A 56,546-nucleotide genomic window follows, 5' to 3' on the forward strand; every position below is an offset into this window, starting at 1 on the left:
GAGGGGCGCAAGAAAGCTCTCCAGCTCTTCTCGCATGGATTTGTGAATCAGGGTGGGAATATCTCTGGAAAAGACAACTTTCAGTCCCGGGTCGGTCACTTCCCAGCCCATGACATCGAGCGAATCGGACCACGTCCTGGAGCGGGCAGCGCAAAAATGGAGCTGCGGCTGATCAGAGACGCCTGTATGTACCACTTCATCCCCTTCGATGAGCACAGCTGCAGCGCCGTCCCCGAACAGGCAGGTGGCGACCAGATTGCTTTTGGAAACGTCCTGGCGAATAAATGTCAGGCCGCACAACTCCACACTGAGCAACAGGACCCGGCGCTTGGGGTAGGCGTTGACATATTCGCAGGAGCGGGCGAGTCCCATCGCTCCGCCCGCACAGCCCAACCCCCACAGAGGAATGCGGGTGATGTCAGAGCGCAGTCCCAGGCGGTTCAGCAGGTGGGCATCGATACTGGGTGTGGCTATACCCGTACTGGATACGAATACAAGGCAATCAATATCGTCTATTCTGCAATTGCTGTTCTCAAGGCAGCGTTTCGCCGCCTCGGCACCGAGAGCTACAGCGTGTTGTATGTACAACCGGTTTTTTTCGGCAAAGCTGTGGTCTTGTCCGAACCATTCCAGCGGCATGCAAAAGTGCCGCTTGCGAATCCGGCTGTGGGAAAAAATGCTGATCAGCCGGTCGATGTCCGGAAAAGCATCCTGGAACAACAGGCGGGCAAAGGCCATCGAAGCCTCTTGCGTCACTTCATAAGCAGGAACAGCGGTAGCAGCAGCAGTAATCCGCGCCAGCGAGCTCACCTCCTCTAAAAGGTAAGTAGTTCCATTTTTCCCTACCGCAAGGAATACATTCGTGACAGGAAGCAAGCAAAACAAAAACAAGCCAAAGCCTGGCAACGACCAGACATTAGCTTGTTTTGCAATCCGCAGCCAAGATTCCGCCAGCAGGTATGTTCCTATTTGTTCCAGCAACAATAATTGCGGCTCATGATGCGGACATATTCACAGAAGTTTCTGCCGGTGCGGAAGACGACTTTCTGACAGCCTTTTTCACCAAACCGTATTGAAACACTCCGGCGATCAGCAAGAGCAGACCGACGATGGAAAACCAGTACGCGCCGCCGATATTGCGAAACGCGACGGCTCCGGTGGACGGACCTATCGTACCGGTGATTCCCCAGTTCGCGCCGAAAATGGAAAAGTATCTCCCTCGGAGCTCCGCTGGTGCCAGTACGGAGATCGCCTTTTGGATCTGCGGGCCATAGAGCATCTCGCCAATCGTAAAAATGGCTTCGGCCACTACGAGCAGCCAGAATACTGGGGCCCAACCGTAACCGAATCCGACGCATCCGAGCAGCAGGTAAGCGGCGAGAATAATTCGCTCGGGCGGGAACCGATCGGCAAACCTGGCAATGGCGATTTGACAGCAGACGACCAGTACTCCATTGATTGTCATCAAGGTGGCAAATACCGTCAGGAAGTCGTCAAAGCGAGTGCGCAAGTGCTGCGGCAGGATAATTTCCACCTGCGAGTACAACAGTGAGACGGGGATTGCGGCCAATGTCATCCACAGCAGGGTGGTATGCTCCCGCAAGCGGAGCTTCGGCGCTTTTGACACGTCCTCTGGCTGCCCCCCTTTCTGTTTGCCGGATTCCCTTCTTTCCTTGGGGAGTGTCTCCGGGATTTTCCACATGATCAACAGACAATAGATCATGAGCGTCGCCGAGCAAATTCCGAAGGCGATAGCCGGGTTGATCTTGTAAAGCGTGACCCCGATAAGAGGGCCTGCGGCTGCTCCGAGGTTTAAAGCGGTATGGAGCAGGGCGAACACCTCGCTGCGCTTTTCTTCCGGGACGACGTCTGTCACCTGGGCGCTGGCAGCAGGCCAGAACAAAGCGGCTCCAATTCCATTCAGGATGGTTAGAGAAGCAAAGGCGATCAGGGATTCGGCCCAAATATAGCCCGCCATCGAAATCGACTCGATGACCAGAGCGGCCACCATCAAAGGCTTGCGTCCATAGCGGTCGGCAAGTCCACCGGCGTATACGCTGGCCACGATGCTGGTGAGAGGCTGAAGGCTTGTAACCATTGCTGCTACCAGAAGATTCCCATCCATCCGATCGTACAAATAGAAAGCGAGAAAAGGGCGAAGCATAAAACCGGCAAACGTTGTCAGGATGGTTCCGATCACGCGTATCCAAATCGTGGTATCATAGCGTGAGATGATGTTCTGCAGCCAAGCCATGCGACAAATTCCTCTCTTCCGATAAAAGGTTATTTAGTAAGACATAAGTATAAGGGAGCGTCTATTGAAAAGAAAGGAAATTGTTTCTGTTGGCAACTTTCAGAGATTTAAAAGCTATAAAAGAGCTTTGACGGATGCTTACTCCTGTGTTTCTATAGGAAGTAACTGCATTATCGCAGGAAGACCAGATCCCCCAAGGGTAGAATAAAAGGAGACAGGGTACATGACAGATCGCTTTCGAGACAGCCTCGGCCACAACCTTCATCGCGTAGGCCAACTGATCAGGGAAGAGACAGCCAAAGCGCTTGGGCCGTTTGGCATAACTCCCGAGCAGTGGCAACTGTTGGTTGCGACCGCACAGACGGACGGGCTCACTCCCTCGGAATTGGGAAAGCGGACTTTGCGTGACAAGACGACGATATCGCGCATTTTGCCCGGTTTGCTGAAAAAAGGCTGGCTGAAAACGGAGCCCCATTCCCAGGACGCCCGAAGCTACATCGTAAAAATGGCGCCTGATAAAGTGAAGGTCATAGAAGAAACATTGGAGGCAGTACGGGACCATTTCACGCAAAGCGTATTTGCGCCATTTTCGAAAGCTGAACAAGACATGTTTCTAAGCATGGTGGTAAGGCTGAGGGACCACCTGGAGAAATGATGGTTGCATATGCAACCTCCTTTTGTTACCCTAATGGTTGTATATACAATTAGTTGGGGTGAGAAGGATGAAATTGACCGTACGAAAGGCAGACGGACCGGGCTGGCTGATGATCGCCGAAATGGTGGAAAACGGGCTTTACAAAGTCGTCACGGAGCGTTGCGGCGAAGACCCTCCTTACGCTACAATCCTGCAGTTCTTGCACCGCCTGCCAAGGCTTCTCGACCGGATATGCGGAGTCGAGGCGCTCGAAATTCAGCCGAGCCGCGTCGTTTCTGCCAAGCGTGCAGCACGAGCGGCCAGCAGGGAGATGGAGGCGGCGAGGAGAAAGCAGTCACCCGGGAAGTCTTTTCAGATCATCAGCCAGGAGCTGGAGAAGGCGGCGGAATGGAAGCGGGAGGTCACAGAGCTGACTCTCTGGGTCAAACCGGGCAAAAAGAGAACGGCCATAACGGGGGAGACACTCAAGGGAATGCTTGTCGTCGAGGTGACAGGATCTCCAAGGGACAGCCAGACACACGACGAACTCCGTGCCTTGTTAAAGAAGAGGTTTCACGCATATGACAACGATATTGAATTGGTCGAAGGCTACGCCAGCCAGCGCAAGCTTTACCGGATCACGCACCGCCGCTGATTCCTGCTGCCGAGTCCAGGCAGCAAAGGGGGAAGTCAAAGAAAAAAACGGCATGCTGGCAGCCGGGAAATAAAAAGTGAACAACTGGCAACACTAACACTCGTACCCTAGGCGGACGGGTATTTTTTTATCCTTTCAGAAAATAAGGATCGGGGCCGTTTTAACGCATCATTTTTCATTTGTCATCTGTCTTTACAAAAACTTAACAATTTCTTAAAGAAAAAAATACACATTTGTCCTTGTTTTTAAATTTACCTTCACAAAGTTGTTCGATATAATCGGTGAGGCGTTAGTTATTCAAAGGAGTGACGACTGATCTTATGTTAAAAAGCAAAAAGCACATCTTCTTTGACTTGTTCGAGCAGCAAATTGCCAATGTCCACAAGGGAACCCATCTGTTTTATGAAATGATCGGGAACTACCAGGACTTGGAATCCAAAGTAAAAGAAATCAAGTCGGTGGAAAAAGAAGGAGACGAGATCGTTCGCCGGATTATGAATGAATTGAACTCTACCTTTATCACTCCGCTGGAGAGGGAAGATATTCACCAGTTGGCCCATACGATGGACTCAATGATCGACTACATCGACGGCGTAGCAGACCGGATGTACTTGTACCAGGTGCGCCAGCCAGATCCGCGCGTGCTTGCACAGGCCAACATTTTGGTGAAATGCTCGGCGAAGCTGATCGAATTGATCCGTACGCTGCGCAAACTGGATCATCAGGTCGTATCCAAATACGCTGCCGAAATCAAGGAATTGGAACATGAATCCGACTCCAACTACCGTAAAATGGTTTCTGATTTGCTCAACGCTCCTAACGCTGATCCGATCGAAGCGATCAAGCTCAAGGAAATTTACGACAAACTGGAAGACTGTGCCGACTTTGCCGAGGACGTATCCAACCTGGTAGAAGGGATCGTGCTGAAGAATGCCTAGTCTTTCCCCGGATATGATTATCCTGATCCTCGTTGTGATCATGGCGCTTAGCTTCGACTTTATCAATGGATTTCACGATACCGCTAACGCCATCGCGACTTCAGTGTCTACCCGAGCGTTAAGCCCGCGCACGGCTATCATTATCGCGTCGTTCTTAAATCTGATCGGGGCGCTCACGTACACAGGGGTAGCGAAAACGATCGGAGGATCGATTGCCGACCCGTTCCAGTTGGAAAACGGATTGGTCGTCGTGCTTGCTGCATTGACGTCAGCCATCCTGTGGAACCTGATCACCTGGTGGTTCGGAATTCCCAGCTCCTCCTCGCACGCGCTGATTGGCGGGATCGCTGGGGCAGTCGTAGGTGCTGCTGGCGTCGGTTCCATTAACATGGCAGGCTTTATCAGCATTGTACAAGCCTTGATTTTTTCTCCATTGATCGCATTTGTCGTCGGTTTTACCGTAATCAAGATCATTTCGGCGATCGTAGCCAATATGGCGTATCATCCGACGAACAAAGGTTTTCGGATGCTGCAGGTCGTAGCTGCCTCCTGGCAATCCTTTAGCCATGGAGCCAACGATGCGCAAAAAACGATGGGGATTATTACCTTCGCATTGATTTCCGGTGGATTTATGACGCCGGAAAACGGTGACTTCTCCATTCCTCTCTGGGTCAAAATCTCCGCTGCGGTGGCGATGGCACTAGGGACATCTGTCGGCGGCTGGCGGATTATCAAGACGATGGGCGGCAAGATCATGAAAATCAAGCCGATCAGCGGCTTCTCTGCAGACCTTTCGTCGGCGATGATCATCACCATTTTTACGGCGTTCAAGCTGCCGGTCAGTACAACGCACGTAATTACTTCCTCGATTCTTGGCGTAGGTGCCTCCCAAAAGTTTTCAGCTGTTAAATGGGGGCTTGCCGGAAGGATTTTGGTCACATGGGTAATCACGTTGCCGGCTACAGGTTTACTGGCTGCTGCCTGTTACGTGGTGTACGATGTGTTCCTGTAAAAGGAATTCGTTTATAGCGTTCATAAATAAAATGCCAGCGTCCTTTCCTGCCGTACGGGGAAGGACGCTTTTTGCTGCCCTGCAAAGTTATGACGGACGCGTCAGACGCGCCCAAAAGCCTTGTTTCGGTTTGATGGTGACCATGCGTATGGATGAGATGGGAATATACGCGAGAGACCCGTCCGTCATCTCCAGAAGAATGCCGTCTTCGCTGTAATCGTAGAGCCGCCCCTCTTCAAAGGAGGATGTACCAGCGGAAATCATCGCCGGTGCGAAGTGAACCCGGACATCCCTGTCGAGGTAGTCCTCCAACATACCCTCATTCATATCAAAACACCCGCCTTGTTTTTTCCTCAGTATGCCCATCTTTTCGACAATTCAGACGCAGGTGCCCCGAAAGAAAAGCCACCGCTCGTTGGAGGGTGGCTCTGTCATTCTGTTTCTTATTCTGAAGTATTGTGGGACTGGATGGACTGTCTGCTTTTTCTCGCAAACACGATCAGCAAGATAATGCCCACCGCGATTAGAGAAAGGCTGACCAATTGGGCAACGCGCAATGTTCCGCCGATCAGGAGAGAGTCTGTACGCATGCCCTCGATAAAAAAGCGGCCGATTGAATACAGGACCAGATAGCTGAACAATACTTGTCCGTCAAAGCGTTTGAAGCGGTACAGCATTGCCATCAGGATGGCGAAGACGAGCAGGTTCCACATCGACTCGTAGAAGAACGTTGGGTGGTAATACTGCCCCCCGATGTACATCTGGTCGCGGATAAACGCAGGAAAATGAGCCATGTACTCCGCAGTTGCCGGTCCGCCGTGCGCTTCCTGGTTAATAAAGTTGCCCCAGCGGCCGATCGCTTGCCCCAGAATGACACTGGGAATCATCGCATCCCCCAGCAGCAAAAACGGCAGGTTGTGCTTGCGGACATACCAGGCACCGGCGAGAACGCCGCCGATCAAGCCGCCGTGAATCGCCAGCCCTCCTTCCCAAACGTAGAAAACGGAGAGGAGATTGTCTTTGTACTGGTCCCACTCAAAAATGACGTAGTAAGCACGAGCGCAAATGATGGCAGCGGGAATGATGAGTACGACCATGTTCAGGACGTGATCAGGATCTATGCCCGAACGCTTGGCATTGTAGCGGGCGAGATAGGTTCCCAGAAAAAACGCAAACCCCATAATGATTCCGTACCAGTGAATATTGATGGGGCCAAGTGATAATGCTATCGGATCAATCATGTTGTATTCCTCCTTGCCTCCAAACATCTCTGCACAGTATAGCACAAATCGCATGCGCAGTTCCAATTGTGCAGATGGCAACAGCAGGCAGCCTGTGGACCGCCGCACTTATGGCTTTTGTTTCAGAAAGGCCAGGATCGAATCAAGGGAAGCACGCTTCTGGTCATGGACGGCAGCGAACAAATCGCCGAACTTTTGCAACCGTTCGGGAACCGTATGGACGGTGAAATCAGTCGGGTGGATATGGGGAACCTCTTCCCAGCGAAGCGGTGTGGAAACGGTCGCTTCCTTGCGGGCCCGCGTCGAATAGGGGGCGGTCAAGGTCTTTCCCCGCCAGGGCTGCAAGTAATCGATGTAGAGCTTCGTGCCCCTGTTCTTGACCAGGCGCTCCAATGTGATCAGATCAGGCCGCTTTTCCGCCAGGTAGGTCGCCAAGAAATGCCCGACCTGTCTCGTTTGTTCAAATGTATAACGACGTTCGATCGGAATGTAAATTTGCAAGCCCGATGCGCCAGAAGTCTTGACGACAGAGGGGAGCTGCAAATCGTCCAACAGCTCCTTCAAAAGCATGGCCGTTTCGGCGACGGGAGCGAATTCCGGTGTAGACGGGTCAAGGTCGAAAACGAGCTCAGTCGGTATCTCGTCTCCCGCCAGGTGAAACGAGACGTGCCATTCCAGTGCCGCCTGATTCGCCAACCAAACAAGAGTCGCCGCATCATTTAAGAGGGGATAAGCGGTATTTTCCCATACGCTGGAAGCGATCCAGTCCGGAGCGTACTCAGGAATGTTCTTTTGATAAAAATGCTTGTCGTGGATGCCGTGGGGATAACGGATAACAGTTAAAAGGCGGTCTTTCGTATAAGCCAGAAACGGAGAGGCGACCTCCATTAAATAACCGATGTAATCCCATTTGGTGACGTTTGCTTCCGGCCAAAGCGGTTTGGTTGGATTCGTAATCGTCAATTCCTTGCCCGCAACGGCAACGGTAATGTCAGCAGCTTCAGTAGGCAAGACAAATCCCTCCCTCTGGGACTAGTGCTGCCCCTACTTTTCCCGCATTGGCCAAACATATGCAAGCGAGGCACCTGCATATTTTGGAAACCCGAGTAACATAATACGGGTAGCTTACCAACAGTTGGTGAATCGTATGAAGCATACTCGTCAGTCAAAGAAGGAACAAAATATTGCCCAGTTAAACGAAAAAAGTCTGAGCGAGCTGGAGTCTTTTCCCGTTCGTTCTTCTTTGGAAGAGAACATTGAGATTCTTGAACATCTGTTTCAGGATTGCTCGGATTTTGTTCTGCGTGAGTTTCAACTGAAAGACAGTGTTCAAGCTTGTGCGGTCTTTGTAGATGGCTTGATTGATACGCAATCCGTTAATGAAGCACTGAGGGCGCTGATGATCCTGAAGGGTGGCCGGGAGAGCATCAGGAGCATCGAGCATGAAGTTCTCCCCGTCTCGCAAATTTCCGAGGTCACGAGCTACAAGGATTTTCTGTCGGCTGTGCTTGGGGGAGATACGGGAATTCTCGTAGACGGCAACGACATTGCTCTCACGCTCGGGATTCGCGGAGCCGAAAAACGTTCCGTAAACGAACCGGAAGGGGAAGCTGTCGTACGGGGGCCGCGGGAGGGATTCATTGAAAATATCCGGACGAATACGTCCCTTCTCCGGCGGAAGCTGAAAACGCCCCGATTGAAAATGAAATCAATCGTCGTTGGCAAGGAGAGCAATACGAACCTCGTCGTTTCCTATCTGGAAGGAATAGTAGACCCTGCTTTACGGGACGAGGTTATTTCGAGAATCGAGCACATCGAGATCGACGCGGTTCTGGAATCGGGTTATATCGAAGAGATGATCCAGGATAATGCTTTGTCGCCATTTCCGCAGGTCCAATATTCGGAAAGGCCTGATACGGTTGCAGCCGCTTTGCTGGAAGGGCGGATTGCTATTTTTGTCGACGGGACACCAATGGTCCTGATCGTTCCGACTACGTTCTGGATGATGATGCAAGCCAACGAGGATTACTATGAACGCTTTCAGATGGCCACACTCGTCCGCTGGCTGCGCTATTTGTTTTTGGCTATTTCTCTTGTTACACCGGCAGGCTATGTAGCGATTTCGACCTTCCATCAGGAGATGCTCCCAACCACTTTATTGCTGAGCATCGCGGCAGCGCGGGAATCCATTCCGTTTCCGGCGATTGTCGAGGCGCTGATCATGGAGATTTCGTTCGAGGCCCTGCGCGAAGCGGGGATTCGATTGCCGAAAACAGTAGGGCAGGCAGTCAGCATTCTGGGGGCGCTTGTCGTAGGACAGGCTGCCGTCCAGGCGGGAATCGTTTCGGCACCGATGGTAATTGTCGTTTCGATCACGGGAATCGCTTCCTTCACCGTGCCGCATTACAATGCATCGATCGCTTTGCGGATGCTTCGTTTCCCATTGATGTTTGCCGCCTCCTTTTTGGGAATATACGGCATTCTGGTCGGCATTCTTCTGATTATGGGACACATGGCAAACCTTCGCTCGTTTGGGGTGCCGTACCTTTCCCCGCTGGCGCCGATGTCGATAGGCGACTTCAAGGATGTGCTGATTCGTGCTCCTTGGACAATAATGGAGAAACGCCCAAGCTTTACGGGGGTAGAGGACGAAAAACGCTTGAACACAGCCTCGATCAATAAGTCCAGACAAACGAGCGATTGAGGAGGCTAAAATAAACAGAAATAACCGGGGGAGTGGTACTGTGAAAAGGAGTTCCCGCTTCAAAATTGCTAGTATCATCGTCATCCTGATTCATTCACTGCTGCTTACCGGGTGCTGGGATCGGGTAGAAGTGAACGATCTGGCGCTCATCCTTGCTTTCGCGGTGGATAAGGAAGAGGACGGCTTGTACCGGATGTCTGTACAACTCCCCCTGGTCAGCAGTCTCGGAGGTCCTTCCGGCGGTGGTGGAGGGACCAGTGGAGACAAGAGTTATTATGTGGATTCGGCTACCGGAAAAACACTCCGGGAAGCGAACAACGTTTTGCAGTCAAGGATGAGTCGAAAGCTTTTTTACGCCCATCATCGGGTGATTGTCATTGGCGAGGAGACAGCCAAATCAGGGCTGAGAGAAATACTTGATGTCATCGCCCGTTTTCCGGAAAACCGCCTGACAGCATACATGGTCGTGGCGAAAGGGAAAGGCTTCGATCTTCTCAAAGCCCAGCCTCAGTTCGAGAGATTTTCTGCGGAAGCGATGAGAGAATTGATCAAAATGGTGGGTGTTACCGTTACGGTAAAAGACATTGCGCAGATGTTGAATACACCTGGTGTCGATGCGTATCTGCCAGTATTGGCAAGCGTTGATTCCAGACCAAAAGGGAAATCAAAGGAAATCGAGCTGATCGGTTTTTCCATGTTTCGCGATGATCGGTTCGCTCATTTTTTAACTTTGGAGCATGCCAAAGGGATTCGATGGTTCCAACCGACTTTCTATTCGTACGCTACGGATTTTGATATCCGAAAAAACAGGGAGATCAGTGTTCAAGTAAATCAAGGTAGGATGGAAATTACACCGATCGTCCGTAATGGAAAGGTTCATTTTCAAATAAACGTCCACGCGAGAGCGGCAATCATTGAAGATCACAGCGGTACCGATTGGGGAAACTCGAAGAATTTGCGCATGCTGGAAAACAAGCTGGCTGCCAACATAAGCGAAGGCATACGAACAACCCTTCAGGAAATGGTGAAAAACCAGAGCGACATAGCGGGGTTGGGACTGGTGCTCGCAAGAAAATATCCTCAGCTATGGAAAACATCGTTTCGCGAAAACTGGGACAAGCATTTGAAAGCAGTGACATTTGAGATTCGTACCAGAGCGACTGTTCCAAACATCGGACAAACCACAGAGAACCTAACCAAGGAGGAGATGAGATAAAATGAACCTGATTTTTGCAGGGATTTTTCTCCTTTCCTTCTCTTTGATGGCAATCCGTGACATCATGTTACAGCATCACCGTTCTTCAAAAATGAGAGTGGTCATCTATCTGCTCTATATCGCAACGCTGTGCCTGTTCGTCGCTGCGTTTTACCAGGTTGATATCTTCAAGCCCTTTCAAAACACGATCAGTGCTTTCGAGTCAAGGGTTAAAGCATGGATGATGAGCCTTTACTAAGGGGGCAGGAAAATTTGCAAGTCAAACAAGTGATCAACCATCGCCAGATCGCCTGGCTGACGAGCGGTGTGATTATGACAGGGGCCGTTGTCAGCCTTCCGCAGCAACTGGCGGTCGTGGCCAGAAACGATGCCTGGCTGTCCCAATTGCTGCCTGTCATGTATACGGTTCTTGTCGCCTATGTGTTTGAAAGGCTCATTCGGGCTTATCCGGGGAAGAACATATTTGAAATCTTGATAGAGACCAGAGGGCGTGTTGCCGGCAGCCTGCTTAATGGAATACTGCTGCTTTTTTTCTTGCTCATCCTTTTGCGCGATATAAAAGGAGTCGGTCATTTTCTGCATCTCAGTTTGCTGAGCGAGACCCCGCTGGAGATTATTCTTCTCGTCTTTGTCGTGGTTCTCCAGTATTTCGGGCGGTCCAGCATGGAAGTGGCGGCTCGGGTAAATGAGATGTATTTCCCGATGTTTTTTATACTCTCTTTCTCGATGTATTTTATCTTGTCCAACGAATATGATCTTCGACGACTCGAGCCGATTATGGACAGCAAGTTTGTCGCGTTGCTGCTGAGCAATTGGATGTCAGGGGGGTTGTACGGGGATATCTTTGTTTTTGGCGCTTTTTTGCATGCCATTTCCCAATCCCGGTTGTTTTTTTCGGCGGTTAAGCACGGGGCGACGATGGCCGGCTTCGGAATAATGCTGATCCTGATTATTCAACTGGGTGTCATGGGATACCTGATCACAAGCCGCTTGAATTATCCCGTATATGTTCTCGTTGAGCAGATCCACTTGACTGACTTCCTCGACCGGTTCGAGGTGATGCTGTTCAGCATCTGGTTTCCCGCTTTCGCGATTAAAGTGGTCATCACCTACTTGACCCTACTGATCGGGATCGGGACGTTGACCAGAAGGGAGGACTATACGTATTGCAACGGGCCGTTTGGCTGGTTTGTCCTGATCCTCAGCATTACTACCTTTCCGCACATAAACGACGTGAATAACTTCATCGGCTTTGTATTGCCTGTACTTGTTCCGTTGATCCAATGGCCAATGTTGCTATTGCTGTTCTTGTCCGCACGGCAAAAGGCAGGAAAGAGAGCAGGCTCGGATCAAGGCAGCCACCCTCTCCTAAAGAAATATCGCAGATACACACGATTGTGGTGGATATGTTTTGCCATATGCACGATTTCTCTTTTGATCGGTTCATTTATAGAGCCCTTTTATGGGGGATGGGGAAGAGTTTTCGGTGCCGTTTACTTTTTTGGATTTTTGGCGGCGTTTATCTTCTCTTATTTGGAACTGCAGTCCCTGAATCATATCATGGAGCGAGCAAAATCAATCGCGAGAAGGGCTTAGAGAAACAGAGCTTGAGCTGTCGGAAAGAGCCGGTTTTCACCAGGGCAAGGGTGGAACCGGCTTTACACTTGTACGACCTTTGCAATCCTGGGATTGCTCAAAATGATTTGACTTTTCCATGAAGTGGATTTACAATCTTCGCCAATACTTGTTTGCTCGTAAGTATGCAGCCAGCCTCTTCTTGCCTGATGATCTCGCAACGGTTTGATTGCCTGATTCATGCGAAACGGGAACATGAAACCGATCAATATGCAAGGCTGCCCAAAATTTAGACTGGAAAGGTGGTTCCCGTTCGTGTCAAAAGAACCCTGTGATGCAAGCGCAAACCAAAATCAAAAATCGAGCTTCCACCATTACATTCAATCCCCGGAAATGCAGGGGAAGCTGTACAAGCGGACGTTGCTTATCGTTGTCATTTCACAAATTTTCGGAGGAGCCGGCCTTGCAGCCGGGGTAACGGTCGGAGCGCTGCTCGCCCAGGATATGCTCGGAACGGACAGCTTTGCGGGGATTCCTGCCGCGCTGCTCACCCTTGGTTCTGCAGTAGCCGCGATGCTGGTCGGGCGGCTCTCTCAGCGTTTCGGACGTCGTTTTGGACTCGCAGCAGGATTCTTGACTGGTGGCGTAGGTGCGGTTGGGGTAGTGCTTGCGGCTGTTGGTCACAATATATGGCTTCTTTTCGCTTCGCTGCTGCTCTATGGTGCAGGCACGGCTTCAAACCTGCAAGCACGCTATGCAGGGACGGACTTGGCTAAGCCGCAACAGCGGGCAACAGCAGTCAGTATTGCAATGGTGTCCACTACTTTCGGTGCGGTTGCTGGTCCAAATCTGGTGGAGGTAATGGGGCGATTCGCCGCCTCGATCGGAGTTCCGGCTCTGGCAGGTCCTTTCATTCTAGGTGCCGCCGCGTTTATTCTGGCAGGGCTTGTATTTCTGACCTTCCTCCGTCCGGACCCATTCGTTGTAGCCAAGGCAATCGCTGATGCACACAAAAAGGATCAAAGCCCGGCTGCGAAAGAAAGCTCGCTCGTATCCGCAAACACCCGGGGCATTATTGTCGGGGCGACCGTCATGATTTTAACCCAAATCGTTATGGTCGCGATCATGACGATGACACCTGTTCACATGAAACACCACGGGCATGGGCTCAGTGAGGTAGGGTTGGTCATCGGCGTTCATATTGGCGCCATGTACCTGCCGTCTCTTGTGACCGGTATTCTCGTTGACAAGGTGGGACGAGTGGCGATGTCATTTGCGTCTGGGGCGATTCTGCTTGCAGCCGGGGTCCTGTCGGCTGTCGCACCTGCAGATTCCATGCTGCTGCTCACGATTGCTCTCGCTCTGCTCGGGCTTGGCTGGAACTTCGGATTGATCAGCGGCACAGCGCTTATCGTAGATGCAACCAACCCGTCTACTCGGGCAAAAACGCAAGGTACCATTGATGTCCTGGTTGCTTTGGCGGGGGCTTCGGGCGGAGCATTATCCGGCATGGTCGTAGCGCATTCCAGCTACGCGGCCCTTTCGCTTGGCGGCGGCGTTCTTTCACTGCTGCTGATACCAGTTGGCATTTGGTACCATAGCAAACATAAAGCGGCCAAATCTGAGAGCATGTCGCTATAAAGCGGAGTGGATTCATCCCCGGCTATTTCCTGCAGCTTGCGGAACATACCAGAAAAAATGGAATTGGCCGACTGGACAAGCTGCCTTTTTTCCTCGACGCTTTGCTTTTCCCGTTAAAATGAGTTCCGCAATGATCAAAGGTACAGAGCGGCCCGTATGCCCGATCATCAGGTATTCAGGTAACAAAGTTTGAGGCCGGTTTTGCGGAAGCGGTGCCGGATGTTCAAAATCATATGGTAAATGCATAGGGAACCGTACATGGTGCAGTTATCTATGCGTTGGCTGACCACGCATTTTCGGTTGCCTGTAACGCGTACGGAAATACATCCTTGAGGCATCTCCACCACTATTCAGTTTATGGAATCAGCAAAGCCGGAGACAGAATCGTTGCCCGTGCGACGGAGGTTAAACGAAACGTTCGTACAGGATTCTATCGGATCGATAAATGTCACGAGGAAAATCTGATAGCTACGATGGAGGCAGTGTCATATCGGAAGGACCACTACTTTGTAGAACTTGATGAACAGAAATAAATAAAGGCAGTGCAAAGTCTGAGGCTATCCTTTCTGTCTTGGGCTAGCACTGCTTTTTTTCGCAGCAGCCAAAAACGAGTGATTCAAAGCTGTCTCCGTTTCTAAGAAAAGAACCGCTTTTTTGTGTTCTGCCGGCATCATGCATTTGAATGGCCGAATGTGGAGATGTTGATGGTAAGAGGTACGAATTAATCCTTTTCATGAGGTGAAAGGATGCATCCAATCATTCCGATGGAACCGATCAGCTGCGAAACAATCCCCGAAGGGCCGAACTGGATAGCCCAGGTTAAATGGGATGGGGTCCGAATTGTTACCTACTTTGACGGACAGGAAACGCGTTTGTTCAACCGGAGAAAAAATGAGCGGACAATCCAATTTCCGGAGCTTGCTGACATACAAACATACTGCAAAGCTCGCTCCGTAATCCTGGATGGAGAAGTCATCGCATTAGGGTCTGACGGAAAACCGTCATTTCATGAAGTGATGCGGCGGGATGGCATTCGGCGACCGGAAAAAGTCAGTCAGGCACAAAAGGCGGTTCCGATTACCTACATGATCTTTGATGTGATTTTCCTGGATGGCGAGTGGATTATCAATCGTTCGTTGCGTGAACGCATGGGCCTGCTGTCGGAAATCATCATGCCAAATGAGCACGTCCAATTGGTTCCTGGCAATGACAATGGCCAGGCTTTGTATGATGTTATCCAGCAGCATGGGATGGAAGGCATAGTCATGAAAGATCTGAACAGCAAATATGTCATTGGCGGCAAAGAGAAGCAGTGGCAAAAGAAAAAATATTACCGGGACACCATCGCAGTTGTTGGGGGAGTGACACTCCGCGATAACATCGTAAATGCCCTTCTTTTGGGGTTGTATGATCAAGAGGGGCATTTATTTTACATTGGCCATGCGGGAACAGGCAGATTCACTCAAAGCGACTGGAGGGCCCTTACAGAAAGGATAGCGCCTTTGACGCAACAGAATTCACCCTTTGCCAACAAACCATCGAGAGTCAAAGGAGCTGTCTGGTTGACGCCAAAGATCACGGTGAAGGTCCAATTTGCCGAGTGGACAGAGGGATACACACTGCGACAGCCCAGTATTCAAGCGGTTGTTGATGTACCTGCTGATCACTGTGTTTTGGAGAGTTGAAAAATTGACCAAGGCCAACATAGTTTCCCCCCCTCTACGATCATGGGTCAGACTAAAACTGTTTCTGTAGACCCACACGAACCGGGTCTGATACGATGAAGATCGCTTGAAATGGATTGTATTGGAGTGGTTCGGATGGATGTTTACGCAAATTTAAAGCAGGGAGAACGCGGGGTGTGGATCAGTATCGCCGCGTACATTTTCTGTTCGATCATAAAAGTTGTCGTTGCCTTGTTTGCCGACTCGGAGGCGCTTCTGGCTGACGGATTGAACAACACGACGGATGTGATAGCATCCATTGCTGTTTTGATTGGACTTCGAATCGCCCGCAAGCCGCCGGATAAAGATCATCCCTACGGGCATTTCCGGGCAGAGACGATCTCTTCGATGGTCGCTTCCTTCATTATGTTTGCGGTCGGAATTGAAGTGTTGACGAGGGCCGTGCCATCCCTGTTCAATCCGGAGGTGCAGGCGCCCGATATGGTGGCTGCATGGGTGGCGCTGGGCTCTGCTGTGGTGATGCTGGCTGTTTACCGTTACAACATCCGTTTGGCCAAATTGATTGACAGTCAAGCTGTAGCTGCTGCTGCGCAGGACAACCGCTCCGACGCATGGGTGAGCATCGGTACTTTTGTGGGGATTGCCGGGGCCCAGTTCCAACTCCATTGGCTGGACCCGCTGGCAGCGCTTGTAGTCGGCGTGATCATCCTGAAAACTGCGTGGGAGATTTTCAGAGAAGCCGCCCACCGTCTCACCGATGGATTTGACTACGGTGAATTGGAGGTCCTGCGTAACACGATTTCACAAATACCCGGTGTCGCCGAGATCAAAGACATCAAAGCCCGATACCTGGGAAGCAGTGTAATCGTCGACGCCGTTATTCATGTCGATCCGGACCTGAATGTTTTGGAGAGCCATGTCATTACAGAAGAGATTGAGAAACACATGAAGGAAAAACACAAGATCGGGACCGTGCACATTCATATTGAGCCGGATGAACGGCTGGCCAGATAAACAAGGGCAGAGACGGGTCAGGACGTTTCTGCTTTTTTTCTGCGCAGTTTTTTTGTTGTCGTTGTCGCGGCGGTCGGCTTTTCGGGGCTTTTGCGTTCGGGCTTGATTCCAGGCTGCTTCTTGACTCCTGCTGGAGGGGCTGGCGTTGGATGCGGCTCCAATTTTGCCGGAGTGGCCTGATCTCCAGTCGCCGCCAAGCTTTCTCGGAGCGCCTGCATCAGATCGACGACGTTGGCGCGCGGCGCAGCGGGAGCCACGGCAATTTCTTTTCCTTCCTTTTTCTTTTCGATCAGCGCCTGCAGGCTGCTTCGATACTCATCTTTGTACTTGCCCGGCTCAAAAGCTGTCGTCATATTATTGATCAGCTCGGCAGCCATCCTCAGTTCATTTTCCGCCAGCGCCACATCAGCTTCTGGAAGCGCAGGCACCTGAGCTACCGGGCGCACCTCATCAGGATAAAAGATCGTTTCCATCATGATGCAGTGCTCATAGAGGCGAATGACAGCGAGACTTTCCTTGTTTCTCATGGTCACCCGGGCTATCGCGATTTTTCCCGTTTCCTTCATCGCTGCCCGCAACAGGGAGTAAGCCTTGTCCCCGGTTTCTTGTGGCGAAAGGAAGTAGCTTTTGTCAAAATAAACCGGATCAATCTCGGTCAAGTCGACAAAATCTACAATTTCGATGGCTCTGCGCGTTTCGGGAGTAATGGCTTCCAGATCCTCGTCTTGAATAATGACGTAATTTCCTTTTTCATACTCAAAACCGCGAACGATGTCTTCGGCACCCACTTCTTTTTCGCAATGCGGACACATTTTCGTATACCGGATCGGTGTATGGCATTCCTTGTGAAGCTGGCGAAAACGGACATCCCTTTCTTCAGTTGCAGTAAACATTCGCACAGGTATGTTGACCAGTCCGAAGCTGATCGACCCCTTCCAGACGGTATGCACGAAAATCCCCCTTTTTTGCTCTTGTTACGTTAGTATCCGCATGTTTTGATCGGATCGGGTAGGGAAAAGAAGGCGATTTGCGCCGTTGTGGGAGCAGCGCTTTTTTCCATAGAAAAAGCCAGCCTTCGCTTTCAGGCTGGCCTGTTTGCTTATTGTCCGTGCTTGACGATGTCCGATTGATCTGCTGCGGACTGCATGAGGCGAGCTTCTTCCTTGCCTGTTCCTGTCCGGTCAGCGCGTGACTGAGCCGCTGCAGCCTCCTGCTTTTGCTTCGATGGAAGTTTTTCAGCCATGTTTCATCCCTCCAGTACACGAAACTGGCGTTAGTGTGCCCTGCAGACAGAAAAAAAACCTCACCGCAAATGCAGTGAGGCAGCAGTCCATCTCTCCCTGTTCGGGAGCGGTGGCACGGAATGCTCCTATCAGACACGCCGTGCGCGAGTAGGAACTGCTTTTCAATTATGGGAGAGGAGAAACCGGAGGAAGAGCTTATGGGGAAACGTAAGTCTTCTCCGCGGTTGTCAGCGACACCGTTGCGTCGCTATCCATATTCTTTTCCAGTGGAGGTGCGTTTTATTCAGCATCTGCGAAAAAATTTTCCATCTGAATAATTTTACCGGCCTAGGCCGTTGTGATAGTATGAAATCATTCTCAACCAAGAGGAATAAAACCAGACTGCAAAGGTGAATGGCTTATGCGCGTAATTTCAGGTGAACACAGGGGACGAAAGCTGGTGGCGGTGCCCGGAAAAGGGACCCGTCCGACTACTGACAAGATAAAAGAGTCCATCTTCAATATGATTGGTCCTTATTTCTCGGGCGGAATTGCTCTTGATTTGTACGCAGGTACAGGCGGTTTGGGGATTGAGGCGTTAAGCCGGGGAATCGAGCGATGCGTATTTGTGGAAAGGGATCCCAAGGCCTTTTCCGTCGTCAAACAGAACGTAGCCGCCTGCCGGCTGGAGGAGAGGGCCGAGCTGTACCGTAACGATGCGGGCAGAGCATTAAAGCAGCTCTTTAAAAGGAAGATCGCCTTCGATGTTGTTTTTCTCGATCCACCTTATGCCCATCAGCATATCGCCGAGGAGATCATGCAGATGCAGGAGGGAGGACTGCTCGCGGAAGGAGCCTGGATCGTCGCCGAACACGACAGCGCCATCCGCTTGCCCGACGTGATTGGCGAATGCTGTCTTGACCGCACGTCTACATATGGTGAAACGACGATTACCATCTACCGCTTCGAACCGGGCGGCCCGACGGATCAAAAGCAGGAGCAAGAGCAAACGGACGAACTTGAACCAAAAGCTGCATCGGAAAGTGACCAGCAGCCGGAATGATTCTACAACTACGCAAAGGGGCAGGAAATCTATGAGGATTGCCGTATGTTCGGGAAGCTTCGATCCAGTAACGAACGGACACCTCGACATCATAGCGCGAGGTGCCCGGATATTCGACAAAGTAATCGTTGCTGTACTGAATAACTCGCAAAAGCAGTCGTTGTTTACCGTAGAGGAACGGGTAGAAATGCTGGAGCTGTCGACCGCACACCTGCCTAATGTCGAAGTCGATTCCTTCAGTGGACTTTTGATGGACTACATGCGCAAACAGAAGGCAAGCGTTATCCTCCGCGGTCTGCGCTCAAATGCGGATTTTGACTATGAAATGCCAATCGCGGCGGCCAACAAAACGCTTGGCGAGGATGTAGAGACGATGTTTCTTTTGACCAACCCGCAGTATGCCTACCTGAGCTCCAGCATCGTCAGGGAATTGGCCAAATACCGCGCAAGCGTTAAAGGGCTGGTGCCGCCCCCGGTAGAGGATGCGCTGGCGAAAAAATTTGCCGGCAAGTGACACCTTCTCCGTTGATTTCTTGCCTCCGGTTTATTGCGGCTTGTGGCCTTTCGTGCCGCGCAACAAAAAGCTGAGCAGCAGCAGAACACACAGGAGAGCTCCTGCTGCGAGGCCGGAATGAAGCAAGGAATCCCACCAGCTCACGACAGGCACGCCGGAGGTCGTCGGCATAAACACCGGGACGTCTCTTTCGGAAAACCAGGTAGAAGCAGCCGTTAACGGTTTCCAGCAGAAAAAGGCCAGTAAAGCGGAGAGGCCGGCGTGAATGACCCGAGCGATCAGATACGGAGCAACGCGGATGTCCGTTTCGCTGAGGATGCTTGCCACTTGAGCGTGCACGCTGAGCCCACCCCACGAAATAATGGCGCTGGCAACGACCGCTTTCCAGATCATAGGTACGGAAGAGCTGACGACGCTCACTCCTTGAGCACCCAGCGTGACCTCAAACAAACCGGCAATAATTCCGGAGGAGAAGGCCGAAGGGACGCCCAGAGGACCGAGAAACACGGCGAGCAGACTGCTTAAAAATCGGGTCAGCTCAATCGTGGCGAACAACTGAATCAGGACGGAAAAGACGATGATAAACCCGCCGATCATCAGCAAAGTATGGAGGGCTGATTGAACCGCCTCTCCCATTAGCCGCCCGAATGGCCGACGGTCCCGAATACGGGCCCGGTGCATCGCCTGCAAGGCTCGAAGCGGCAGGGGCAGGCGATTTTTTTCCAAAGGTCTGCTGGATGGGGCAAAAGGCGAGTAAAACCGGTATATCACCCCCAACAGCAAAGCGGACGCGTAATGGCTGAAGGCGAGGACAAAACCGAACTGTTCACTGTGGAAAAAGCCTATGGAGACTGCCCCGATGACAAACAGGGGGTCGCCTGTCGTCGTGAACGAGACCAGTCTTTCTCCTTCTGCCTGCGTTATGCTTCCTTGTTCCCGCAGTCTGGTTGTCAGCTTGGCTGCGACCGGATACCCGGAAGCGAATCCCATCGTAAGCACAAAGCCGCCCGTCCCCGGAACGTTAAAGAGGGGGCGCATCAAAGGCTCTAACAAAACGCCTGCGAAGTGGACGACACCTACGCCCATCAGAATTTCAGACAATACGATAAATGGCAAAGTGGATGGGAAGACAATCTCCCACCATACTTTCAAGCCCCGGATCGCCGCCTCGAAGGACGTCTGCGGATGGGAGACCAGAATGATGACCAGAGCGATCGCTGAACAAGCGTATAACAATGTGAGAATGGGAGAGCGGCGTGTCATGGCTACCTCCTGTCCTGCAGCTAGATAGTACATGTCTACGTGAGGAAGGACAAAACTATTCGCCTGCGTTGTTTGCATGAAAAGTTTGGCGATCGGCCACATACGCTTGAAAAGGGGGATGTGGACATGGAAAAGAGAAGGAAACCAAAGATAGGGCTTGCCCTGGGATCGGGGGGCGCGCGGGGATTTGCCCATATCGGCGTCCTCAAGGTATTTGAAGCCCATGGCATCAAGATCGATATGCTGGCGGGAAGCAGTATGGGCAGTCTGATTGCGGCAGTTTACGCCAACGGCATTGAGCCGCATATGATGGAAAAGCTGGCCCTCAACCTGAAGCGCAAGCATTGGCTCGATCTGACGGTACCGAGCCTTGGCTTTGTGACGGGCGAGAAAATCAAGCAATTAATTCGGTTGCTGACACACGGGAAAAGAATTGAGGAACTGCAAAGGGAGCTTGCCATCGTGGCGACAGACATCGAGACGGGAGAGCGGGTCGTGTTTCAGGAAGGCCCGGTCGATCAGGCTGTCCGTGCCAGCATCTCCATTCCGGGCATTTTTGTACCGGAGCGGGTGGACGGAAGGCTGCTGGTGGACGGCGGGGTCATCGACCGTGTCCCCATCACGGTCATCCGCGACATGGGAGCTGATCTGGTCATCGCCGTTGATGTCGCGCTGTTTGATACGCCGATGAAAGTAACGACCATTTTTGATGTCATCGCCCAGACAATCGACGTGATGGAGCGGGAGATTTTGCGCCATCGAATCCTCTCAGCCGATCTCGTAATTCGCCCCGATGTTGGACACTATAGCAGTATCGCGTATACAGGAATAGAAGAGATTATTGCGCTCGGAGAACAGGCGGCACTGGAATACGTAGACAAAATTCAGGAAATGATCGCGAACTGGGGGCAGGAGAATGAGTGAAGAAAGAATAACGACACACCGGAGTGCCAGTGGGCGAAACGGCTTTGCCCGCTGGCTGATGGTTGTAATCCCGGTTGCCCTGGGGTTGTTATTTTTTGTACCTACGCCGTATTATGTTACAAGACCTGGCTCTGCTATTGAGCTGGCCCCGATGATCGATGTCGAAGGCGGGGAAAAAGACGAGACCGGTGCCTTTATGCTGACGACCGTGCGGATGGGAGAGGCCAATCTTGCCTGGTATTTGTACGCGCAGCTCTCCCCGGATGCCGAGCTGATGGAAAAAGAGCTGGTTGTCGGCAAAGGGGAAAGCAACGAGGACTTTACCAGACGCGAGCTTGCGGTCATGGACAACTCGCAAAAAATTGCGGAGGCTGTCGCTTTCCGGATGGCAGGATACGACGTGAAGGTGGAAAATCAGGGCGTCTGGGTGATGGGCACGGTTGACAACATGCCGGCCAAAAATGTGCTGAAAATAGGGGATGTTATCACCTCAGTAGACGGGAAGAAAATGTCCCGAAAAGAGGACTTGCTCGGGTATTTGTCAGAAAAACGCAAGGGGGATTCCGTCGAGATCGAGTTTACGCGGGACGGCAAGAAGCAAAAGCAGACACTGGTTCTCGATCAATTGCCCCAATCGAAAAATGCCGGGATCGGCATCCGGCCCGAAGACAAGCAGGAAATTATCGTGCCCAATCGGGTGACGATCTCTTCCGAGGGCATTGGAGGCCCTTCCGCCGGGTTGATGATGACGCTGGAGATATATGATCAGCTCAATACGGAAATGGATCTGACCCGCGGCTATCAAATAGCAGGGACGGGGACGATTTCGCTCGACGGCACTGTGGGACGAATCGGAGGAATCAACCACAAAATTGTCGCTGCAGACAAGGCAGGAGCAGAGATCTTTTTTGCACCGCAGGATGATCAGGGACCGATCTCCAATTACGAGGAAGCGCTGGCTACGGCAAAACGAATCGGAACCTCGATGAAAGTAGTGCCAGTCCGTACAGTGGAGGATGCACTTGTTTACCTTCGTTCTCAGCCTCTGAAAAAATCTTGAGCGGACTTGCTGTCAAGGAAAAATGGTTGACAAAGAAAAACCCAGATTATATAATCATCCTTGTTGTGCATGAGGTGAAAAGCCGTGAATATTAAAATTGTAGACTTGGATCATCGCAAAGGGGAGCCGCTGCCATTTCGACTTACGTTGGATGCGGACGAGCTGAAGCGCCGTCATCACGAAATTCGCAATCTGACGCCGGTAGAAGTGTCGGGCGAAGCGACCAAGCTCGGTGACCTGTACTACGTCAATGGAAACATGAAAGCCGATGTCGATTACGTTTGCGCCAGATGTTTGAGGCCGTTTCGTCAGCATACGGAGGTTCCGTTTTCCGAAACCTTCGCCTCTGAGGAATCACTGCTCGCAGATGAGGAAGACAGTGATATCATCCCGCTCGAAGGCGATGAAATCGAACTGATTCCTTTGCTGCAAGAGGATTTTTTGTTGGACATACCCGCTTTTCCTCTCTGTGAGGATGATTGCAAGGGCTTGTGCCCGACCTGCGGCGTCAATCGGAACGAGCAAGCGTGCGGCTGCAAAAACGAGCGGATCGACCCTCGTTTGGCCGGATTGGCTGACTTTTTCAAGGACGGAAAGTAAACTTGTTTTCAAGATGTGACGACAGATCTGATGGTCTGCGCGTCTCATTTTTGAACGGATGGCAAAAAGCGTTTCGCCTATTCCATCCACCCTATAGAGCTTCTTGAGCATTTACCAGTTGAAGGAGGTGTAAGGAAGATGGCAGTACCTCAACGGAGAACTTCCAAAACCCGTAAAAGAATGCGTCGTACGCACTTCAAATTAGAGATTCCTGGCATGATCAAATGCGATAATTGTGGCGAATACAAGCTCGCGCATCGCGTTTGCCCGAGTTGCGGACACTACAAAGGTGTGAAAGTGTCGAAGTAAGAAGAGCAAGGTGAGAAATCACCTTGCTTTTTTTATTTTGTTTGGCTGTTGGAGTGGGGAGTATTGCATAGAATGAAGCTTGTATAAGTCATTGTAAGTGTTTAAAAGGAAAAATGAAATAAAACGCACCTAAATGACTTGATTTCACTTGAAATTGCTGAAAATAATGCATACAATGAAGCAAGGAACGATGCAAATCCATTACGGAGTTGACTTGTGTGTACCAGGAAGAACGATTGATGGCGATTCTTCGCTATCTGGAGCAGCATGAGCGTATCGGCGTCCAGGATATCGTAGAGCAATTCAAGGTTTCACGCGATACGGCGCGCAGAGACATCCTCAAGCTGGAGGAGCAGGGGTCAATCGTCCGCACCTGCGGAGGGGCGATCCTGCCCGGCTCAGCAAGACAAATCCGCTCCTATCAGGAACGGCTTCAGCTGGAGTCTGAGGGGAAACGGGCGATAGGCATGCTTGGAGCGCGTTTTATCCAGGACCGCGAATCGGTGATGATGGATGCCTCCACCACGGTTCGCTTCGCAGCGGAGAAGATGGAATCCAAGGATAACGTGGTCATTACGAACTCGATTGATATTGCCACGGTTCTCGCCGACAAGGGCAATGTCTCTGTCAAGTTGCTCGGAGGCGATCTGGATCTCGAGAACCGGTATGTGTACGGTCCCCGAGCGGTGCAAATGCTCTCCGATTTTCACGTCAACAAGCTGTTCATCGGGGCTTGCGGAATCACAGTGCATGGCTTGTTCTCGTGGTCTGAGGAGGATGGCTTGATCCTCCGGGAGATGATGCGCCGCGCGGACGCGATCTACGTGCTTGCCGACCACTCCAAATTCGGCGTCCAGCTGCTGTATCGGGTAGCGGGACTGGAGCGCATCGATGTCGTCATTACGGACGAAGAACCTGCCGAAGAGATTCAGGATGCCTTGCGGGCCAACAATGTGGACTGGATTCAGGCGACCAAGCACTTGGCTAAAGAGGATGCAACCGAATAGTGAAACGGGATAAACTTTGCCGGGCCGGCGTTATGGCAACAGCGTGACGGCAGGCAAATTTATCAAAGGGGAGCTCCTGATGGTCGGGGCTCCTTTTTAGTTTTTGTATTTACATTGCTCGACCGGCGATGGAAGCCGGATTTTCTTTCAGGCGAAGGTCTTTGCTTCAAAATGGACCTTGGGGAACCATTCCCCTTCAAAAATCACAGGTCTATGGTCGTTTTTTTGCCGCAACCCCTGATCTTTACTTGTAATTGCAAGCATCCTCCCTTATACTTTGGTTGGTACCTGGTATTAAAAACAGCTCGTAAACATATGGATGCGAATAAAGACGCACTGGGGGTGTTGATCATCGCCCGCTTGCCAAAAAAAGACCGCCAGAATCGTCTGGTGCAGTTTCTGCAGGAGAATCCTTTTGCCACTGACGAGGATCTGGCTGAGTTATTTCAGGTCAGTATTCAAACAATACGGTTAGACCGTTTGGAACTTGGAATACCGGAGCTGCGCGAGCGTATCAAGTCCGTTGCCGAAAAAAATCTCGACCCGGTAAAATCGCTTGGGATCGATGAAGTGATCGGCGACGTGGTTGACCTTCAACTGGACGTACAGGCAATCTCTGTACTTGAAATTAAAGAAGAGCATGTTTTTGCTCGGACACAAATCGCTCGAGGCCACTACATATTTGCGCAAGCCAATTCACTGGCAGTCGCTGTCATCGATGCCGATGTGGCTTTGACCGCGACTGCACGCATTCGCTTTGTCCGCCCGGTCAGACTGGGCGAAAAGCTGGTAGCCAAAGCGGTCGTACGAAATCGCGATGGCGATGAATGCAAGGTTCGCGTCGAAACAAAGGTGCAGGGAGAGCTCGTTTTTACAGCGACATTCCGAGTCGTCGGGATGTCAAATGTCAGCACGAGAAATATATGAGCAAACAAGGAGGGACACGGATGCGAATCGCATTGGATGCGATGGGAGGAGACAACGCTCCGCGAAGCGCTGTACTGGGCGCATGGGAGGCAGTCAAAGAGAATCCGGCTTTAACGGTGGTGCTGGTGGGAGACGAGGAAGCCATACGGCGTGAACTGCCTGGAGAGCTTCCGTCCGGTTTGGAAATCCACCATACGTCGGAAATCATTGAGGCTGATGATGAACCGGTGCGGGCCGTCCGGCGAAAAAAGGATTCGTCTCTCGTCGTAACGGTGCAGCTTGCCAAGGAAGGCAAGGTAGATGCTGCGATTTCGGCAGGAAATACGGGTGCGCTTATGACAGCCGGACTTCTGCTGTGCGGAAGAATGGAAGGAATCGAACGGCCTGCGCTTGCTGCCTTTATCCCCAACATCAAAGGAAGGGTCACGTTGGCGCTTGATGTTGGAGCCAATATGGACGCCAAGCCGCAGCATCTCTATCAATACGCAATCATGGGAAGCCTGTACGCGGAAAAGGTGCTTGGCTTTGAACGTCCCCGCGTGGGGCTGTTGAACGTCGGGACGGAAGAAGGCAAGGGAAACGAGCTGACAAAAGCCGTTTACGGAATGCTCGTGGATGCCGATTTGCATTTCATCGGAAATGTGGAGTCCCGCGATGTCATGCAGGGCGAGTGCGACGTGCTTGTTTCTGACGGCTTTGTTGGAAACGTGCTGTTAAAAGCAATGGAAGGCACGGCAGCGACAATCTTTTCTGTCTTGAAGCAGGAATTTACTTCCAGTTTGATTAATAAAGTAGGGGCGGCTATTCTAAAACCGGGTCTGGTCCGGTTCCGCAAACGGATGGATTACGCGGAATACGGAGGAGCACCGCTTTTGGGATTGCGGCGACCAGTCATCAAGGCGCACGGCTCGTCAGACGAACGAGCGGTCAAAAATGCGATAGCCAGTGGCGTACGTTTCGTTTCACAGGATGTGAACGGGTACATTCAGGACGCCTTGCAGAAAAATACACCGGGAGAAAGTGAGTGAGAACAGATGAAAGGAACGCGTTCGGTTGGAATTTTGGCGACAGGCTCCTATACACCTGAGAGAGTGCTGACCAACTTTGATCTGGAAAAAATGGTGGAAACCTCGGATGAATGGATCGTGAGCCGCACGGGTATCCGGGAACGCCGCATTTGCGGACCGGAGCAGGCTTCTTCCGATTTGGCCCTGGAAGCCGCGAAAAAAGCGCTGGCCAAAGCGAATATCAGTCCGGAACAGCTTGACATGATTATTGTGGCTACGGTTACGCCTGACACGATGTTCCCATCGACAGCCTGCATCTTGCAAGAAAAGCTGGGGGCGAAAAAAGCGGCGGCACTGGATGTTTCGGCTGCGTGTACCGGATTTTTGTACGGGATTGCAACGGGAAGCCAGTTCATCGCCAACGGACTGTACCGTTATATCCTCGTCGTAGGGGTGGAGACGCTCTCCAAAATCACCAACTACAAGGACCGCAATACATGCGTTTTGTTCGGAGACGGTGCAGGGGCTGCGGTACTCGGACCGGTCAAGGATGGTCTCGGGTTCCAGGCATTTGAGCTGGGGGCAGACGGATCGGGCGGCGCACTTCTGTCTCAACCGGCTGGCGGTTCCCGAATCCCGGCTTCCGCCGAATCCATTGAAAACAATCTCCACTACATTTCGATGGCTGGCGGAGAAGTGTTCAAGTTTGCGGTGCGTGTCATGAACTCCGCAACGGAAGCCGTGCTGGAAAAATCGGGTGCCTCCAAGGAAGACATCGACCTGCTGGTGCCGCATCAGGCAAACAAGCGCATCATTGACTCGGCGATTCAACGCTTCGGCCTCTCCGAAGATAAAGTGGCCATTAACCTGGACCGCTACGGAAACATGTCTTCCGCATCGATCCCTGTTGCGCTGGACGAAGCGATCCAGGAAGGGCGGCTGAAGGAAGGAGACAACGTGATTCTCGTCGGCTTTGGCGGCGGACTCACCTGGGGTGCGACTTTGCTTAAATGGTCGACCCAAGAAGCGGAAGGAGGAGAAAAGTAATGGGTAAGGTGGCATTTGTGTTCCCGGGACAGGGGTCTCAATTTGTCGGGATGGGCCAGGCGCTGTCGCAACAGTCAGATGCCGCACGGCGCATTTTTGAACAAGCCGATGAAGCGCTCGGTTTTTCCCTCTCTCGTCTTTGCTTTGAAGGTCCGGAAGAAGAGCTTCGCCTGACGGCCAATACACAGCCGGCCATTTTGACGGCAAGTGTAGCCGTACTGGAGGCACTTCGGGAAAAGAAAGCGGATATGAAGGTTGATTTTTATGCGGGCCATAGCTTGGGCGAATATTCTGCGCTGGTGGCGGCAGGAGCCCTGTCCTTCACGGACGCGGTGAAAGTCGTACGGGCACGCGGCCAGTTCATGGAGGAAGCCGTTCCAGCAGGCCAGGGCGCCATGGCAGCCGTTCTCGGGATGGAGCGCGGAGCCCTGCATGCTGTTTGCGAGGAAGTCAGCGGTGCCGGGAACCCTGTCCAACTAGCCAATATGAACTGCCCTGGACAGATCGTTATTTCCGGATCGGCTGAGGGCGTAAAGCTGGCAGGCGAAAAGGCCAAAGCAGCCGGAGCCAAGCGGGTACTGCCGCTTAACGTAAGCGGACCGTTTCACTCCAGTCTGATGCAGCCTGCGGCCGATAAGCTTCAGTCTGTGCTCGCAGAAGTCAGCGTACAGGCTGCTTCTGTGCCGGTAGTGGCGAACGTCTCGGCTCGTCCTGTTTCGGATGCGGGAACCATTGTGGACAGCTTGATCCAACAGGTAGCGGCCCCTGTATTGTGGGAAGATACCATTCAATGGATGGTCGAGCAGGGGGTCACAACCTTCGTTGAGGTAGGTCCAGGAAAAGTTTTGGCAGGCTTGATCAAAAAAATCGCCCCGGCCGAGACGAAAATCGTCTCCGTACAGGATATGGAATCGCTGACGGAGCTGTTGAACGGAGGTATCCTATGATCACAGGAAAAACGGCGCTCGTTACGGGTGCTTCCCGGGGAATTGGGCGTGCGATCGCCTTGACTCTGGCTGAAGCGGGAGCCAATATCGTGGTGAACTACTCAGGCAGTGAAGCGGCTGCGGCCGAAACCGTTGCCAAGGTGAAAGAGCTGGGCCGCGACGCGATTATGGTACGGGCGAATGTAGCCGATGCCGAAGAAGTAAACAATATGTTTAAAGAGGCTTTGGATCACTTTGGAACCATTGACATCCTCGTCAACAATGCGGGAATTACCCGCGACAATTTGCTGATGCGGATGAAAGAAGAGGAATGGGACGATGTGATCGCGATCAATCTCAAAGGCGTGTTCAACTGTATCAAGGCAGCGACCCGCCCGATGATGAAGCAGCGATCCGGCCGGATTATCAACATCACGTCCGTTGTCGGTGTGATGGGCAATCCGGGCCAGGCCAACTACGTGGCCGCAAAAGCGGGCGTGATCGGACTGACGAAGACCTCTGCGCGTGAGCTTTCCTCCCGCGGTATCACGGTAAATGCGGTCGCTCCCGGTTTTATCGATACCGATATGACCGCCGCTTTGCCGGAAGACGTGAAATCGTCGATGCTGGGTCAAATCCCGTTGGGCCGTTTCGGACAGGCCGAGGACATCGCCCGCGTCGTTCTGTTCCTGGCTTCAGATGCTGCTGGCTATATGACCGGACAGACGCTTCACGTTGACGGCGGTATGTACATGTAACAAAGAGCCTGCTAGTTTTTCATAGGCTCATCCACTATAATTACGGGGAGAGGGGGTGAAGCAAAATGGCAGATACATTTGATCGTGTGAAAAAAATCATCGTAGATCGTCTGGGTGTAGATGAGTCCAAAATCACTTTGGAGGCTTCTTTCAAAGAAGATCTTGGTGCTGACTCCCTGGATGTTGTTGAACTGGTAATGGAACTGGAAGACGAATTCGATCTGGAAATTTCCGACGAAGACGCTGAAAAGATCACTACTGTTGGTGAGGTTGTTTCCTACATAACAGCTAACAAGTAGTTCCATTCAGTGGAAGTCCCGCATGGTCGGGGCTTCCCCCTTCCTTTCTCCATTTCCGATCGCAGTTCAACCCCTAAAAAGCAACAAGGAAGCGTATGGCTGACTTCATTATAGAGGTGATACCTTATGAAACGCAGAGTGGTGATTACCGGCGTTGGCGTTGTTTCGCCGCTTGGCAATGACGCGACGACATTCTGGAATAGCTTGCTGGAAGGAAAGTCGGGCATTTCACCGATTACTTCTTTCGATGCCTCTGACTACCCGACGCAAATTGCAGGGGAAGTCAAAGATTTCAATCCAGAAGACTATATGGATAAAAAAGATATTCGACGTACAGACCGATTCGTTCAGTTTGGACTGGCTGCTGCCAAGATGGCTGTGGAGGACGCCAAGCTGGAAATCACAGCTGAAAATGCCGAACGTGTTGGTGTATACATCGGATCAGGCATCGGGGGGCTCAGCACTTGGGAGGAGCAGCATCAGGTGCTGCTGGAAAAAGGGCCGCGCCGCGTCAGCCCGTTCTTTATCCCGATGCTTATCGCGAATATGGCTTCTGGAGCCGTGTCCATTCAATACGGAGCCAAAGGGCCTACTTCCAGTGCGATTACCGCATGTGCGACTGGAACGAACGCGATTGGCGACGCGCTTCGCCTGATCCAATACGATCAAGCGGATGTCATGATCACCGGGGGCGCAGAAGCGACGATCCGTCCGATGGCGTTTGCCGGCTTTTGTTCTGCCAAGGCTATGTCTACGCGAAATGACGAACCGACGAAGGCCAGCAGGCCGTTTGACCGCGACCGCGACGGATTTGTCATGGGCGAGGGTGCGGGCGTGCTTATTCTCGAAGAGCTTGAGCACGCGAAAAAACGCGGGGCTACCATTCTCGCAGAGGTGATCGGCTACGGCATGAGCGCGGACGCCCATCACATCACCGCTCCATCACCGGGAGGCGAGGGTGCTGCCCGCTGCATGAAGAACGCACTGAGAGACGCAGGTATCGAACCTTCCGAAGTGGAGTACATTAATGCACACGGTACTTCCACGGGTCAAGGGGACATTGCGGAAACGATGGCGATCAAGGAAGTGTTTGGCGAGCATGCATACAAGCTTGCAGTCAGCTCGACCAAATCGATGACGGGGCACCTGCTCGGTGCAACAGGCGGGGTAGAAGCGATTGCAACGGCGTTCGCGCTCCGTGATCAAATCTTGCCGCCGACGATTAATCTGGAGAACCCCGATCCAGAGTGCGATCTGGATTATGTACCGAATGAAGCACGCAAGGCGAAGGTGAATGTGGCCCTTTCCAATACGTTTGGATTTGGCGGTCACAACGCAACCATTATTTTAAAGCGTTACGAGGCATAAATGGTCCCTGCTCACAAGAAGAGTAGGAAGTCTTCGGGGATGGTGGTGAGGGTGATGAATTTCGCCGAGCTGCAAGAAACCATTGGCATCCGGTTTCGCGACGAGAGTGTTTTGCGGCAAGCGTTCACCCATTCTTCTTACGTCAACGAGCAACGCGGCAAGCGTATACAGGATAACGAGCGGCTGGAGTTTCTCGGCGACGCTGTCCTGGAGCTTACCGTTTCCCAGTTCCTGTATAAAACTTTTCCCAAGATGAGCGAGGGCGAAATGACCAAGCTTCGAGCAGCGATCGTCTGCGAGCCCTCACTCGTAAAGTTTGCTGAGCTGCTTCGCTTTGGTGAGCTCGTTCTCTTGGGAAAAGGGGAAGAATTGACGGGTGGCCGGCAGCGGCCCGCTCTGTTGGCAGATGTGTTTGAAGCATTTATCGGAGCGCTTTACCTGGACCAAGGTCTGGATGCGGTTTTCACCTTTATGGAAAAATACGTTTATCCGCGCGTGGATAAAGGGGAGTTTACCAACCTGACGGACTTCAAGAGCCAGCTCCAGGAATTTGTTCAGCAGGATAACCTGGGTGAAATCAACTACCGCATATTGGAAGAAAAAGGCCCTGCTCACAACCGTGAGTTTGTGTCCGAAGTGCTTTTGAACAATCGGTCGCTGGGTGTTGGCACAGGCCGTTCCAAGAAAGAAGCGGAACAACAGGCAGCCGCAAAAGCATTGATTCTACTCGGTGCCAAGTAATACGGAAAATGAGTATGAAGGAGAGTGAGGAAGCGCCTGTGCTTGTCTCGCTCTTTTTTCATATGGTTTGTAGAAGCGTACAGCAAAGGCTCCATCTGTCAGGACGGAGAAAGATACCGCTCGATTGCAGTTATATGGTACACTATAAAGGGAATGTCCTAGAAAAAATCTTGCGCTCCTGTCCCAGGCAGGAGCTTTCTTTTAGAACGCTATTCAAGTAGTGACAGTTTCTTTGTAGAGCTTCAAAACAGGAGCTTTTTTGGTAGGAGGACCATTCGTATGTATTTGAAACGCCTGGAACTGGCAGGGTTCAAATCGTTTGCAGACCGGACAGAGCTTGAATTTGTCCCTGGTGTCACCGCTGTAGTCGGACCAAACGGCAGCGGCAAAAGCAACGTCTCGGACTCGATCCGCTGGGTGCTCGGCGAACAGAGCGCCAAGTCTCTTCGCGGAGCCAAGATGGAAGACATCATTTTTGCCGGCAGCGACTCGCGAAAACCGGTAAATTATGCAGAAGTGACCTTAACGCTGGACAATACCGACAGGTCTCTCGACGTGGAGTATTCGGAAGTATCCGTGACCCGTCGGGTGTATCGTTCGGGCGATAGCGAATATTACATAAATAAACGAGCGTGCCGGCTCAAGGACATTATGGAGCTGTTCATGGATACCGGGCTCGGAAAAGAAGCATACTCGATCATCGGACAAGGAAAGATCGAGGAAATCCTCAGCACGAAATCCGAAGACCGCCGCGGCATTTTCGAAGAGGCGGCAGGGATCGTCAAATACAAGAGCCGCAAGCGGGAAGCAGAGAAAAAGCTGGATGAAACGGAACAAAATCTCGTTCGTATTCATGATATTGTCAGCGAGATAAACGAGCAGGTCGGCCCTTTGAAAGAACAGGCCGAAACCGCACGTACCTATAAGCAATTGCATCAGACACTGGTTGAGCATGAAATCTCCCTTTACGTACAGCAGATCGAAGCCGCCCATGCGAAGTGGGAGGAAGCGGGAAGACGCGTCCAGGAGCTTCAGGAAGAGCTGGCCGGACAGTCGGCGCAGGCAGCCTCCAGAGAAGCCGATCTGGAGAAGGCGAAGTTTCACGTCAGCCAGATAGATGAATCGATTGAGGAGTTGCAGCAGGTTCTCTTGACCGTCAGTGAGGAGACGGAAAAAGTAGAGGGGCAGCGGGAAGTGTTGAAAGAAAGGCTGCGCAACCTGGCAGCCAATCGCTCGCAAACAATCGAGCAGCTTCACCGCATTACGGAAAAGCAGCACGCCGTGGAAGCGGAACTAGAGGGAGAGCTGGCCCGCAAGGAAGAGACAAGCAAGCGGCTCTCGGAAGCCCAAGCTGCCCTGCGCGAGGCGGAGAACCAGTTTTACGCCATGGTCCAATCGCTGACCGACGACGTAGAGCGGCTAAAGGGCGACTACTTTGAAAAAGTAAACGATCTGGCCAATTTGCGAAATGAGATTCGCCATCAGCAGCAGCTACTGCAGACAGGCCTTGCCCGTGCAGAAAGACTTTCGAGCGAGAAAGAGCGGCTTGACCAGGAGGAAGCGACCCGGATCGGAAAAATCGAAGAGCTTCGGGGGCAGCTTCGGGAGATCGAAGCGGCACTTGAGGAGACGCTGGCCCGCTACAAGGAATCGCTCGAACGGATTCGCGAGGGACAAGCCCGGTTGGAGACGGCCCGGCGCGAGCTGAGGCAGGCGGAGCAGCGCAAAGAAGCGATCCGTTCCCGCTTGGATATGCTCAAGGAAATGCAGGCTGACTTTGCCGGCTTCCAGCAAGGGGTAAAGGAAATATTGAAGGCCCGGGAACGCGGATTTCAAGGTATTCACGGCGCCGTGGCGGAGCTGGTTGTCGTACCGGAGAAATACGAGACAGCGATGGAAGTGGCCCTTGGCGGAGCGCTGCAAAACGTCGTGGTGGAAAATGAGGCTGCCGGCCGGGCTGCCATCGCTTATTTGAAGCAGCACAACGCGGGACGAGCTACCTTTCTCCCGCTGGATGTCATCCGTCCGCGCAGTCTGCAGCCGGAGGACAAGCGCCTTCTCGGCAAGGAGGCGGGCGTCGTCGGCATTGCCAGCGAACTGGTTTCCTATGATGCTGCGTATCGGACCATCGTAGAGTCACTGCTGGGAAATGTGATCGTGACAGAGTCTCTTGAACAGGCGAATCGCGTAGCCCGCACGATCGGGTACCGCTACCGGGTCGTGACTTTGGAAGGGGACATCGTCAACGCCGGGGGTTCCATGACGGGTGGCGCCTTGAAGAAAAACTCGACGAACCTGCTGGGGAGAAACCGTCAGGCTGAAGAGCTGGAAGCGCAAATGACCCAGATCGACGAGGCCATTATTGGGCATACTACACTGGTGGAAAATGTAACCAAAGAGCTGCTTCAGATCGAGCAGGAGCAGGAGCAGCTGCGCAATCAGGGAGAACAGCTTCGCCTCAAGGAGCAGGAAGTGAAGGTCATCCTGCAACAGACAGAGGGAGAAGGGAAAAATCTCTCCGACCGGCTGCTCGTGGTCGATCAGGACATTGCCGGTTACGAACGGGAAATGAATGAAGCCCGCAAAAAGCTGGAGGAGCTGGAAGCAGCTCTCGCCCTGATGACGGAGGAAGAAAAAGCGCTGTCGGACCAGATTGCCGCTGCGGAAGCAAAGCGTCAGGAGCAACTGGAATCAAAAGAAGAGATGAATCAACGGATCACCAGCTTGAAGGTGCTGGATGCGCAGGTGAGCTCTGAGCATCAATCCCGCGTCGAGCAGGTAGAGAGATTGGAAGAGCAAAAGAAGACCCTGCAGCGCGAATGGGAAGAGCTGAATAAGACACTTGCTTCCTACGACGAGCTGGAGGCGACGAACGAAACAAGCAGTGCCGAGCTCGACCAGAAGATCGCCGAGCTGCGCCAGGATAAAGAGCGAGTCGCTTCGCTGATCCAGGAACGCCGTAGCGAACGCGCGACTCTGTACCATCGCCAGGAGCAGGTGGAGCTGGAGGTAAAAGAGATCCGCAAGCGGCTCAAAGCATTGGAAGACAGCCTGCATCAGGAGGAGGTCAAGGTCAACCGCTTTGACGTCGAACTGGATCACTTGTTGAATAAACTCTCCCAAGAGTACGAAATGAGCTATGATCTGGCCAAGCAAAAATATCCGCCGCGCGGCGAGATTGAAAGCGAGCAGCAAATCGTCAACCGCTTGAAGAAAGAAATTGCCGCGCTCGGTACAGTAAACCTCGGCGCGATTGAAGAATACGAACGCCTTTCGGAGCGACAGCAATTCCTCAGTGCCCAGGAAGAGGATTTGAATGAAGCCAAAGCGATGCTCTACCAGGTGATCGAAGAAATGGACCAGGAGATGTCCCGCAGGTTCAAGGAGACCTTTGACGCGATCCAGGAGCAGTTCCGGGACGTATTTGTCCAGTTGTTTGGCGGAGGCCGGGCCGATCTGGTATTATCCAATCCAGACAGTCTGCTCGATACGGGCATTGACATCGTCGCCCAGCCACCCGGCAAAAAGCTGCAAAATCTCGCCCTCCTCTCAGGGGGAGAACGCGCACTGACAGCGATGGCCCTGCTGTTTGCCATACTCAAGGTCAAGCCGGTGCCGTTCTGCGTGCTCGACGAGGTAGAGGCTGCGCTGGACGAGGCCAATGTCAACCGCTTTGCCGAATACATGCATCAATTCAGCGGTCAGACACAGTTTATTTGCGTGACTCACAGGAAAGGCACCATGGAGAGCGCCGATGTGCTGTACGGTGTCACGATGCAGGAGGGCGGCGTTTCCAAGATCGTTTCCGTCAAGCTGGAGGACACGCGCAAATATATCGAGTCGGCTTGAGAAGCCCGATAAAGCCAGTCATGTAAAGGCATGGCGCTTTTACTCAGACAGAAAAGGAAGATGAAGATGAGCTTTTTTAAACGCTTGCGGGATGCGATTGTACAAAAATCGGAAGCAGTCACGCAGAAGTTTACAGACGGATTGGCCAAGACCCGAGACCTCTTGGTGGAAAAGGTGGAGGATCTCGTCCGTCGCTACAAAAAAATCGATGAGAACTTCTTTGAAGAGCTGGAAGAAATTTTGATCACCGCCGATGTCGGGGTCAATACCGTCATGGAGCTGATCGACGAGCTCCGCTCCGAGGTTCGCAAGCAAAAGATCGAAGACGCGATGGACTTGCAGCCGATCTTGTCCGAGAAGCTGGTTGCCCTGCTGAAAAATGACGATTCCATGGACGCGGGCCTGAACATCGAGGACGGCCGCTTGAACGTCATCCTGTTTGTCGGCGTCAACGGCGTCGGAAAGACGACGACGATCGGGAAGATGGCGCATATGTTCAAGCAGCAAGGCAAAAAAGTGCTGCTGGCAGCCGGCGATACATTTCGCGCAGCCGCCATCGAACAGTTGGAAGTGTGGGGAGACCGCGTAGGCGTGGACGTGATCAAGCACCAGCAGGGAGCCGATCCCGCGGCCGTGATCTACGATGCAGTGCAGGCGGCAAAATCGCGGGGAGTGGACATCCTCCTGTGCGATACGGCGGGACGTTTGCAAAACAAAGTAAACCTGATGGAAGAGCTGAGCAAGGTCCACCGCGTCCTGCAGCGGGAATTGCCAGGAGCGCCGCATGAAGTGCTCCTCGTGCTCGATGCCACGACGGGACAAAATGCGCTCTCGCAAGCGAAAACGTTCGGAAAGTCTGCCGGCGTGACAGGGATTGTCCTCACAAAGCTGGACGGTACGGCAAAAGGCGGCATCGTCATCGCGATTCGCAACGAATTGAACATCCCGGTGAAATACGTGGGACTTGGCGAGAGGATGGACGACTTGCAGCCGTTTGACCCGGAACAGTTTGTCCACGCCTTGTTCGCCGGACTGATCGCGCAGGAGACAGAGGGCGAGCAGCAGCCGGAGGCTTGATCTTTCGCGTACAGGAACCGTAATTGTTGTTCCAAAAATCTTGTCAATAAAAAAGCTTGACAGTACATGGGGAATTAGGTAGTATAGGTATCGTGCTGTAAAGGAAAAAGTCTTTACAGGATGATTCGAGTACCTCTCAGCAAAGGATTGGTTACATGCTCGAAAAAACCAATCAAGTTAATCTCTTGTTTGACTTTTACGCACCGCTCCTCAAGGGCAAGCAGCGCGAATATCTGGAATTGTATTATCTGGACGATTTGTCGCTGGGCGAAATTGCCGAGATGCACGAGGTCAGCAGACAGGCTGTGTACGATCACATCAAGCGGGCAGAGAAACAGCTCTTCGAATACGAAGACAAGCTGCGTTTGTCGGCCCGGCATGAACAGCGGCAGGCTTTGCTGAACCGGATGGAGAGCATCGTCGAGGGACTTGCGGACAGCGGAGCGAGAGATGACTTGATGACTTTGCTCCACCAACTGTCAGAGATGGATTAGGAGGGCTCGTATGGCGTTTGAAAGCTTAGCCAGCCGGCTGCAGAGCGCATTTGACAAACTGCGCGGCAGAGGCAAGATCGACGAGGCCGTCGTCAGTGAGGCGATGCGCGAAGTCCGTCTGGCCCTGCTGGAAGCCGACGTCAACTTCAAGGTCGTAAAGGATTTCGTTGCTCGCGTAAAAGAGCGGGCAGTCGGGCAAGAGGTGCTCAAGAGCCTCACTCCCGGCCAGATGGTCATCAAGATCGTCAACGAAGAGCTGATCGAATTAATGGGCGGAAACGTCGCCCAATTGGCCGCGTCTCACCGACCGCCAACAGTCGTCATGATGGCTGGTCTGCAAGGAGCCGGTAAGACGACGACGACTGGCAAGCTGGCCAAGTACTTGCAAAAGCAAAATCGCAAACCGCTATTGGTTGCAGCCGACATTTACCGTCCGGCAGCCATCAAGCAGCTGCAGGTTTTGGGGGATCAACTGAACGTTCCCGTTTTCTCTCTGGGTGATCAGGTAAGTCCGGTCGAGATCGCCAAACAAGCGATCGACCATGCGAAAGCCAATCACCTCGACTATGTGATTATCGATACGGCGGGCCGGCTGCATATTGACGAAGCGCTGATGGAAGAGCTGAAGCAAGTGCGCGAAGTAGCCAGGCCGGACGAAATTTTGCTCGTAGTCGACGCGATGACAGGTCAAGATGCCGTCAACGTGGCAGAGAGCTTCAACAGCCAGTTGGAGCTGACGGGCGTGATTCTGACCAAGCTTGACGGCGATACGCGCGGCGGTGCAGCCTTGTCCGTAAAAGCAGTGACAGGCAAGCCGATTAAATTTGCCGCGATGGGCGAAAAGCTGGATGCTCTGGAGCCGTTTCACCCGGATCGCATGGCCTCCCGGATTCTCGGGATGGGCGATGTGCTCAGCCTGATCGAAAAGGCGCAGGAAGCCGTCGATGAAGAGAAGGCCAAAGAGATGGAACGCCAGATGCGCCAAGGGGAATTTACGTTTGACATGTTCCTCGACGCCATGCAGCAAATGCGCAACCTCGGACCTTTTGAGGACCTTCTCGGCATGATGCCGGGAATGAACAAGATGAAGGGCTCCGTAAAGGTGGATGAAAAACAGATTGCCCGTGTCGAGGCGATCGCCAAATCGATGACCAAAGAAGAGCGCTCCAACCCTGAGCTGCTCAACGCCAGCCGCCGAAAACGCATCGCGGCAGGCAGCGGGACAACGATTCAGGAAGTAAACCGGTTCATCAAGCAGTTTGACGAGATGAAAAAAATGATGAAGCAGTTTACCGGCGTCGCGGACAAGATGAAAAAGAAGGCGAAGAAAAAAGGCTTCGGACTTCCGTTCATGGGCAAAGGCGGCAATCAGGGAGGAAACAACTTCCCGTTCAATTTCAAGCCGCCATTTAAATAAGTGGGATGATCTCTTCGCCTCTTTTTGCAAAAGCAAGGGCGGCGATGGTTCAGATAAGCATTGCCAACGCATAGTTGATTGCGTTGATCCATATAGGAGGTGAACAACATGGCAGTTAAAATCCGTCTGAAGCGTATGGGTTCCAAGAAAGCTCCATTCTACCGTGTAGTTGTTGCTGACTCCCGTTCTCCGCGTGATGGCCGTTTCATCGAGGAAATCGGTTACTACAACCCGGTTGCTCAACCGGCTGTTGTGAACATTGACACTGAGAAAGCGGTGCAATGGATCCTGAACGGTGCAGCTCCGACTGATACCGTTCGCAACCTGCTCTCCAAAGCAGGCGTTATGGCGAAAGTACACGAAACGAAATACGGCAAGTAAGCCGTTCATCTGGAGGTCCGATGATGAAAGCACTGGTCGAAACGATCGCAAAGGCTCTCGTCGATCATCCTGATGAAGTTCGTGTCAATGCGGTGGAGAAAGAGCGCACGCTCGTCTACGAACTGTCGGTGCATCCCGATGATATGGGGAAGATCATCGGCAAGCAGGGGCGAATAGCGAAGGCTCTTCGCACTGTCGTGACCGCCGCATCTGTGCAAACGGACAAGCGGGTCACGGTTGAGATTGTCTAGGAAAGGCTGGGAGGTGTCCCAGTCTTTTTTCTATAGGTCCAGATGTCGACTAGTCCTTACGGGAGGAAATGGCAGACGTGCTCACGATCTTACGTACGGTCCAGGTGAAAATCGTTTTGACCGAAGCGTCTCGTGCCGCGCTAACCGAGCAGTACCAAAGGCAGCTTCGCCAACAGCAGGACGAATGGCAGCAGTGGGAGTTTCAGGCGAAAAAGCTTTTGGCTGATGCCCGCAAACGATCGGCAGACATGCTGCAGCAGGTACAGGAAAAAATTTCGCAGGAAGAGCGCCGCCGCCAGGAAAAGCAGGAGCATTTGCATGTACAGATGAGGCTGGTGGAAACCTTGCCTGCGGGTGCGGAATTGGACTATATGACGGTACAAAGCCCGGTTCAAATTGAAATTGGCGACGTTTGGGAAGAAAAAATGTCAGGAACGGTAATCCTGATAAAAGACGGTGTCGTTAACGAGATTAGAAACGGACCGCCGACTAACGGGTAAACAGCCGTGCTTCGTCACTGCTTGTACTCGAAACACAGGTTTTCGCGAACCGAAAGGAGGAACCGCATGAGTGAAAAGCGTTTCTATACCGTGGGAAAGCTGGTAAATACGCAAGGGCTGCGGGGAGAAGTCAGGGTCATTTCCACGACTGATTTCCCTGACGAGCGGTTTAAAAAAGGCAGCGAGCTGTATTTGTTCCACCCTTCCTTGGACAAGCCGATCACGCTTAAAGTAGCGACCCGCCGTTCCCACAAGGATTTTGAAATCCTTAGTTTTGAAGGGTACTCGTCTATCAACGACGTGGAGAAATACAAGGGCGGCGAACTGAAAATCCCGGACGATGCCCTGCTGGAGCTGGAGGAAGACGAATTTTACATACACCAGCTGGTAGGCTGTCTGGTGGTGACAGATACGGGAGAAGAGCTGGGAAAAATCGTCGATGTCCTCCAGCCCGGTGCCAATGACGTATGGGTCGTAAAAGGGAAGCGCGGAGAAATCCTTTTGCCGTATATTGACGATTGCATCAAGGAAGTCGATATTGCCGGCAAACGCGTTGTCTGCCACCTGATGGAAGGCTTGCTGTAGAGGAGGACAATGGGTGCGAATTGACATATTGACACTGTTTCCCGAAATGTTCGAAGGAGTCTTGGGGAGCAGCATTCTCGGCAAGGCCAAGGAAAAGGGAATCGTGGACTTTCACGTGACAAACTTTCGGGAGTTTTCCGAGAGCAAGCACGGTACCGTGGACGATACGCCATACGGCGGCGGCGGGGGCATGGTTCTCAAGCCGGAACCGTTGTTTCGGGCTGTCGAGGCAGTAACCGCTGAGGCGAAGCCTCGGGTTATCCTCATGTGTCCGCAAGGCAAGCCGTATCGACAAAAGCTGGCGGAGGAGCTGGCCCGTGAAGAGCACCTGGTGTTTATATGCGGGCACTACGAAGGCTATGACGAACGCATCCGCCAATATCTCGTGACCGATGAAATATCGATCGGCGACTACGTGCTGACAGGTGGCGAGCTGGCTGCCATGGTTGTGATCGACAGTGTCGTCCGCCTCCAACCCGGGGCTTTGGGCAATGAGAGCTCGGCTGTGGAGGATTCCTTCACCACCGGATTGCTGGAGCATCCTCACTATACGCGCCCGGCTGAGTTCCGCGGGTGGAAGGTGCCTGATATTTTGCTCTCGGGCCACCATGCCAATATTGTTCGCTGGCGGATGAAGGAATCCCTGAGGAGAACAAAAGAGCGCAGGCCCGACCTGCTGGCTGCTATGGAAATGACCGAGGACATGCAGAAGCTGCTGCGCGAGCTGGAACAAGAGGAAAAAAATTCGGGCTTGTCTAAGGAATAAACCTTGTAGTTTGCAGATCAATATGCTAATATACTTCTTGTGGCAATTTTGCCCGCTGACTAAGGCGGTCCGCTACTCGTATCCCGGTTTTCATGCCGGCTATTGATAGACGAGTAAGAACGTCTGATCGGAAGGAGGGAATTGAGGATGAACCAAGTAATTCGTGAATTGGAAAAAGAGCAACTGAAACAGGACATTCCTGCGTTCCGACCTGGTGACACTGTTCGTGTTCACGTTAAGGTTATCGAGGGTCAGCGCGAGCGTATCCAGCTGTTTGAAGGCGTTGTGATCCGCCGCCGTGGTACAGGTGTCAGCGAAACCTTCACTGTTCGTAAGATTTCTTACGGCGTAGGTGTTGAGCGTACGTTCCCGGTACACACTCCAAAGATCGACAAGATCGAGGTTGTGCGTCACGGTAAAGTTCGCCGTGCGAAACTGTACTATCTGCGCGATCGCGTTGGTAAGGCAGCCCGCATCAAGGAAATTCGTCGATAATAGCAAGTGTTCGATAGAAAAGGGGTCTGGCCTGCTAGCCGGGCCTCTTTTTCCATTGCAGAAGAATGGAAAAACCCTATTTCGGGGACCATACCGGCAGAAGCGGAGGGATCGAAATATGAGCGAAGAAGTCGCCTCCAGCCGAGCCAAAAACGAGACATGGGAATGGCTCAAGGCACTAGGCATAGCGATCATTTTGGCGTTTATCATCCGAACGTTTCTGTTCGCCCCCTTCATCGTAGACGGTGAATCGATGGAGCACACTTTACATAACAACGAAAAATTGGTGGTCAACAAAGCTATCTACTATCTCTCCGAGCCGAAGCGCGGCGATATTATCGTTTTCCACGCTGAGGAAAAACGGGATTATATCAAGCGGGTTGTCGCGGTAGCGGGAGATACGGTCGAAGCGAAAGATGACCAGTTATTGATAAACGGGAAAGTCGTAGACGAGCCCTACTTGGCCCAAAATCGCAAGGAAGCAGCGGAGAGGAAGATTCCGCTGACTGAGGATTTCGGCCCCTTCCAGATCGGCGAAGGACAAATTTTTGTGCTTGGCGATAATCGCCTGAACAGTCACGATAGCCGCGCCATCGGCCCAGTAGGGCTGGATCGCGTGGTGGGACGTGCCGAGTTTGTATTTTGGCCCTTCTCCGACATACGGGTAACCCGTTGATCGGACGAATATGTATGACAAAAAGGCAGGTGAGACGTCATGGCCATTCAGTGGTTTCCCGGACATATGGCAAAGGCCCGCAGACAGGTTACGGAGAAGCTGAAGCAGATTGACGTAGTAATCGAACTGCTTGACTCCAGGCTGCCGCTATCCAGCCGCAATCCGATGATCGACGAGATCGTGAGCGATAAACCGCGGCTGCTGCTGCTGAACAAAGCCGATTTGGCAGATGAGAAGGTAACGGAAGAGTGGGTTCGATACTTCCGGGAGCAAAACCTCCGCACCCTACCGATCGATGCACTGAGCGGGAAGGGTGTAAACAAGCTGCCCGAAGTCTGCAGGGAGCTGGCAGCGGATATGCTGGCCAAGCGAGCGGAGCGCGGCATGCAGGCCCGAGCGATCCGGATTATGATTCTCGGGATTCCAAACGTGGGGAAATCCTCGCTGATCAACCGACTGGCCAAGCGTGCCGTGGCGCAAACGGGTGACAGACCGGCTGTTACCAAGGCGCAGCAATGGGTAAAAATGGGCGACACCTTGGAGCTGCTCGATACGCCAGGAATTCTGTGGCCGAAGTTTGAGGACCAGATGGTCGGTCTTCGGCTGGCAGCGAGCGGCGCCATCAAGGATGAATTGATCGATTTTACAGAAGTAGCGCTCTTTGCGATCAGCTACATGATGCACTATTACCCGGAACGCTTGACAGAGCGGTTCAAGCTGAAGGAATTGCCCCAAGACCGGGTCACCATGCTCGAGGAAATCGGCAAAAAGCGCGGCTGCCTCATATCAGGCGGAGAAATCGACTATGACAAGGCAGCCGAATTGTTTTTGCGCGACCTGCGGTCAGGCAAATTGGGGACCGTTACGCTGGAGCGCCCCATCGATTGGGAAATGGAAGAACCGATCGGCAAGCCGCAAGCCCTCATTTAGGAGGCTTACAGATACACACCTGTCTATCCAATGGGTAGACGGGTTTTTTCGTAAATACATAGCGTAAGGTGATGGAATCAATGAATCTGGCCGAAATGTCGATAAAAGAAATACGGGATCTGCTAGAAAAAATGGACGAGGTCCCGAAAGATTTTTTACAATTGCTGAAAGAAGATAAACGAAAAGGCGTGCATGACCTTGTGCGCCAAATGGAGCAAGCCAAGGCCAGACAGGAGAAGCTTGCCTGCCAGTGGGAGGAGATGACCACGTTTGAACGGTCGCTCCGGGCTGAGGGATATGAGCATCTTCTCGGCATCGACGAAGTAGGACGAGGCCCTCTGGCGGGGCCTGTAGTGGCTGCGGCTGTCTGTTTGCCGCCAGATTTTTACCTGCCTGGTTTGAATGATTCGAAAAAGTTGCCGGCTGCGACGAGAGAAGCATTTTACGAAGTCATTGCATCCAAAGCGGTTGCGGTCGGGATTGGCATCGTATCCGCCGAACGCATCGATGAGATCAATATTTTGGAAGCGACGAAAGAAGCGATGAAGCTGGCTATCGCAGATGCTTCGATTGCCCCGGACGCTTGCCTGATCGACGCTGTTCAGTTGAAGGATCTGCCCTACAGACAATTGCCGATCATCGGCGGAGACGGCAAAAGTGTCTCCATCGCGGCGGCCTCGGTCGTCGCAAAGGTGACACGAGACCGAATCATGGCAAAATACGCAGAAATCTATCCGCAATACGGCTTTGAAAAAAACGCTGGCTACGGTACGGCGGAGCATCTGGCGGCTCTGGAGCGCTGCGGTTCGACCCCGATCCATCGGAGGACGTTTACCGGGGTAAAGGCGCAGGCCTGACGCTCCGGCACCGGGCTTGCGATATAGGAGGCATGACATGTTTTCCCCTGCGCAAATGGTACAATCACTCATGCAGCGCACCGGCGCTGCGGCTCCCAAACCGATTGAGTTTACACCTGGCCAAGTATTTACAGGAGCGGTAGTGAGGACATATCCAGAAAATATGGCATTGGTCCAGATCGGGGGGATGCAGGTCCAGGCAAAGCTGGAAGCGAATCTGGAAGCAGGCCAGCGAGCCTGGCTTCAAGTCCAGCCGACCAGCGGTGTCATCACACTGAAGGTGCTGAACTCTCCGCAGGGTGGAACGGTCGCAGATGCATCCCTCGAAGGCTTGATGAGATCTCTGGGCTTCGCGGAAACAAAAGAGAACCGAGCGATCGTCCAAGCACTGGTTTCGTCAAACCTTCCTGTAAATCGGGATGCTGTACAAAGCTATGCTGCCGTGACACAGCAGTTGGGAGCGGATCAGGGGACACTGGATGCGTTCCTGCTTGCCTTGAAGCGCAATCTACCGGTGACGCCCGACTCAATTGCAGGCTTGAAAGCATTTCTGTCAGAAAAGCCGCTCGCTCAAGTGATACAACATTTTTTGAACCAAGCCGACAGCTTTTTGCAATCTGAGGAACAAGGGGCGAATCGCTTCTCGCAAGACGGAAGCCAAGCAAGGCCTTCAGGCGGCAGTGGAGCGGGAAATGCGGCTGCCGATCTTCTGAACGCCCAGCTTCGGATGATTGTCGGACAGCTCCGCGATAAAGTCGCCAAACTGCCAGTCGCTTTGCCACATGGCGATGTGTCCGAATCACCGCAGCCAGCGTCAAATTCTGCAGCTATGGCCGGCCATGCAAAAGGAGCGGCGACTGGGCAGTTCGGCGAGCAGCAGTTGAGGACGCTGACAGAGCAGGTCTCGAGGTCTGGGAATCAGCCATTCAGCCAGCCACGAGCCGGAGGTCTGACCACTTCCGCCGACCAGCCTGCGGGCATATGGGAAGCGGAATCGATCGGTACAGGTACCGACAGAGCAGCATCCCTCCAGTCCTCGCAAACTCCGCGAAATGACCACCCGATTTTGGAGATGTTTCGTCAGTTGGGGCTTTCCCACGAGCGCGATGCGTTGGGACATGCGATGAAGGGTGCACAAGAAGCTCAGAGGCAACTGGAGTCTGTAAAGTCCCTGTTATTGCAGCTTGCCTCCAGTTCGCAAAACGGCATGCCTGCAGGTCTGCGCGATGCGGCAGACACTCTGCTGCAGCAAGTCACCGGACAGCAGCTCATGCTCGCACAGCCCTCCAATCAGCCGTTTGCACAAGTGGTCATGCAAATCCCTATCCGGACAAACGATGGCGAGGACACGGCCTATGTACAAATCGAGTCCAAGAAAAAAGGCGGAGGAGAGCTGGACCCGGAAAACTGCCGCCTGTTTTTCCATCTCGATCTAAATGCGATGGGCACGACCATGCTGGATGTCGGGATCGTCAACCGAATTGTGAATATCCAGGTGTTCAACAACAATGATTGGGTAGAACCGCTCGTCCAGAACATGCGAGAGGGTCTGGCTGACCAATTGCAAGGCATTGGCTATCAGCTCTCCTCCATGAGGGTACAGAGCATCCCGGACGCGGACGCGAAACGGACGGCCCCCCGGCTGGGCGGTAATAGTGGATACATGCTTGCAGACTACAAGGGGGTAGATTTTCGCGTATGAGCACCCCTCCCTTTGAAAGAGAAAAGCGAAAGCAAGCCGTTGCATTGCGTTATCAGGCTGGCGTGATGGAGGCGCCAACCGTTGTGGCCAAGGGCAAGGGCTACGTGGCGGAAAACCTGCTGAAGGCTGCCAAAGACAGCAATATTCCGATTCAGGAAGATCCATCACTGGTAGAAGTGCTGGGCAAACTCGATCTGAACCAGCAAATCCCTCCCGAGCTGTACCAGGTAGTAGCGGAAGTCCTCGCTTTCGTCTACCGTCTGGACAAAGGAGGGAAAAAGTTGGGGTGAATGATGCACGCCGTGAACTGGGCCATCGAGGCGAGCGCATGGCGGAAGCGTATTTGCAGCAAAAAGGGCTTCGGATCGTAGAACGGAATTACCGGACAGCGAGGGGAGAAATCGACCTGGTTGCTTGGGACGGGGATGTTCTTGTGTTCGTCGAGGTTCGTACTCGAAGCGGCCTGAGATACGGCTCTGCTTTAGAGTCAATTACATGGCAGAAGCAAAAAAAGCTGAGGGAGATGGCGCTCACGTACATGCAAGCGAAGATGATTTCGGTGAGACAGTTTCGCTTTGATGTAGTGGGGATCCAGTATCATACGGGCAAAGCGAACGATAGGGCCAATATGGACATTACGGTCCAAGCACCAGTCATTACCCATGTCGAGTATGCCTTTTAAAACCGAAAAACGGGCGCCAAATAGGCCGCCTACTGGGGATGCGTCTAAAGCAGAGGGCCGTTTGATCGCGTACTATGTACTGTACTCGACGCGATGAAACTCCTCCAAGCACCATCTCTTGACCTTCCGGCTTCGCCGGGGGGTATTTTTTTGTTCCCCTGAGCAGAGCATTCATTCCGCAACGGTCACTCCCTGTCCTTTGGAAAGGCATAATTCTGCTGTTCATAGCTTCCCAATCATTTCTCCAGTCATGGTCCTGGTAGAGAAATCACATCACGATCTGAATTACACCGGCAATTTATGCTCCGCGTAATAATTCTCGGCAATGGAGCGGCATTTGGCAAAATATTCCCCAGCGACATCCTCATCTTCGATCAAATCGGCAAGAATATCGGAAACAAAATCAAGGCAGTATGACAATGGCCAATGAAAATGACGGTTGTTCTTCATGATCTCTCCGTAATGCTTGAGGTAATTCTCCAGGAATACCGCAAAGACAAAATGATCCAGCAAATTGTTTTCCAGCAAGTATTCCCTTAGCCCCATTTCTTTCACAAAGCTGTCAAACTGCCAGAGCCCCTCTTGGCCACATCCGATGCCGCCGCGAACGGCTGCGAGCTCCAAAGTTTCAGGACACCAACCGTACATTTTAATCAGTTCCTCGATATCCTGATATTCTGACACTTCGTGATCCATGTCGTGCCATTTTATGTACTCAGTGTAATAGGGGAGGTTAGCGACTGATAGCTTGGACAGATAAAAGGCTGCACTTCGTCCAGCAGGATTTTCTTCATCGAGCCAAACAGGTTTTGAGGATTTAACAAGATGTATCAATGCTTTGTGATAACGGATTGCCAAGTCCTCCAAACGAAAATCAAGAATCGCCTTTTCCCAAAACGCCGGTTCGCTGATTTCCTCCCCGGCCACGATGATTTCAAGGGAATACATATCATTTTGCGTCTTCCCGATATAGGGGATAAAGTCATGAATAAGTTTTTCAATGGCATGCGAGTATGTATCGGGAGTAGAGGTTTCTTCTACGTTCAGTGTAACAGTATGCGAACGGTATTTTTCCTCATAAGCGAAATTGAGCGAAATCAATGGGAACAACTCCTACTGGTAAGAATCGTACTAAGAAGTGGAGAGAGTTATCTGTAAAAAGGAAGACGAGCTTCAGTCGGTTTGCATACTTTAGTAGCTTCATTAAGTATATTCCATTATATTGGTTTTGAGGAAGCGTTATGAGGTTCATGAATGGAAGAGGCGGTGGAGATAGTCATTTTGATTGCTAGGAAGCAAATTACGGTATGCCATCTCAATCGAAAACAGTGTGTCTGGTTGGGAATGAAAATGGGCTCAATTCCAATATTATCACCAAATTGATCAAAATGAGAAAATCATTGAACTGCTTACGAAAAAAGCAAAAATGGCAAGGAATGACGTGGATCAGAAGGACGAGGGACGAAAAATGATCGAAACCATTCAAAAAGCGCTCAAAAGAATAGAAGAAGAGCATCAGGTACGCATTTTATTTGCTGTGGAATCAGGGAGCAGGGCATGGGGGTTTCCGTCTCAAGACAGTGACTACGACGTGAGGTTTGTGTATATCAAACCCCTTGAGTGGTATCTGTCTATCGACGACAAAAGGGATGTCATCGAGGAACCGATCAATGATGTCCTTGATAGTAGCGGTTGGGATATCAGAAAGGCTTTAAAGCTGTTTCGAAAATCGAATCCGCCGCTCTTGGAATGGCTGAATTCCGATATTGTCTATCACGATGCGTACGGTTTTAAAGAGGAGATGCTGAATATTAGGCATCAAGTATTCTCTCCAAAGTCGTCCCTCCACCATTATCTCAGCATGGCCAAAGGCAATTATCGGGATTATTTGCAAGGCGAACAGGTCCGGATAAAGAAATACTTTTACGTGCTTCGCCCTCTGCTGGCATGCATGTGGATCGAGAAATACAACACGAATCCGCCCATATTGTTTCAGGAATTGCTCGATGATTTGCTCGATGATTCACAGATAAAACACATAATCGAGGAATTGCTGAAAAGAAAGATAGCGGGAGAGGAGCTGCATCTGGAAAAGCGGATCGATGAATTACATCTGTTCATCGAAGAGCAAATGACACATTATACGGATTACGCAGCTTTGCAAAGGAGCGTCATTGCCGATCCAACACAGCAGCTTGATGAACTCTATCGCAAATATTTGAAAATCGTATGGCAGTAGGGCCTGCTGAGTTATAATAAACTGATTGACTACATGATGGTGCACTTGAGGTGAAGATATGGATGCAGTTGTGTTTGATCTGGAGACTACATTTACATACGAAAAGGGGCAAACTCCCGAAATTATCGAGATTGGTGCAAGAAAAATAAACTTATCTGATCCTCAGTCGGCACAGATGCAAACATTTCAGTGCTATACACATCCAGAGATAAGAGGAAAGATCGGCCTGAGAACAAGAAAGTTCATAGGGATGAAAGAAGCGGATTTGCAGCGAGTAGTACCGTTTCAGCAAGGCATTCGGCAGTTCATCGATTGGCTCGGTGATGACTATTATTTATGTTCTTGGGGAGGGGATGACAGACTACTATTCGTTGAGCATTGCGCGAGATACGGAATAAGCCTGAACTGGTTGAAAAATTATAATGATATTCAACCGGCGATCAGCCAGTACTTGAGCGGTCGTACACAAATGAAGCTGAAGGACGCTGTCCTGCAATCGGGGCTGGAGGTTCAGGGAAGGCTTCACTCCGCTGTTACAGACTCGATCAACACAGCAAATTTGTTAATGAAGCATCGCGCTCACGTGCAGCTTGAGAGGAATGCGCCGGAGGAGAACTATTCGATGTCGTGTGCTCTTTACTGGAAATGCAGAAGATGTTCAAAAGAAAAGTACTACACCGCTTTTTCCGGGTCGAAACGCTTTTGTCTGGAATGTGCAGCGAGCAAGCAGGAAGTGCAAAGCACTTCGCTGGTTAGGGAATAAACGTGAAGACGAGGGCCCCCATTATCCATAAGTTTTCATTCATCTAATCAACTGAAACCAGCTAGAACTCAAACGAAGAAAAGGATTGCTGACAGTTTCACAGCAATCCTTTGTCAATTTGTTTTAACCGATTTCTAAGCTGATCCTGCCCCAAAAAGGAGCCATTCATTCAACGAAGGAATACCAAAGGATCCTTGGTTGTCGAGATACGACGCACAGCAAACATTCCTTGCCGCTCCCCAGCCAGACCCGGATACGTGGATAACGCCATTTCATAACCAGCCTTTTTTAACATGGGAAACATGTAAGGGCGATGATAGCCGTATGGATAGGCGAGGATCCGTACAGGTTTGTTCAGGTGCTGCTCCAGCATTCGCTTTGACTCGATAAACTCATTCCGTACCTCTTCCGCCTTCAATTTCAACAGATTGGGGTGGCTAATCGTGTGCGACTGAAAATCTATCAAACCGCTTTCCTGCATTTCCTTAATCTCATCCCATGACAAAAAATTCGGTTTCCCGATGGAGGAAGTGACGAGGAACACGGTAGCTTTTATTTGATATTTTTTCAAAATGGGAAAAGCAGTGGTGTAATTGTCTTTATAACCATCGTCAAATGTTAACAAAATAGGCTTGGAGACCGTCTTTTTCTTGTCTTTCCACATTTCGAGCAATTCTGATGCCGTAATTGGCTGATAGCCCATTTGCAAGATTGTTTTTACTTGTTCCTCAAAAGTAACGGGGTCGACACAATACATGTTGTCTTTATTATCCACGATGGAATGGTATTCCAAAATGGGGGTGGAAGCAGAATCCGTTTCCGCAGGAGCAGGTGAAAAAGCACATGCAAATTGAAGAGCGACTAATGAGACAATGAGGAGCCATTTCTTTTTCATCATATTTTTTCCTTTGTTTCTATCAATTTTTATGCTGATCCTTAGTCGTACCTCTCGTCTTCCTCTCTTGTTTCCCCTTCGACGATCAATTCCAACTCAGTCTCAAAATTTAAGACGAGTTCGCCAGGCAATCGTTTCAAAATCTGTTCCATCTCGGGGAGTCGAACAGCTTCGTCAAGCGACTTGGGCGCCTCTTCCAGGCCTGCGAACCAGTCCCGAATCTCATCTATCAAAGCGTAGAAGGAGGCCTCAAATTGATTTGCATCTTCCTCTGCGTCATCCTCCTGACTTTTCTTTAACCGGTCCCAGTTTTCCAGCATCACGCCGAGTGCCCTTTCAATCGTCGTATCCATTTGTTCAACTCCTTTCACTTTAATTTCCAGCTATTATTGTACCATCGCTTATGGCTGCTGGAAACTTATTTGCCAGCCCCCTCTTACTTTTTCTACAGTGGAAGCAAGAGGTGATGCTTGTCTATGTACGCACGCAGTTTTTGCGGAACTGTTTACGGGATCAACGGCATGCTGGTCGCTGTTGAAACCGATATAGCTAATGGTTTGCCCCAGTTTGATCTGGTCGGCTTAGGGGGATCAGCTGTAAAAGAATCGCGCGATCGCGTCAGGGCAGCGCTTCGCAACTCCGGCTTCGAGTACCCGATGCAGCGAATTACAGTCAACCTTGCTCCCGCTGATCTGAGAAAGGAAGGCTCCGGATTTGATTTGTCTATCGCAATGGGAATCCTGCTGGCGTCCAAACAGATTCCACAGAGAAGAGAAGCAATTTTGCTGCTGGGGGAGCTGGCATTGGACGGCTCATTGCGGCCGGTCAGCGGTGTTTTGCCCATTTTGCTGCAGGCACAGGCGGAAGGCTTTACACATGTGATCCTGCCTGAGCAAAATGCAGCCGAGGCGAAATTGGCCGAATTGACCGTTCTGCCGGCTGCGAGTTTAAGCGCTGCTGTAAAGTATTGGTCAACGACCCTCGAAGCGCCGGAGGGAGTTGAAGAGAGGTCAGATGACAACTCTGCCCGGCAGTCTTTACCCGACTTCTCCTTGGTTTACGGTCAAACTTTTGTAAAGAGGGGACTTGAAGTGGCTGCCGCCGGCTTTCACAATGTGATGCTCATGGGCCCTCCAGGCTCCGGAAAGACAATGCTGGCAACATGCTTGCCGTCCATCATGCCAAAAATGAATCTGGATGAATCGTATGATGTTACAAAAATTTACAGTATCGCCGGGCAATTGACGGATAAAAGAGGACTCATCCAGGAGCGGCCATTTCGCTCTCCGCATCACACAGTGACGACGGCAGCGCTTGTCGGCGGAGGAGCCCATAGCCCGAGACCGGGGGAATGCAGTCTGGCTCATGGCGGCATCTTGTTTCTCGATGAAATGCCCGAGTTTTCACGGCACGTATTGGAAGCGCTTCGGCAACCGTTGGAAGCGGGAGTTGTGACTATCGCCAGATCGCGGCACGTTTTTACGTTTCCAGCAAGGTTTTTGCTGATATCGTCGTTAAATCCTTGTCCGTGCGGCTTCTACGGCTCAAAAGACCAGCGTGAATGCACGTGCACACCGCAGCAAATTTACAGATATCGCGCCAAGCTCTCCGGCCCTTTGCTCGATCGTATCGATCTTCACCTAGAAGTGCCAAGAGTCCCGGTACAGTTGCTGAACGAAAGGAACGCAGCTGAAAGCTCCGCTGAAATTCGCCTTCGAGTAGAAGCAGCCAGAGCGATCCAGAGCAAGAGGTTTGCGAATCGCCCTGCAGCACCGTTCAATAGCGCAATGAATGGAGAAGAACTGCGTCGTTACTGCAAACTGGACAAGGAGGGACAGGAGCTGCTCCAGATGGCTTTCGACACGCTGGGGCTGAGCGCCCGAGCCTACGACAGGATCGTAAAACTGGCCCGGACAATAGCGGATTTGGCGGGAGCGGTAGATATTGGGTCCGCGCACGTGGCGGAAGCAATCCGCTACAGGGCGCTAGATCGCAATATCGCTGTTTGAACGAGAGTTTTGCGGATGGGAAAGCATCATTGATTTCTCCTGCGATATAAAAATAACCCTCTTCAGATGAAGAGGGTCGAGGGAAAGAAACGGACTGCAAACTCGTACAAAAAGCTGCATTCTCGTCCGGCCCCAATATTTACTGGCCGATGATAATGCGTTCCTTTGGATAGTGATACGTAATAATGCGATCGTCTTTTTTGAGGAAGAGCAACAGGTTGATGATCCCGATCCGGCCGATGACCATCATGACAATCAATATCATTTTTCCGGCACCGCTCAGCTCGGGGGTGATTCCCATAGACAGTCCTGTCGTTCCAAAGGCGGAACACACCTCAAACAGAACCTGCGGAAGCGGGAGCTGCTCAATCCACATCAGCGACACAACCGCTGCGATGACAAGTATGACGGCAACGAAGAAGACGATGAACGAACGAATGATGTCTTCTTCGACCAGTTCCCGGCGGAAGACCTTTACGTCTTTATGGCCTCTCATATATGCGACCACTGTAGCGACGAGAACAAAGAAGGTGGTCGTCCGAATCCCGCCCCCTACACTGCTTGGAGAAGCCCCGATAAACATCAGGCCAGCCAGGACTACTATCGTAGGGGTGGAAAGGAGGCTGCTATCCATTGTGGATAGCCCGGCACTTCTCGTTGTCACCGACTGAAACAAGGAGTAAAACAGTGATTCATGCCAGCTCTTTCCTTGCAAGAAGAAGTCCTTTTCAAACAGGAAAAAGAGCAATGTCCCAACAACAATCAAAGAAAAAAAAGTAACAGTCGTAATTTTTGTAAATAGAGAAAAGGCAAATCGTTGCCCTACTCGTCGATGGGCAAAGTAGTTTCTCAGCTCGATCAGAACGGGAAAGCCAACAGCACCACAGATGATCAGGCCCATTGTGATGGATTGCAGGATATAGTCGTGGGAAAAGTCCTGCAGGGAGTTTCCGTAGATGTCAAAACCTGCATTGGTAAAAGCGCTGACGGCGGCAAAAAATCCGTAGTAGTAAGCCTCGTACCAATCTTGGTGATAGCCTGCGATCAGGAAATAGCTGCCGAGCAAAATGGTCCCTACAAGCTCGATTACTACGGCGAGTACGATGATGTTGCGCATCAATTCAACCAGGCCGGCCAAGGTTGGGCGATTGTGGTCGGTTGCGATCCACTTGCGGTACTCCAAGCCAATTCGTTGCCCCAGCATCATCCAAAAAAAGGTTCCCAATGTCATAATCCCGATTCCGCCAACTTGAAAGAGCAGCGTAAGCAGAATAATCCCCTTTTGATTAAAGACCTCATGAATCGTAATTACGTTCAGTCCGGTTACGCTAATGGCGCTGGCTGCAGTAAACATGGCATCGATGAAGGAGAGCCTCACACCTGGAAGGTGGAAAAACGGCAGCCATAGCAAAATAGAAGCTACCAGCACACTGCATAAGTACAAAAATACGATGATTTGAACGGAACTAAATCTTTTTTTGTTATAGGTGAGTGTCAAAAAAAACTGCCTCCTGACCATGATTCATACCGGTAATCATACCGGAATCACAGACAACTTGCAAAGCTAAACAGATTGGCTGATCTCCTCAAAAATACTGCGGCGTTTGGTGACATAAAGCAGAACCAATGCTCCCAGTCCAAACAAGAAGAGAGCCAGGGCGTCGATCTGCAGAATTCCCGTGTTGCCGACAGAGATGAGTTGGCGCAGTCCCTCCACTGCATAGGTCATCGGCAAAAACGGCTGGATAAAGGAAAAGAGGCCAGGCTCCAGTTCGACCGGATAGGACCCGCTGCTAGAGGTGAGCTGCAGCATTAATACGAGAACAGCAGCAAATCTTCCCACATCATTGCCGAGTACAGACAACAGCATAAACAAAATGGCAGTAAAGCACAGTCCGATCAGAATAGCAAAACCGTAAAGCAGGAGAGGGGGGAGCTCCGTATGGACACCCAGTCCGGCATGCAGGATGAACACCGAAATGATCGCCTGCAGGATGCTGACCGAAGCCAAAGCAAAATATTTGTTTGTGATATAAGAAAGCGGTCGTTTCGGCATCGCATATACCTTCTTGATATCGATCACAAAGAACAATACCAATGAGCCTACCCAGAGCGAGAGCGCGAGGAAGTATGGAGCAAAGCCGGTGCCGTTATTCGGCACGGGATGCAGATTTTGCTCAACAGCGACGACTGGGTCGGCAATAACCTGAACTCGCTGATCGGCCTTCCCGTCCTGCTTGGCCATGCCTGCTGCTTCTTGGAGCTTTTGGGTCAGCTCATGCTGCCCGCGGGAGATTTCTCCCAGACCGCTGCTTAGTTTGTCGGCTCCATCCATGAGTCTGGAATTCCCCTCCTGCAAACGGGAGAAGCCTTGGCCAAAGGTCTGTAAACCATTTACCAGGGCCGTACTGCCCTCCTGCAGCTTGTGGATATTTTCAGACAAGCTTCGCAGTTGCTCTGGCAGTGAAGCGAGGGCGGCATCGTTTCTCAGTTTGCTCGTAAGGCCGTTTATGCCGCTATGAATACGGTTCAGCGCCGCCTGTAATTGATCGGTTTGTTTTTGAATACTCTGGTCAGCCTCATTCAGTCTGGAATGGGCACTAGCCATATCGGCTCTAAGCTGGTCGACCGAATTCTTAGCCTGCTCCATATCATCCCGTACGGTTTGTCGGTAGCGTGAGGCATTTTCCAGCGCATTCAAGGCCCTTTTTCCCGCTTCAGAATTCTTCAGCTCGGGATGCGAATCGAATAAGCTGACAAGAGAATGATTGAGTTCGTCCATAGCTGCCTGCTGCTTATCCAGTGCTGTATTGACTGGAGCCAGTGCATCATCGCGCAATTTGGCTGCAGATTGAGCGCTGGTATTGATAGAGTCAGCGACAGCTGCTATCGCCTGGCGACCGTTGCGCAGCTCGCGGATTGACGCTTGTGCTCCTTCAGAAATCACATCCAAATCACTTGACAGTTTTTCAGATGACGAGACAAGGGACTGCAAGCGCTCCGCTGTTTTTCCGATTGCGGCAGATGACAGTCCGGCCACTGTGTCCAACCGTATGATTCCGTTTTCCAGTTGATTGGCACCTGTCGACAAATCAGCAAGTCCAGAGGACAATTTTGCCATCCCTGAATGAGTTTCCTTTAATCCGGCTGCCAACGCATTTGCCCCGTTTAGGGCCTGGTCGGTTCCAGCGGCAAGTGCAGCCGATCCATCAGCCGCTTTTTGGAGGCCTTCTCCGCCTTCCATCAAGTTGTCAAATACCACTTGAAGATATCGTGTGGTCAGCTCATGCTGGAGCTGTTTTTCTACAGTTTCTGCGATGGTTCTGGAAATTTTTGCTCCCAGCATGTTTGCACCTTCGTTAATGCGGTACTGAAGCTGAGTCTGTTCTGGAGCAGAAGTACCTGCACTATACGCTTTTGCAGTAAAATCCTCAGGGATCACCAACAAGATAAAATAGTCAAGCTTGTTGATCCCTTCCTCACCTTCGGCCAAGGAAACTTCCTGCCAATTGGTTTTCTCATCGGCAATCAGTTTATTCGTCAAATCTTGTCCGAGGGTAACCTTTTTGGCGCCTTGGACCATCCCTTGATCCAGATTGACGACGGCCAAGGGAAGCTTGTTGACAAGCTCGGTCGGATTCCAAAAAGCCCAGAGATAGAGAAAACTGTACAACAAGGGCAGAATCATCAAGCCAAGTACGGACCTTCTCAGTAGGTGTGAGGACCACATCTCTTTAATGTCCTGTAAAGCAAGCCGAATTCCATTCATGTCCAAATCCTCCGCATCAATTCCTTCGCAATTACAAATACAATACGAATAATGTATCACCAAAACAGGTGAGGGAAAACCAAAAAAGAGTGCCCCTCTTCATGAAGGATACTCTTTTTTTGAATGTCAGGGCTTGAGCCGATCTGATTCGGCATCGGATTGACTTCCGATGGATTCATCTTCCGACAGAATCTCGTTAAGCTCGCCGGTGTCTCCCTTGGCGTTGATGACCTCGACCAATTGCTGCAAGCCATCTGCGTCATCCGCGTAATCATGCCGCTTTGTCCAAAAAGGCTCTTTCATCTTTGGCCTCCTGTCGTTTCCATTTCCAATAGAATGCACCGTGTCCTCTGATAATATGAGGAGATGCTCCGGGCATACTGTAGAAAAACACTGTAGCAGGAGGATTGCATGTCCAAGAACAAAAACATCGATTTGCATAAGCAGAGCAGCAAGGGCAAGGCGGCCGAAGTGGCTCCGCAGACCGAGCCCACATCCAGGGAGCACCAGCAAAACAAACGTTAATAAACGAAGGATTAGGCACCGCAACATGTGAAACGTGAACGAGTGAAGCGACAGTATGTAAAACAGCGACATGTGAAAC

The 56,546-nt window shown here is 51.7% G+C and carries 59 protein-coding genes and 1 pseudogene (1 of these 60 only partly in view); 46 read left to right on the forward strand and 14 right to left on the reverse strand.

Annotated features, from left to right (window positions below; genetic code table 11):
• Together EDM54_RS20125 and EDM54_RS20130 are read right to left on the reverse strand one after the other, a co-directional pair.
• A protein-coding gene (locus tag EDM54_RS20125; protein ID WP_024982973.1) for a type III polyketide synthase crosses the window boundary here: on the reverse strand, nt 1-801 show its 5' portion. Its footprint begins 270 nt before the window's first position; the window shows 801 of its 1,071 coding nt (coding positions 1-801); it begins with the start codon at nt 799-801; its stop codon lies beyond the left edge, outside the window.
• Nucleotides 802-994: 193 nt separating this feature from the next.
• Nucleotides 995-2,254, reverse strand: a complete 1,260-nt coding sequence (locus EDM54_RS20130) for an MDR family MFS transporter (RefSeq protein ID WP_003386071.1) — start codon at nt 2,252-2,254, stop codon at nt 995-997.
• Between the two features lie 223 nt (nt 2,255-2,477).
• Between EDM54_RS20130 and EDM54_RS20135 the strand changes: the two genes are divergently transcribed.
• The 4 genes from EDM54_RS20135 (at nt 2,478) to EDM54_RS20150 (ending at nt 5,493) form a co-directional block, all read left to right on the forward strand.
• Nucleotides 2,478-2,909 carry a MarR family winged helix-turn-helix transcriptional regulator gene (locus EDM54_RS20135; RefSeq protein ID WP_003386070.1) on the forward strand — a complete coding sequence of 144 codons (432 nt, stop codon included), beginning with the start codon at nt 2,478-2,480 and terminating at the stop codon, nt 2,907-2,909.
• 67 nt (nt 2,910-2,976) lie between these two features.
• A complete protein-coding gene (locus tag EDM54_RS20140) occupies nt 2,977-3,543 on the forward strand; it encodes an ACR/YggU family protein (protein WP_003386069.1) in 567 nt (188 codons plus the stop codon).
• A 320-nt stretch (nt 3,544-3,863) separates the two neighbouring features.
• Nucleotides 3,864-4,481, forward strand: coding sequence for a DUF47 domain-containing protein (locus EDM54_RS20145; protein WP_003386068.1), 618 nt, complete (start codon nt 3,864-3,866; stop codon nt 4,479-4,481).
• Nucleotides 4,474-5,493 (forward strand): inorganic phosphate transporter, encoded by a 1,020-nt coding sequence (locus EDM54_RS20150; protein WP_003386067.1) that lies wholly within the window; start codon nt 4,474-4,476, stop codon nt 5,491-5,493. Before EDM54_RS20145 ends, EDM54_RS20150 begins: the two co-directional genes overlap by 8 nt.
• An 87-nt stretch (nt 5,494-5,580) precedes the next feature.
• Here the strand turns inward: EDM54_RS20150 and EDM54_RS20155 are convergent, their stop codons facing one another.
• The 3 genes from EDM54_RS20155 to ligD form a co-directional block, all read right to left on the reverse strand.
• Complete coding sequence (locus EDM54_RS20155; protein ID WP_003386066.1) at nt 5,581-5,820, reverse strand: hypothetical protein; 240 nt, start codon at nt 5,818-5,820, stop codon at nt 5,581-5,583.
• A gap of 116 nt (nt 5,821-5,936) precedes the next feature.
• Nucleotides 5,937-6,734: a prolipoprotein diacylglyceryl transferase gene (gene lgt / locus EDM54_RS20160; RefSeq protein ID WP_003386064.1), complete on the reverse strand. Its 798-nt coding sequence runs from the start codon at nt 6,732-6,734 to the stop codon at nt 5,937-5,939.
• 108 nt (nt 6,735-6,842) lie between these two features.
• Nucleotides 6,843-7,745: a non-homologous end-joining DNA ligase gene (gene ligD / locus EDM54_RS20165; RefSeq protein WP_003386062.1), complete on the reverse strand. Its 903-nt coding sequence runs from the start codon at nt 7,743-7,745 to the stop codon at nt 6,843-6,845.
• A gap of 136 nt (nt 7,746-7,881) precedes the next feature.
• Here ligD and EDM54_RS20170 point away from each other — a divergent pair, with 136 nt between their 5' ends.
• The 8 genes and pseudogenes from EDM54_RS20170 to EDM54_RS20205 all read left to right on the forward strand — a co-directional run bounded on the left by EDM54_RS20170 (nt 7,882) and on the right by EDM54_RS20205 (nt 16,569).
• The gene (locus EDM54_RS20170) at nt 7,882-9,438 is read left to right on the forward strand and encodes a spore germination protein (RefSeq protein WP_003386060.1); all 1,557 of its coding nucleotides are present in this window, start codon (nt 7,882-7,884) and stop codon (nt 9,436-9,438) included.
• Nucleotides 9,439-9,478: 40 nt separating this feature from the next.
• Complete coding sequence (locus EDM54_RS20175) at nt 9,479-10,654, forward strand: Ger(x)C family spore germination protein (RefSeq protein ID WP_003386059.1); 1,176 nt, start codon at nt 9,479-9,481, stop codon at nt 10,652-10,654.
• Between the two features lies 1 nt (nt 10,655).
• Complete coding sequence (locus tag EDM54_RS20180) at nt 10,656-10,892, forward strand: hypothetical protein (protein WP_003386058.1); 237 nt, start codon at nt 10,656-10,658, stop codon at nt 10,890-10,892.
• 14 nt (nt 10,893-10,906) lie between these two features.
• On the forward strand, nt 10,907-12,250 hold the full coding sequence (locus EDM54_RS20185) for a GerAB/ArcD/ProY family transporter (protein WP_122958706.1): 1,344 nt from the start codon (nt 10,907-10,909) through the stop codon (nt 12,248-12,250).
• A 372-nt stretch (nt 12,251-12,622) separates the two neighbouring features.
• On the forward strand, nt 12,623-13,870 hold the full coding sequence (locus EDM54_RS20190) for an MFS transporter (RefSeq protein ID WP_216621063.1): 1,248 nt from the start codon (nt 12,623-12,625) through the stop codon (nt 13,868-13,870).
• A 260-nt stretch (nt 13,871-14,130) separates the two neighbouring features.
• Nucleotides 14,131-14,403, forward strand: a pseudogene (locus EDM54_RS27245) (hotdog family protein); the annotation flags it as partial.
• Nucleotides 14,404-14,616: 213 nt separating this feature from the next.
• Nucleotides 14,617-15,555 (forward strand): ATP-dependent DNA ligase, encoded by a 939-nt coding sequence (locus tag EDM54_RS20200; RefSeq protein ID WP_024982979.1) that lies wholly within the window; start codon nt 14,617-14,619, stop codon nt 15,553-15,555.
• Between the two features lie 135 nt (nt 15,556-15,690).
• Nucleotides 15,691-16,569: a cation diffusion facilitator family transporter gene (locus tag EDM54_RS20205; RefSeq protein ID WP_024982980.1), complete on the forward strand. Its 879-nt coding sequence runs from the start codon at nt 15,691-15,693 to the stop codon at nt 16,567-16,569.
• A 17-nt stretch (nt 16,570-16,586) separates the two neighbouring features.
• On the opposite strand, the gene ku is transcribed toward EDM54_RS20205, so the two are convergent.
• Both ku and EDM54_RS26570 read right to left on the reverse strand, forming a co-directional pair.
• On the reverse strand, nt 16,587-17,519 hold the full coding sequence (gene ku, locus EDM54_RS20210) for a non-homologous end joining protein Ku (RefSeq protein WP_003386053.1): 933 nt from the start codon (nt 17,517-17,519) through the stop codon (nt 16,587-16,589).
• Between the two features lie 149 nt (nt 17,520-17,668).
• Complete coding sequence (locus tag EDM54_RS26570) at nt 17,669-17,812, reverse strand: hypothetical protein (RefSeq protein ID WP_170208356.1); 144 nt, start codon at nt 17,810-17,812, stop codon at nt 17,669-17,671.
• A 401-nt stretch (nt 17,813-18,213) separates the two neighbouring features.
• Here EDM54_RS26570 and rsmD point away from each other — a divergent pair, with 401 nt between their 5' ends.
• Entirely contained in the window at nt 18,214-18,855 is a 642-nt protein-coding gene (gene rsmD, locus EDM54_RS20215; protein WP_024982981.1) for a 16S rRNA (guanine(966)-N(2))-methyltransferase RsmD, read from the forward strand.
• A 31-nt stretch (nt 18,856-18,886) separates the two neighbouring features.
• Nucleotides 18,887-19,369 carry a pantetheine-phosphate adenylyltransferase gene (gene coaD / locus EDM54_RS20220; protein WP_003386050.1) on the forward strand — a complete coding sequence of 161 codons (483 nt, stop codon included), beginning with the start codon at nt 18,887-18,889 and terminating at the stop codon, nt 19,367-19,369.
• 30 nt (nt 19,370-19,399) lie between these two features.
• Here the strand turns inward: coaD and spoVV are convergent, their stop codons facing one another.
• A complete protein-coding gene (gene spoVV / locus EDM54_RS20225; RefSeq protein WP_003386048.1) occupies nt 19,400-20,632 on the reverse strand; it encodes a dipicolinic acid transporter SpoVV in 1,233 nt (410 codons plus the stop codon).
• Nucleotides 20,633-20,758: 126 nt separating this feature from the next.
• On the opposite strand from spoVV, the gene EDM54_RS20230 reads away from it, so the two are divergent.
• From EDM54_RS20230 to EDM54_RS20370, 29 genes are all read left to right on the forward strand, one after another.
• On the forward strand, nt 20,759-21,556 hold the full coding sequence (locus tag EDM54_RS20230; protein WP_003386047.1) for a patatin-like phospholipase family protein: 798 nt from the start codon (nt 20,759-20,761) through the stop codon (nt 21,554-21,556).
• Complete coding sequence (locus EDM54_RS20235; RefSeq protein ID WP_003386045.1) at nt 21,549-22,616, forward strand: SepM family pheromone-processing serine protease; 1,068 nt, start codon at nt 21,549-21,551, stop codon at nt 22,614-22,616. Before EDM54_RS20230 ends, EDM54_RS20235 begins: the two co-directional genes overlap by 8 nt.
• Before the next feature lie 84 nt (nt 22,617-22,700).
• Nucleotides 22,701-23,216: a YceD family protein gene (locus EDM54_RS20240; RefSeq protein WP_003386043.1), complete on the forward strand. Its 516-nt coding sequence runs from the start codon at nt 22,701-22,703 to the stop codon at nt 23,214-23,216.
• Nucleotides 23,217-23,354: 138 nt separating this feature from the next.
• Nucleotides 23,355-23,525: a 50S ribosomal protein L32 gene (gene rpmF, locus EDM54_RS20245; RefSeq protein WP_003386041.1), complete on the forward strand. Its 171-nt coding sequence runs from the start codon at nt 23,355-23,357 to the stop codon at nt 23,523-23,525.
• 218 nt (nt 23,526-23,743) lie between these two features.
• Entirely contained in the window at nt 23,744-24,532 is a 789-nt protein-coding gene (locus EDM54_RS20250) for a DeoR/GlpR family DNA-binding transcription regulator (RefSeq protein ID WP_122958707.1), read from the forward strand.
• A 315-nt stretch (nt 24,533-24,847) separates the two neighbouring features.
• Nucleotides 24,848-25,459 (forward strand): transcription factor FapR, encoded by a 612-nt coding sequence (gene fapR / locus EDM54_RS20255; RefSeq protein ID WP_051925547.1) that lies wholly within the window; start codon nt 24,848-24,850, stop codon nt 25,457-25,459.
• 20 nt (nt 25,460-25,479) lie between these two features.
• Nucleotides 25,480-26,487, forward strand: a complete 1,008-nt coding sequence (gene plsX, locus EDM54_RS20260; protein ID WP_003386038.1) for a phosphate acyltransferase PlsX — start codon at nt 25,480-25,482, stop codon at nt 26,485-26,487.
• A gap of 6 nt (nt 26,488-26,493) precedes the next feature.
• Nucleotides 26,494-27,513: a beta-ketoacyl-ACP synthase III gene (locus tag EDM54_RS20265; protein WP_003386037.1), complete on the forward strand. Its 1,020-nt coding sequence runs from the start codon at nt 26,494-26,496 to the stop codon at nt 27,511-27,513.
• Nucleotides 27,513-28,460: an ACP S-malonyltransferase gene (gene fabD, locus EDM54_RS20270; protein ID WP_003386036.1), complete on the forward strand. Its 948-nt coding sequence runs from the start codon at nt 27,513-27,515 to the stop codon at nt 28,458-28,460. The genes EDM54_RS20265 and fabD overlap by 1 nt, the downstream gene beginning before the upstream one ends.
• Nucleotides 28,457-29,197, forward strand: a complete 741-nt coding sequence (gene fabG / locus EDM54_RS20275) for a 3-oxoacyl-[acyl-carrier-protein] reductase (RefSeq protein ID WP_003386035.1) — start codon at nt 28,457-28,459, stop codon at nt 29,195-29,197. Before fabD ends, fabG begins: the two co-directional genes overlap by 4 nt.
• A gap of 65 nt (nt 29,198-29,262) precedes the next feature.
• On the forward strand, nt 29,263-29,496 hold the full coding sequence (gene acpP / locus EDM54_RS20280; RefSeq protein ID WP_003386034.1) for an acyl carrier protein: 234 nt from the start codon (nt 29,263-29,265) through the stop codon (nt 29,494-29,496).
• Between the two features lie 126 nt (nt 29,497-29,622).
• Nucleotides 29,623-30,864 carry a beta-ketoacyl-ACP synthase II gene (gene fabF, locus EDM54_RS20285; protein ID WP_003386033.1) on the forward strand — a complete coding sequence of 414 codons (1,242 nt, stop codon included), beginning with the start codon at nt 29,623-29,625 and terminating at the stop codon, nt 30,862-30,864.
• The gene (gene rnc / locus EDM54_RS20290) at nt 30,865-31,605 is read left to right on the forward strand and encodes a ribonuclease III (protein ID WP_031932924.1); all 741 of its coding nucleotides are present in this window, start codon (nt 30,865-30,867) and stop codon (nt 31,603-31,605) included.
• Between the two features lie 279 nt (nt 31,606-31,884).
• Complete coding sequence (gene smc, locus EDM54_RS20295; RefSeq protein ID WP_122958708.1) at nt 31,885-35,454, forward strand: chromosome segregation protein SMC; 3,570 nt, start codon at nt 31,885-31,887, stop codon at nt 35,452-35,454.
• 66 nt (nt 35,455-35,520) lie between these two features.
• Nucleotides 35,521-36,531, forward strand: coding sequence for a signal recognition particle-docking protein FtsY (gene ftsY, locus EDM54_RS20300; RefSeq protein ID WP_003386029.1), 1,011 nt, complete (start codon nt 35,521-35,523; stop codon nt 36,529-36,531).
• Between the two features lie 155 nt (nt 36,532-36,686).
• Nucleotides 36,687-37,025: a putative DNA-binding protein gene (locus EDM54_RS20305; protein ID WP_003386028.1), complete on the forward strand. Its 339-nt coding sequence runs from the start codon at nt 36,687-36,689 to the stop codon at nt 37,023-37,025.
• 10 nt (nt 37,026-37,035) lie between these two features.
• On the forward strand, nt 37,036-38,442 hold the full coding sequence (gene ffh / locus EDM54_RS20310; RefSeq protein ID WP_122958709.1) for a signal recognition particle protein: 1,407 nt from the start codon (nt 37,036-37,038) through the stop codon (nt 38,440-38,442).
• Between the two features lie 108 nt (nt 38,443-38,550).
• Nucleotides 38,551-38,823, forward strand: a complete 273-nt coding sequence (gene rpsP, locus EDM54_RS20315) for a 30S ribosomal protein S16 (protein ID WP_003386026.1) — start codon at nt 38,551-38,553, stop codon at nt 38,821-38,823.
• Between the two features lie 23 nt (nt 38,824-38,846).
• Nucleotides 38,847-39,074, forward strand: a complete 228-nt coding sequence (locus EDM54_RS20320) for a KH domain-containing protein (protein WP_003386025.1) — start codon at nt 38,847-38,849, stop codon at nt 39,072-39,074.
• Between the two features lie 68 nt (nt 39,075-39,142).
• Nucleotides 39,143-39,574 (forward strand): YlqD family protein, encoded by a 432-nt coding sequence (locus EDM54_RS20325; RefSeq protein ID WP_003386024.1) that lies wholly within the window; start codon nt 39,143-39,145, stop codon nt 39,572-39,574.
• Nucleotides 39,575-39,640: 66 nt separating this feature from the next.
• On the forward strand, nt 39,641-40,159 hold the full coding sequence (gene rimM / locus EDM54_RS20330) for a ribosome maturation factor RimM (RefSeq protein WP_024982988.1): 519 nt from the start codon (nt 39,641-39,643) through the stop codon (nt 40,157-40,159).
• Nucleotides 40,160-40,172: 13 nt separating this feature from the next.
• Nucleotides 40,173-40,925, forward strand: coding sequence for a tRNA (guanosine(37)-N1)-methyltransferase TrmD (gene trmD, locus EDM54_RS20335; protein ID WP_003386022.1), 753 nt, complete (start codon nt 40,173-40,175; stop codon nt 40,923-40,925).
• Between the two features lie 147 nt (nt 40,926-41,072).
• Nucleotides 41,073-41,420: a 50S ribosomal protein L19 gene (rplS, locus tag EDM54_RS20340; protein ID WP_003386021.1), complete on the forward strand. Its 348-nt coding sequence runs from the start codon at nt 41,073-41,075 to the stop codon at nt 41,418-41,420.
• A 118-nt stretch (nt 41,421-41,538) separates the two neighbouring features.
• Nucleotides 41,539-42,096, forward strand: coding sequence for a signal peptidase I (gene lepB / locus EDM54_RS20345; protein WP_003386020.1), 558 nt, complete (start codon nt 41,539-41,541; stop codon nt 42,094-42,096).
• Between the two features lie 39 nt (nt 42,097-42,135).
• Nucleotides 42,136-43,026 (forward strand): ribosome biogenesis GTPase YlqF, encoded by an 891-nt coding sequence (gene ylqF, locus EDM54_RS20350; protein WP_003386019.1) that lies wholly within the window; start codon nt 42,136-42,138, stop codon nt 43,024-43,026.
• Nucleotides 43,027-43,106: 80 nt separating this feature from the next.
• A complete protein-coding gene (gene rnhB / locus EDM54_RS20355; RefSeq protein ID WP_031932922.1) occupies nt 43,107-43,883 on the forward strand; it encodes a ribonuclease HII in 777 nt (258 codons plus the stop codon).
• Between the two features lie 37 nt (nt 43,884-43,920).
• On the forward strand, nt 43,921-45,585 hold the full coding sequence (locus EDM54_RS20360; RefSeq protein WP_031932921.1) for a TP0910 N-terminal domain-containing protein: 1,665 nt from the start codon (nt 43,921-43,923) through the stop codon (nt 45,583-45,585).
• Nucleotides 45,582-45,875: an EscU/YscU/HrcU family type III secretion system export apparatus switch protein gene (locus EDM54_RS20365; protein ID WP_024982994.1), complete on the forward strand. Its 294-nt coding sequence runs from the start codon at nt 45,582-45,584 to the stop codon at nt 45,873-45,875. The genes EDM54_RS20360 and EDM54_RS20365 overlap by 4 nt, the downstream gene beginning before the upstream one ends.
• On the forward strand, nt 45,872-46,267 hold the full coding sequence (locus EDM54_RS20370) for a YraN family protein (RefSeq protein WP_003386015.1): 396 nt from the start codon (nt 45,872-45,874) through the stop codon (nt 46,265-46,267). Before EDM54_RS20365 ends, EDM54_RS20370 begins: the two co-directional genes overlap by 4 nt.
• A gap of 285 nt (nt 46,268-46,552) precedes the next feature.
• On the opposite strand, the gene EDM54_RS20375 is transcribed toward EDM54_RS20370, so the two are convergent.
• Nucleotides 46,553-47,368, reverse strand: coding sequence for a hypothetical protein (locus tag EDM54_RS20375; protein WP_031932920.1), 816 nt, complete (start codon nt 47,366-47,368; stop codon nt 46,553-46,555).
• A gap of 367 nt (nt 47,369-47,735) precedes the next feature.
• Here EDM54_RS20375 and EDM54_RS20380 point away from each other — a divergent pair, with 367 nt between their 5' ends.
• Both EDM54_RS20380 and EDM54_RS20385 read left to right on the forward strand, forming a co-directional pair.
• Nucleotides 47,736-48,506, forward strand: a complete 771-nt coding sequence (locus EDM54_RS20380; protein ID WP_031932919.1) for a nucleotidyltransferase domain-containing protein — start codon at nt 47,736-47,738, stop codon at nt 48,504-48,506.
• A 70-nt stretch (nt 48,507-48,576) separates the two neighbouring features.
• Nucleotides 48,577-49,269, forward strand: coding sequence for a 3'-5' exonuclease (locus EDM54_RS20385; RefSeq protein WP_238986228.1), 693 nt, complete (start codon nt 48,577-48,579; stop codon nt 49,267-49,269).
• A 169-nt stretch (nt 49,270-49,438) separates the two neighbouring features.
• Here the strand turns inward: EDM54_RS20385 and EDM54_RS20390 are convergent, their stop codons facing one another.
• A complete protein-coding gene (locus tag EDM54_RS20390) occupies nt 49,439-50,164 on the reverse strand; it encodes a polysaccharide deacetylase family protein (RefSeq protein ID WP_003386011.1) in 726 nt (241 codons plus the stop codon).
• A gap of 41 nt (nt 50,165-50,205) precedes the next feature.
• Nucleotides 50,206-50,517 carry a hypothetical protein gene (locus tag EDM54_RS20395; RefSeq protein WP_003386010.1) on the reverse strand — a complete coding sequence of 104 codons (312 nt, stop codon included), beginning with the start codon at nt 50,515-50,517 and terminating at the stop codon, nt 50,206-50,208.
• A gap of 123 nt (nt 50,518-50,640) precedes the next feature.
• Here EDM54_RS20395 and EDM54_RS20400 point away from each other — a divergent pair, with 123 nt between their 5' ends.
• Entirely contained in the window at nt 50,641-52,173 is a 1,533-nt protein-coding gene (locus EDM54_RS20400; RefSeq protein ID WP_122958710.1) for a YifB family Mg chelatase-like AAA ATPase, read from the forward strand.
• A 139-nt stretch (nt 52,174-52,312) separates the two neighbouring features.
• On the opposite strand, the gene EDM54_RS20405 is transcribed toward EDM54_RS20400, so the two are convergent.
• The 3 genes from EDM54_RS20405 to EDM54_RS26575 all read right to left on the reverse strand — a co-directional run bounded on the left by EDM54_RS20405 (nt 52,313) and on the right by EDM54_RS26575 (nt 56,245).
• On the reverse strand, nt 52,313-53,692 hold the full coding sequence (locus EDM54_RS20405) for a TrkH family potassium uptake protein (RefSeq protein ID WP_051567323.1): 1,380 nt from the start codon (nt 53,690-53,692) through the stop codon (nt 52,313-52,315).
• A 45-nt stretch (nt 53,693-53,737) separates the two neighbouring features.
• Nucleotides 53,738-55,942: a YhgE/Pip domain-containing protein gene (locus EDM54_RS20410; protein ID WP_122958711.1), complete on the reverse strand. Its 2,205-nt coding sequence runs from the start codon at nt 55,940-55,942 to the stop codon at nt 53,738-53,740.
• 126 nt (nt 55,943-56,068) lie between these two features.
• A complete protein-coding gene (locus EDM54_RS26575; protein WP_170208357.1) occupies nt 56,069-56,245 on the reverse strand; it encodes a hypothetical protein in 177 nt (58 codons plus the stop codon).
• Between the last annotated feature and the right edge of the window lie 301 nt (nt 56,246-56,546).

The organism is Brevibacillus borstelensis (genome assembly GCF_003710865.1).
In the GTDB taxonomy this organism is placed as follows: Bacteria; Bacillota; Bacilli; order Brevibacillales; family Brevibacillaceae; genus Brevibacillus; species Brevibacillus borstelensis.

Excerpts from the sequence above, each read along its gene's own strand:
- rpmF (WP_003386041.1), top strand. The coding sequence starts at position 23,355 with ATGGCAGTACCTCAACGGAGAACTTCCAAAACCCGTAAAAGAATGCGT.
- EDM54_RS20395 (WP_003386010.1), bottom strand. The coding sequence starts at position 50,517 with ATGGATACGACGATTGAAAGGGCACTCGGCGTGATGCTGGAAAACTGG.
- lgt (WP_003386064.1), bottom strand. The coding sequence starts at position 6,734 with ATGATTGATCCGATAGCATTATCACTTGGCCCCATCAATATTCACTGG.
- EDM54_RS20230 (WP_003386047.1), top strand. The coding sequence starts at position 20,759 with ATGGAAAAGAGAAGGAAACCAAAGATAGGGCTTGCCCTGGGATCGGGG.
- EDM54_RS20265 (WP_003386037.1), top strand. The coding sequence starts at position 26,494 with ATGAAAGGAACGCGTTCGGTTGGAATTTTGGCGACAGGCTCCTATACA.
- rsmD (WP_024982981.1), top strand. The coding sequence starts at position 18,214 with ATGCGCGTAATTTCAGGTGAACACAGGGGACGAAAGCTGGTGGCGGTG.
- rnc (WP_031932924.1), top strand. The coding sequence starts at position 30,865 with ATGGTCCCTGCTCACAAGAAGAGTAGGAAGTCTTCGGGGATGGTGGTG.
- EDM54_RS20135 (WP_003386070.1), top strand. The coding sequence starts at position 2,478 with ATGACAGATCGCTTTCGAGACAGCCTCGGCCACAACCTTCATCGCGTA.
- EDM54_RS20365 (WP_024982994.1), top strand. The coding sequence starts at position 45,582 with ATGAGCACCCCTCCCTTTGAAAGAGAAAAGCGAAAGCAAGCCGTTGCA.
- EDM54_RS20130 (WP_003386071.1), bottom strand. The coding sequence starts at position 2,254 with ATGGCTTGGCTGCAGAACATCATCTCACGCTATGATACCACGATTTGG.
- EDM54_RS20390 (WP_003386011.1), bottom strand. The coding sequence starts at position 50,164 with ATGAAAAAGAAATGGCTCCTCATTGTCTCATTAGTCGCTCTTCAATTT.
- EDM54_RS20145 (WP_003386068.1), top strand. The coding sequence starts at position 3,864 with ATGTTAAAAAGCAAAAAGCACATCTTCTTTGACTTGTTCGAGCAGCAA.
- coaD (WP_003386050.1), top strand. The coding sequence starts at position 18,887 with ATGAGGATTGCCGTATGTTCGGGAAGCTTCGATCCAGTAACGAACGGA.
- fabD (WP_003386036.1), top strand. The coding sequence starts at position 27,513 with ATGGGTAAGGTGGCATTTGTGTTCCCGGGACAGGGGTCTCAATTTGTC.
- EDM54_RS20400 (WP_122958710.1), top strand. The coding sequence starts at position 50,641 with ATGTACGCACGCAGTTTTTGCGGAACTGTTTACGGGATCAACGGCATG.
- rplS (WP_003386021.1), top strand. The coding sequence starts at position 41,073 with ATGAACCAAGTAATTCGTGAATTGGAAAAAGAGCAACTGAAACAGGAC.
- lepB (WP_003386020.1), top strand. The coding sequence starts at position 41,539 with ATGAGCGAAGAAGTCGCCTCCAGCCGAGCCAAAAACGAGACATGGGAA.
- EDM54_RS20150 (WP_003386067.1), top strand. The coding sequence starts at position 4,474 with ATGCCTAGTCTTTCCCCGGATATGATTATCCTGATCCTCGTTGTGATC.
- EDM54_RS26570 (WP_170208356.1), bottom strand. The coding sequence starts at position 17,812 with ATGGCTGAAAAACTTCCATCGAAGCAAAAGCAGGAGGCTGCAGCGGCT.
- acpP (WP_003386034.1), top strand. The coding sequence starts at position 29,263 with ATGGCAGATACATTTGATCGTGTGAAAAAAATCATCGTAGATCGTCTG.
- rimM (WP_024982988.1), top strand. The coding sequence starts at position 39,641 with ATGAGTGAAAAGCGTTTCTATACCGTGGGAAAGCTGGTAAATACGCAA.
- fabF (WP_003386033.1), top strand. The coding sequence starts at position 29,623 with ATGAAACGCAGAGTGGTGATTACCGGCGTTGGCGTTGTTTCGCCGCTT.
- fapR (WP_051925547.1), top strand. The coding sequence starts at position 24,848 with ATGGATGCGAATAAAGACGCACTGGGGGTGTTGATCATCGCCCGCTTG.
- EDM54_RS20235 (WP_003386045.1), top strand. The coding sequence starts at position 21,549 with ATGAGTGAAGAAAGAATAACGACACACCGGAGTGCCAGTGGGCGAAAC.
- EDM54_RS20405 (WP_051567323.1), bottom strand. The coding sequence starts at position 53,692 with ATGGTCAGGAGGCAGTTTTTTTTGACACTCACCTATAACAAAAAAAGA.
- rpsP (WP_003386026.1), top strand. The coding sequence starts at position 38,551 with ATGGCAGTTAAAATCCGTCTGAAGCGTATGGGTTCCAAGAAAGCTCCA.
- rnhB (WP_031932922.1), top strand. The coding sequence starts at position 43,107 with ATGAATCTGGCCGAAATGTCGATAAAAGAAATACGGGATCTGCTAGAA.
- EDM54_RS20205 (WP_024982980.1), top strand. The coding sequence starts at position 15,691 with ATGGATGTTTACGCAAATTTAAAGCAGGGAGAACGCGGGGTGTGGATC.
- EDM54_RS20305 (WP_003386028.1), top strand. The coding sequence starts at position 36,687 with ATGCTCGAAAAAACCAATCAAGTTAATCTCTTGTTTGACTTTTACGCA.
- EDM54_RS20180 (WP_003386058.1), top strand. The coding sequence starts at position 10,656 with ATGAACCTGATTTTTGCAGGGATTTTTCTCCTTTCCTTCTCTTTGATG.
- ftsY (WP_003386029.1), top strand. The coding sequence starts at position 35,521 with ATGAGCTTTTTTAAACGCTTGCGGGATGCGATTGTACAAAAATCGGAA.
- EDM54_RS20155 (WP_003386066.1), bottom strand. The coding sequence starts at position 5,820 with ATGAATGAGGGTATGTTGGAGGACTACCTCGACAGGGATGTCCGGGTT.
- ylqF (WP_003386019.1), top strand. The coding sequence starts at position 42,136 with ATGGCCATTCAGTGGTTTCCCGGACATATGGCAAAGGCCCGCAGACAG.
- EDM54_RS20325 (WP_003386024.1), top strand. The coding sequence starts at position 39,143 with ATGGCAGACGTGCTCACGATCTTACGTACGGTCCAGGTGAAAATCGTT.
- EDM54_RS20200 (WP_024982979.1), top strand. The coding sequence starts at position 14,617 with ATGCATCCAATCATTCCGATGGAACCGATCAGCTGCGAAACAATCCCC.
- EDM54_RS20360 (WP_031932921.1), top strand. The coding sequence starts at position 43,921 with ATGTTTTCCCCTGCGCAAATGGTACAATCACTCATGCAGCGCACCGGC.
- EDM54_RS20140 (WP_003386069.1), top strand. The coding sequence starts at position 2,977 with ATGAAATTGACCGTACGAAAGGCAGACGGACCGGGCTGGCTGATGATC.
- EDM54_RS26575 (WP_170208357.1), bottom strand. The coding sequence starts at position 56,245 with ATGAAAGAGCCTTTTTGGACAAAGCGGCATGATTACGCGGATGACGCA.
- EDM54_RS20380 (WP_031932919.1), top strand. The coding sequence starts at position 47,736 with ATGATCGAAACCATTCAAAAAGCGCTCAAAAGAATAGAAGAAGAGCAT.
- spoVV (WP_003386048.1), bottom strand. The coding sequence starts at position 20,632 with ATGACACGCCGCTCTCCCATTCTCACATTGTTATACGCTTGTTCAGCG.
- EDM54_RS20320 (WP_003386025.1), top strand. The coding sequence starts at position 38,847 with ATGAAAGCACTGGTCGAAACGATCGCAAAGGCTCTCGTCGATCATCCT.
- ffh (WP_122958709.1), top strand. The coding sequence starts at position 37,036 with ATGGCGTTTGAAAGCTTAGCCAGCCGGCTGCAGAGCGCATTTGACAAA.
- smc (WP_122958708.1), top strand. The coding sequence starts at position 31,885 with ATGTATTTGAAACGCCTGGAACTGGCAGGGTTCAAATCGTTTGCAGAC.
- EDM54_RS20190 (WP_216621063.1), top strand. The coding sequence starts at position 12,623 with ATGCAGGGGAAGCTGTACAAGCGGACGTTGCTTATCGTTGTCATTTCA.
- fabG (WP_003386035.1), top strand. The coding sequence starts at position 28,457 with ATGATCACAGGAAAAACGGCGCTCGTTACGGGTGCTTCCCGGGGAATT.
- EDM54_RS20170 (WP_003386060.1), top strand. The coding sequence starts at position 7,882 with ATGAAGCATACTCGTCAGTCAAAGAAGGAACAAAATATTGCCCAGTTA.
- EDM54_RS20410 (WP_122958711.1), bottom strand. The coding sequence starts at position 55,942 with ATGAATGGAATTCGGCTTGCTTTACAGGACATTAAAGAGATGTGGTCC.
- plsX (WP_003386038.1), top strand. The coding sequence starts at position 25,480 with ATGCGAATCGCATTGGATGCGATGGGAGGAGACAACGCTCCGCGAAGC.